Below are 42,268 nucleotides of genomic sequence, written 5' to 3' on the forward strand. Positions count from 1 at the left end.
CCCGGTCAGCTCGGCGAGCACGGTCCGACCGCCGTCGACGTCCGGGTCGAGATCCACCTCGACCCGGTCGACAGTGCCGTCGGCGGAGTAGCGGCCCACGCCGATCCGGTGCGGGCGCAGCACCGGGTGCGTCGGCGGGGCGGTCTGCACCACGGCCACCTCGCGGTAGCGGCCGTCGGCGTCCACGGCCACCTCGGCGCGCAGCGTGTTGACCTGGGCCCGGCGCAGCCAGCGTTCGGCCCAGCCGGCCAGGTCGCGCCCACTGGCGGCGGAGAGGCTGCCGAGCAGGTCGGCCAGGGTGGCGTTGCCGAACCGGTGCTTCGCGAAGTGCGCGTTCAGGCCGGCGAGGAAGGCGTCGTCGCCGAGCCAGGCCACCAGCTGCCGCAGCACACTGGCGCCCTTGGCGTACGAGATGCCGTCGAAGTTGAGCAGCCCCTGCGCCGCGTCGGTCACCTCCTCCGGTGCCACCGGGTGGGTGGAGGGGCGCTGGTCGGCGGCGTAGCCCCAGGCCTTGCGGCGCATCGCGAAGGTGGTCCACGCCTGGTCGAAGCGGGTCGCCTCGGCGGTGACCCGGGTGCCCAGGTACTCCGCGAACGACTCGTTCAGCCACAGGTCGTCCCACCAGCGCATGGTGACCAGGTCGCCGAACCACATGTGCGCCATCTCGTGGGCGATGGTGGTGGCGCGCAGCTCGCGCTGGCTGTCGGTGACCGCGGACCGGAAGACGTAGTCGTCGCGGAAGGTGACCAGGCCCGGGTTCTCCATCGCGCCGGCGTTGAACTCCGGCACGAACGCCTGGTCGTACTTGCCGAACGGGTAGCGCTCGTCGAAGAGCTGGTGGAACCGGTCCAGGCACTGCTTGGTGACGGTGAAGATCTCGTCGGCGTCGGCGTCCAGGTGCTCGGCGAGCGAGCGGCGGCAGTAGACGCCGAGCGGGATGCCGTCGTGTTCGTCCCGCCGTACGTGCCAGGGCCCGGCGACGAGCGAGACGAAGTACGGGGCCAGCGGGGCGGTCGGGGCGAACTCCCAGCGGCCGGGACGCGGGGTGGCGGCGAGCGCGCCGTTGGCCGCGACCGTCCAGTGCTCCGGGGCGGTCACCGCGAGGGTGACCGGGGCCTTCAGGTCGGGCTGGTCGAAGGCGGCGAAGACGCGCTGCACGTCGTCCAGGAAGGACATCGCGTAGAGGTAGGTCTCGCCGTCGGTCGGGTCGACGAACCGGTGGATCCCCTCGCCGGTGTTGGTGTAGGCCATCTCGGCCTCGACGGTCAGCGTGTTGGTCTCGGCCAGCCCGGTCAGCGGCAGCCGGTTGTCGTCCAGCGTGGCCGGGTCCAGGTCCCGGTCGTTGAGGCGTACCGCCAGCAGTTTGGCGGGTTTGACCTCGGCGAACGTGGCGGCGCCGGTGGTCGCCCGGAAGCGGATGGTGACGTGCGAGCGGAACCGCTCCGCGCCGCCGGTGAAGTCGAGGTCCACCTGGTAGGACTCGACGGTGATCGCCGCGCCACGCGCGGTCGCCTCTACACGGGTCAGGCTGGGCATCCGCTTATCCTGCCGGATGGGGAACCGCAGGTGTCTCCCCGTGACCGGTGGCACTGGAGGATGAACGATGGCTTCGCACCCCAAGGGCGACTTCGACCTGTCCCGGGCGGTCTGGCAGCGGGCCGAGGGCGACACCTCCGAGAGCGCCGTCGAGGTCGCCTTCGTCGACGACCTGATCGGCATGCGCAACTCGGCCGAGCCGGACGGGCCGGTGCTGGTCTTCACCCAGGCCGAGTGGGACGCCTTCGTCGCCGGCGCCCAGGACGGCGAGTTCGACCTGGACTGACGCGTCGGCCTCATCCGTCGCCCCAGCCGAGCCCGCCGGGCCCTGCCGCGTGGTGGAAGCCGGGGTGGTCGGCCACGTCCGCGCAGCGCTCGCCGTCCGGGCCGACCGCCCCGCAGAACAGCCGCTCGGCCCGGTGCCAGGCATCCGCGGGGGACAGCGCGGCCGCACCGAGCGCCAGCTCGGGCCGGAGCAGGCTCAACGCCTCGGCGTACCCGACCGCCAGCTCGCGAGCGTCGGCCGGGCCGGCTGCCGTGAAGCCGAGGTGCACGGTGTAGAACCGGACCGGCCGGGCGGCCCGCCGGGGCGGCGCGAGCAGCGCGGTCGCGTCGGCGCCCCGTCCCCCGTCGAGCCGCTCGACCGTACGCCCCTGCCGCCAGTACGGCGACGTGTTGTCCCGCATCCGCCCTCCCCGTGATCGACGATCCGCGCCGGCCCACCCGGCACCGTCTCGCCGGGCGTGCCGGCCGGCCGGTCACCCTGCGATTCGCCGCGCTGCCGGACGCCCGCGCCGCGGCGCCCGGCGCCGCTCAACCCAGCCAACCAGATCCGGGCGCTCCTGGGAGGGGCCAGCCACCGGGCGGTTGGCTGGCCCCTCCCCCGCGTCGCCGGCCCGGCCGACCGGCCCGGGAGCCAACCCGCCCGCCGGCTCGGCCGGCTCGGGGATCCGACGCCCCCGCCGGCCCGGCCGGGCTCGGGATTCAGCGTCCCTGACCTGGGTAGAAGTAACGCGGCCGAGCAGATCGGCGGGCCGACCAGGGCCCCCGCCACCCCAGTGTCAGGAGGCCCGATGCCGTCCATCCCGGTAGACCGCAGCCCGGACAGCACCCTCGCCTTCCTGCGCGACGGCTACCGGTTCGTCGGCGTCCGGTGCGACCGGTACGGCACCGACATCTTCCAGACCCGGCTGCTGCTGGAACGCACCATCTGCCTGCGCGGCCGGCCGGCGGCGGTGCTCTTCTACGACAACGAGCGCTTCGTCCGCGCCGGCGCCATGCCGCTGCGGGCCCAGCGGACGCTCACCGGACGCGGCGGGGTGCAGGGGCTCGACGGCGCGGCGCACCGGGACCGCAAGGCGATGTTCATGTCGATCATGACGCCGACCGCGGTCCGGCACCTCGGCCAGCTCCTCGACGACGAGTGGCGGGCCCGGATCCCGGTCTGGGAGAAGTCCGGGCCGGTCGTGCTCTACGACGAGCTGGGCGGGATGATCACCCGGGCGGTCTGCGCCTGGGCCGGGGTGCCGCTGGCCGACGGCAAGGTGCTGCGGCGTACCGACGAGCTGCACGCGATGATCGACGGGCCGGCCGCGCTCGGCCCCCGGCACTGGCGCGGCCTGCTGGGTCGCCGCCGCGGCGAACAGTGGGCGGGCGACGTCGTCGCGCGGGCCCGGGCCGGCACCCTGCCCGCCCCGGAGGGCAGCGCGCTGCGGGTGATCGCCGAGCACCGGGACGAGCGGGGGCGGCTGCTGCCCCGCCGGATCGCCGCGGTGGAACTGCTCAACGTGCTCCGGCCCACGGTCGCCGTGGACCGCTTCATCGTCTTCGCCGCGCTGGCCCTGCACGACCACCCGGCCTGGCGGCAGCGGGCCGGGGAGGGCGACGAGGCCACCGAGTGCTTCGTGCAGGAGGTCCGCCGCTACTACCCGTTCTTCCCGATGGCGGCGGCCCGGGTCCGGCGCTCCTTCGACTGGCAGGGCTACCACTTCCCGCGCGGGCGGCGGGTGGTGCTGGACCTGTACGGCACGAACCACGACGCCACCCTGTGGCCGCAGCCGGAGCAGTTCCGCCCGGAGCGCTTCGCCAACTGGCGGGCCGACCCGTTCGGCCTGATCCCGCAGGGCGGCGGCGAGCACCTGACCGGGCACCGCTGCGCCGGCGAGTGGATCACCATCGAGCTGATGAAGCGGGCGGTGACCAACCTGACCACCGCGATGCGGTACGACGTACCGCCGCAGAACCTGGCGGTGAGCCTGCGCCGGATGCCGGCGCTGCCGCCCAGCGGCTTCCTGATCACCAACGTGCGGCGCACCGCCTGACGACCGCCCGAGCCCGACGGCCCACCCCCCGGCGGGGCGACCCCACGGGCGCCTCGTGGTTGGACCGCCCGTGCCCGTTGCGCTACCCGGCCCCGGCCCATCGAACCGACAGACCGGTTTGACCGGGAGATATCCGGGCACCTGCTGCGGGCACCGACACCTCGCCCGGGAGGCACCGTTGCCCTTCGACGCCAGCGCCTACGGTCGGCACGCCGCCGCCGGGTACGACGAGACGTACGCCCACCTGGACCCGGCCGAGGCGGTGGACCGGCTGGCGGCGCTGGCGGACGGCGGTCCGGTCTGCGAGTTCGGCATCGGCACCGGGCGGCTGGCGCTGCCGCTGCTGGCGCGGGGCCTGACCGTCGCCGGCATCGAGGGGTCACCGGAGATGGTGGCCGGGCTGCGCGCCAAACCGGGCGGTGACCGGATCGAGGTCGCCGTGGGCGACTTCGCGCAGACCCGGGTGCCCGGCGAGTACGCCCTGGTCGTGCTGGCCTTCAACACCGTCTTCGCGCTGCCGGACCAGGCCGCGCAGGTGGCCTGCTTCCGCAACGCGGCCGCCCACCTGCGCCCCGGCGGCCGGTTCGTGGTCGAGGCGTGGGTGCCCGACCCGGGCGCGTTCCGGGCCGGTTCCGCCCTGCGGCCGGTGCGGGTCGCCGAGGACGAGGTGCTGCTGGAGGCGGCCGTGCTGCACCCGGCCGAGCAGCGGATGACCACCACGAAGATCCGGCTCACCGACGGCGGCGTTCGGCTACTGCCGGCCAACCACCGCTACGCCTGGCCGGCCGAGCTGGACCTGATGGCCGAGCTGGCCGGGATGGCCCGGGAGCACCGCTGGGCGGGCTGGACGGCCGAGCCGTTCACCGACGACAGCCGGGAGCACGTCTCGGTCTGGCGGCGGCCGGCGGCGGCGTGAGCGCCCCGACCCGCCCGACCGGCGGGGCCACCGGCGACGACCGCGCCCGCCCGGCCGCCACCGGGTCGCCCGAAGCGAACGGGTCGCCCGGGCCGGCCACCGGCGGCGGCGCCGTCGACCGCGCCACGCCCGGCCGCACCGGGTCCGCCGGCGACCGGCCGTGCCGGCTCCCGGTGTCGTACGTGCTGCCGCTGCGCTGGGCCGACGACGCCGGCCTGGCCGAGCTGACCGACTACCTGCGCCGGCTCACCACCCTGGTCGAGGTGACCGTGGTGGACGGGTCCGCCCCGGAGGTCTTCGCCCGGCACGCGCACACCTGGCGCGGGCTGCTCCGGCACGTGCCCCCGGATCCGGCGGTGCGCGGCGTGAACGGCAAGGTCGTCGGGGTGCTCACCGGCGTCCGGACGGCCCGGCACGAGCACGTGGTGATCGCCGACGACGACGTCCGCTACGACGAGGCCGGGCTGCACGTGGTGCACCGGCTGCTGCACCGGGTGGACCTGGTCCGGCCGCAGAACTACTTCGACCCGCTGCCCTGGCACGCGTACTGGGACACCGGGCGGACGCTGCTGAACCGGGCGCTCGGCGCGGACTACCCGGGCACCCTCGCCGTGCGCCGGAGCACCTTCCTCGGCATGGGCGGCTACGACCCGGACGTGCTCTTCGAGAACCTGGAGCTGATCCGCACGGTGCGCGCGTACGGAGGCACCGAGGCGGCCCCCGCCGGGTTGTACGTCCGCCGGCTGCCGCCGGACACCGCGCACTTCCGCGGGCAGCGGGTCCGCCAGGCGTACGACGACCTGGCCCAGCCGGTGCGGCTGCTCACCTCGCTCGCGGTCCTGCCGGCGCTGGCGGCGGCGGTCCTGACCCGGCGACCGGGCCCGCTGCTCGGCGCGGCGGCGGCCACGGTGGCGCTGGCCGAGGTGGGGCGGCGGCGGGCCGGCGGCGCGGCGGTCTTCCCGCCGGCCACCGCTCTGGCGGCGCCGCTGTGGCTGCTGGAGCGGGGGCTCTGCGCCTGGTTGGCGGTCGGCCGGCGGGTCCTCTTCGGCGGGGTCAGCTACGCCGGCACCCGCGTCCGCCGTGCCGCCCACTCCGAGCGCGCCCTGCGCCGCCGCCTCCACTGACCGCGATCTTGCACTTTCCGCCCCGGCGAACCGGTAGAAATGCCGCACGAGGCGGGCCCAATGCGCAAGATCGCGAGGGTCAGTACCGCACCTGGTTGCGGGAGTGCTGCGCCTGGTCCTTCACGCCCTGCGCGGCGGACTTCGTGTCGTCCGTCACGGCGTGCACGGCGTCCTGCGCCGTCGACTTCACCGACTCGGTCGCCTGCTGCGCCGGCTCACGCAGCTCCTGCTTCAGCTCACCGGCCACCTCGGTCAGCTTCTCCTTGACCACCCCGGTGTGCTCGCCGGCCTTCTCCTTGACCTGGGTGGCCACCTGCTGCTCGCGACGGGTGGCCGGGATCAGCGACGAGGCCAGCCAGCCGACGCCGAACGCGATCAGGCCGGCGGCCAGCGGGTTGCCCTCGGACTTCGCCCGGATCACCTGCGGCGCCCGCTGCGCGGCGTCGCCGACGGTCGAGGTCGCCGACTGGGCCTTGTCGCCGACCGTGTGCGCCGCCGACGAGGCCCGGTCACCCACCGAGTGGGCGGCGTGGCCGGTGCCGTGGCCCAGGTCCGAAGCGGTTCCCATCACCTTGTCCCTCACATTCTGCAGCGCGGTACGGGCCCGCTGCTTGCGGTCGTCGACGATGCGGCTCGGGCTGACCTTGTACGCCAGCGCGTCCACGTCGGAGCTCAGGTTGTTGCGGGTGGCCTCGATCTCCCGGCGGATCTGGGCGGGGTCGGTGCTCATCGGGTGACCTCCTGCGGGTGGGGCTTGAGCGCGTCGGGGATCCGCTGCACGCTGTCGTTGGTCTGCTTGAGGCCGCGGATCCGCTCCGCGTTCTTCTTCGCCATGGAGTAGAGGACGGCGGCGATCGCGCCCCAGACGACGGCCACGATCAACGCCGCCCAGCCGGCGTCCATCATGTTGGACAGCCCGGCCCACAGGGCCAGCGAGAGGAACAGCGCCACCAGGTAGCCGCCGAAGCCGGCACCGCCGAAGAACCCGGCGGCCTTGCCCGCCTTCCTGCCCTCCTGGCGGATCTCCGCCTTGGCCAGCTCCACCTCCTGGCGCATCAGGGTGGACAGGTCGGTGGTGACCTGGCGCATCAGCTCGCCGATCGAGCTGCCCCGAACCTCGTCCGCGGTGTGCGGCGCACCTGCGGAAGGCTGGTAACCGGAGTCCTGTCCGGATCCCTGCGTCGGCATGCTCATGCCGCCTCCCTTCGGATGACCCGGCTCACGGACGGGTGGTTCCGCTGGACGGCACGCCCGGCAGCGGGTCGGTCTGGCTCACCGGCGGCAGCGGCTGGCCGGTGCCGCCGGCCGGGTCGGCGTAGCTGGTGGTGGTGCCGGTGTCCGGGCGGGCGGTCGGCGCCGGGTCGAGGTAGCCGCCCGGCGGCACGGCGTCCGGGACCGCGCGGGGGGCCGGCGGGGTGGGGATGACGGCGGTCTGGTCCGGGTCGTAGCCGGCGCCCGAGCCGTCCGCCCGGTGGTTGCCGCCCTGGCCGTCGCCGGTGGCGGCGATGTTCTTCGTCAGCCGGCCGGCGAGCACGCCGAGCACGGCCGCGCCGACCAGGAAGGTGCCCGGGTTGCGGCGGGCGTAGTCACGCACCTCGGCGAGGATGTCGCCGGGCTCGCGCGCCTCCAGCCAGCCGGCCACGCCGTGCACCCGGTCGGCGGCCTGGCGGGCGAGTTCGCTCACCGGACCGGTCTGCCCGCCCTGCTCGGCCATCGTCCGCATCTCGTCGGCCAGCGAGCGGAGCCCACCGGCGGCGCGGCGCTGCTGCTCGCTGGTCTGGCCGACGAGTTGGCTGCGGGCCTCGCCGTACAGGTTGCGGGCCTGCCGGGCCGCCTCGCGGCCGACCTCCCTGCCCTGCTCCTTGGCGGCCTCCGCGACCGCTCCGCCGGCGTGCGCGGCCTCCGACCCGACGTGGCCGGCCTGCTCGCGGACATCGTCGCCGTTCGTCGACTCCGGCCCGTACGTGGCAGACGTGGGTGACAGATCGTAAGTCATGATGTCCCTTTCGCTCGGAAAGTCGTCGCGGTGTGCTGGGGGAACGCGCCGGCCGTCCGACCGGCGCGCAAATTCACCTACCCTGCGTCGCCGGGTCCATACCTGATTCGCCATTTCTCTGCGGAGCCGTCCGGACAGGGTTACAAAATGGAGGATCGTCGGGTTGGGGTGACATCGCCGATACGGACTGTCACGAGCGTTTTTCGCGACCGGCGCCGCGGAGACTCCGCGGATCCACGGAGGTGACATCGATGGCGCGTGACGCACGCGGTGGCGCGGTCGCGGGGCGGAAGTCCGCGGTCCAACTCGCCGCGCTGGCCGCGGCCGGGGTCTTCACCCTGATCGGGGTGCTCGGCTTCATCCCCGGCATCACCACCGGCTACGACGAGATGAACTTCGCCGGGCACCACTCCGAGGCCAAGCTGCTCGGTTTGTTCCAGGTGTCGATCCTGCACAACATCCTGCATCTGGGTTTCGGCCTGCTCGGCCTGCTGATGGCCCGCAGCGTCGCCGGGGCCCGGATCTTTCTGGCCGGCGGCGGCGCGCTCTACCTCGGGCTCTGGCTCTACGGCTTCGTCATCAACCGGGAGAGCGCGGCGAACTTCATCCCGCTCAACGACGCCGTCAACTGGCTGCACCTGGTGCTCGGCTTCGGCATGCTCGCCCTCGGCCTGCTGCTGTCCAACCAACTCGGCACCGGCAGCCGGCTGGACACGCCCTTCGACCGCCCCTGACCGGCGGCGCCGCCGTACCCGGGGGTGTGACCGGAGGGTCGGCGGAGTTTGCCGGCTGGTCCGGTGGGGCAACGGAGAGTCACTGGATCTCCGACGAGGAGGCGGCGATGCCCCGCTGGCTGCGCGACAACGCGCTGAGCGTGTCGATGTTCGGCGCGTTCCTGGTCTTCCTGGTGCTGCAGAGCGTGTTCGGCTGGCAGACCCACAACCAGGAACTGGCCGGGTACGGGGCACCTCAGATCAGCTGGCTGGCGTACCTGAGCAGCGGGCACTTCCTGGAGGCGGTCTTCGAGAACTGGGAGTCGGAGTTCCTCCAGATGGGCGGCTACGTGCTGCTCACCGCGTACCTGGTGCAGCGCGGATCGGCGGAGTCGAAGCCGCTGGAGCAGACCGACCGGCCCGAGGACGACGAGCGGCGGGCCGAGCCGGAATCCCCCTGGCCGGTACGCGCCGGCGGGTTGCCCCTGGTGGTCTACCGCAACAGCCTCTCCATCGCGCTGCTGCTGATCTTCGCCGGCTCGTTCCTCGGCCACCTGTTCGCCGGCACCGCCGAGTACAACCAGCAGCAGGCGCTGCAGAGCGGCGCCCCGCCGATCGGCGTCTGGGAATTCCTGGGCACCAGCGACTTCTGGTTCCAGTCCATGCAGAACTGGCAGAGCGAGTTCCTCGCCGTCGGCACGCTGATCGTGCTGAGCATCTTCCTGCGTGAGCACGCCTCGCCGGAGTCCAAGCCGGTCACCGTCGAGCACGCGCACACCGGAGACTGACCGGCCGTCAGGCCGCTGGTGGCCGGCGGAACGACCGGCGCGCGGTCAGGCCGGCACCCGCAGCCGCTTGGCGAAGCACACGCTGTACGGGTTGTCGACGTACTCGCCGTAGACCGGGATCGGCTGGTAGCCGCAGGAGGTGTAGAGGCCGATGGCCGCCGGCAGGTAGCTGCCGGTCTCCAGGCAGACCACCTCGTGCCCCTGCCGGAAGGCCAGTTCCTCCAGCGCGACGAGCAACTGCCGGGCGATCCCCCGCCCCCGGTACGCGGGCCGCACGTACATCCGCTTCAGCTCGCCGGTGCCGGTGTCCAGCGCCTGGAGCCCACCGCAGGCCACCGCTCGCCCGTCGAGGACCACCGCCAGATAGCGGATGTCGTCGTGGGTCACGGTGACCTGCCCGTCCAGCCCGCCGTCGGCCTCGCGCAACTCGCGCTGCTGGGCCGCGACCAGGGCGGCGATCTCCGGATCGGTGGCGGGACGTGACTCGATCAGCATCACGCCACGTTACGACGCGCGGATTTCGTCCAAGTTTCCGGCACGCGGCCTGGTCACGGAGCGCAACGAGCTATTCGGCGTCGGCCTCCACGGCCGGCTCGCCGGCCTCGACCTCGTCGGCCGGCCGCTGCCGGCGGGCCTTGCGGGCCGCCAGCCGCTCCGCCGCCGAGACCCGGGTCGACTTCTCCTCCAGCCGGACGTCGGTGCCCCGGTTGCCGGGGATGAAGTCGACGCCGGCGTAGAGGGTCGGCTGCCAGTCGAACTCCCGGTCGCCGATCCGGACCAGGTCGCCCGCCTCGGCGCCGGCCTTGGCGAGCTTCTCCTCGACGCCCAGCCGGGCCAGCCGGTCGGCGAGGTAGCCGACCGCCTCGTCGTTGTCGAAGTTCGTCTGCCGCACCCAGCGCTCCGGCCGTACGCCGCGCACCACCCAGGCACCGTCCGGCGCCGGCTCGATGGTGAACCCGGCGTCGTCCACGGCGGTGGGGCGGATCACGATCCGGGTCGGCTCGGCCGGCGGGGCCGCCCGGCGCGCCGCCTCCACCAGCTCGGCCATCGCGTAGGTGAGCTCCTTGAGCCCTTCCCGGGTGGCCGCGGAGACCTCGAACACCCGCAGGCCCCGCGCCTCCAGGTCGGGGCGGACGATCTCGGCGAGGTCCCGGCCGTCCGGCACGTCGACCTTGTTCAGCGCGACCAGCCGGGGCCGGTCGGCCAACCCGCCGTACTCGGCCAGCTCGGCCTCGATGGTGTCGACGTCGGCCAGCGGGTCCCGCCCCGGCTCCAGCGTCGCCGTGTCGATCACGTGCACCAGCACCGCGCAGCGCTCGACGTGCCGGAGGAACTCCAGGCCGAGCCCCTTGCCGGTGGCCGCGCCCGGAATCAGGCCCGGCACGTCCGCGACGGTGAAGGTGTGGTTGTCGACCCGGACCACGCCGAGGTTGGGCACCAGGGTGGTGAACGGGTAGTCGGCGATCTTCGGCTTGGCCGCCGAGAGCACCGAGATCAGCGACGACTTGCCGGCCGACGGGAAGCCGACCAGGCCGACGTCGGCCACGCTCTTCAGTTCCAGCACCACGTCGAGCTGCTCGCCGGGCTCGCCCAGCTCGGCGAAGCCGGGGGCCTTGCGCCGGGCGTTGGCCAGCGCGGCGTTGCCCCGGCCGCCGCGCCCGCCCCGGGCCACCTCGAAGGTGGTGCCGGCGCCGACCATGTCGGCCAGCACGGTGCCGTCGAGCGTCTGCACCACGGTGCCGTTGGGCACCTTGAGCACCAGGTCGCCGCCGTTGGCGCCATCCCGGTTCGAACCGGCGCCACCCTTGCCGTTCGGCGCCTTGACGTGCGGACGGAAGTGAAAGTCGAGCAGCGTGTGCACCTGCGGGTCGACCACCAGCGACACGCTGCCGCCGTGCCCGCCGTTGCCGCCGTCGGGCCCGCCGAAGGGCTTGAACTTCTCCCGGTGGATCGAGACACAGCCGTGCCCGCCGTCGCCGGCCTGCAGGTGCAGGACGACCCGGTCAACGAACGTCGTCACGACGCCAATCCTTCCAGCGAGGCACGTCCCCGCACGAGAAACGGCGAAGCGGGCCGGGACACCAGGTCCGCGGCCCGCTTCGACCGAACAACTACTGCTGCGGCACGATGCTGACGGTCTTGCGACCGCGCTTGGTGCCGAACTGCACCGAACCGGCGGCCAGCGCGAAGAGCGTGTCGTCACCGCCGCGGCCGACCAGGTCACCGGGGTGGAACTTGGTGCCACGCTGCCGGACGAGGATCTCGCCGGCGCTGACGACCTGACCACCGAAGCGCTTCACGCCGAGCCGCTGGGCCGCGGAGTCACGGCCGTTACGCGAGCTGGACGCACCCTTTTTGTGAGCCATTGGAGGACGACCTACTTCCCGCTGGAGATGCCGGTCACCTTGACCTGGGTCAGCGGCTGGCGGTGACCCTGGCGCTTGTGGTAGCCGGTCTTGTTCTTGAACTTGTGGATCCGGATCTTCGGGCCCTTGGTGTGCGCGGCGATCTCGCCGGACACCTCGACCTTGGCAAGCTTCGCCGCGTCGGTCACCAGGTCGTCACCGTCGACGAGGAGCACCGCGGCGAGCTTCACCGCGTCGCCGGGGGCACCGGCGAGCTTCTCGACCTCGATCACGTCGCCCTCGGCGACCTTGTACTGCTTGCCGCCGGTCTTGACGATCGCGTACATCGGAGGCGGACTCCCTGTCGTTGAGGCTGCTGGCGGTAGTCCCCGCGGCGGCTCGCCGGGTAGCAGTGGCACGGCGGCGCGGGCACGCGGGAACTCGGCACACCAAAGTGCGCCGCAGGCAAGCGTACGCCATGGCAGGCCGGACGCCCAAACCGGGCCGGCGGATCAGCGGCCGCAGAGCTGGTCGAGGCGCTGCTGGAGCCGGTCGAGCTCGGTCTCGACGATCGCGTCGAGGTCCGTGCCCAGCGCCACCACCTCGCCGGCCAGGTCGTCCGCCCCACCTCCCGCACGTACGTGCCGGCCGGACCAACGGCAGAGCCCCTCCCACCGGACATCGCCGGGGAAGGGGCCCTGTCAAACCCGAGGCTGGTCAGCCGGTCACGGCCGGGTACGCCGCCGGGCGCCGCCACGACGCGACCGGCGCCGCCCGGTGCCGCCCTCCGACTCCTCGGCGTCGGCCTCGGCGAGCGCGTCCGGGTCGTCCGGCGCGGCCAGCCGGGCCGACTCGCCCTGCTGGCTGTCGGACACCTCCGGCGCGGCGGCCGTGTCCGACTCGTAGCGGGACAGGTCGTAGCCCATGGTGTCGTGGTAGTCGGCGTCCGTCGTCGTGGTGGTGGCGGTGTCGGTGTCGGTCACCTCGACCACGGTCCGCTCGGCCGGCGCGCTCTTGCGGCCCCGGCGCCGGGTCGCCCCGCCGGTCGACTCGGGAGCGGCGACCGCCGAGGCGACCGCCTTGACCTTCTCCCCCGCCCCGCCGGCACGCGGCTTCTCGGGCACCGGCTCGGTGTGGATGATCACACCGCGGCCCTTGCAGCACTCGCAGGTCTCGCTGAACGCCTCCAGCAGGCCGGCGCCGATCCGCTTGCGGGTCATCTGCACCAGACCCAGCGAGGTGATCTCGGTGACCTGGTGCTTGGTGCGGTCCCGGCCCAGGCACTCGGTCAGCCGGCGCAGCACCAGCTCCCGGTTCGACTCCAGCACCATGTCGATGAAGTCGATCACCACGATGCCGCCGATGTCGCGCAGCCGGAGCTGGCGGACGATCTCCTCGGCGGCCTCCAGGTTGTTCCGGGTGACCGTCTCCTCCAGGTTGCCGCCGGCGCCGGTGTACTTGCCGGTGTTCACGTCGACCACGGTCATCGCCTCGGTCCGGTCGATCACCAGGTGACCGCCGGAGGGCAGAAAGACCTTGCGGTCGAGCCCCTTGAGGATCTGCTCGTCGATCCGGTACTCGGCGAAGACGTCGGTGGTGCCGACGTGCCGGCGCAGCCGGGCGACCAGGTCGGGCGAGACGTGCGACAGGTACGACTCGACCATGTCGTACGCCTCGTCGCCCTCGATGACCAGCTCGCGGAAGTCCTCGTTGAACAGGTCCCGGACCACCCGGATGACCAGGTCCGGCTCCTCGTAGAGCAGCACCGGAGCGCCACCCTCGGCCGCCTTGGCCTGGATGTCCTCCCACTGCGCCTGGAGCCGCTTCACGTCGCGAGCCAACTCGTCCTCGCTGGCGCCCTCGGCGGCGGTCCGCACGATCACGCCCGCGCCGTCCGGCACCAGCTTCTTCAGCACGTCCCGCAGCCGCTTGCGCTCGTTGTCCGGCAGCTTCCGGCTGATCCCGGAGGCGTTGCCGTTCGGCACGTAGACCAGGTGCCGGCCGGAGAGCGCGATGTGGCTGGTCAGCCGGGCGCCCTTGTGCCCGATCGGGTCCTTGGTGACCTGCACCAGCACCGAGTCGCCGGACTTCAGCGCCTGCTCGATCGAGCGGGCCCGCCCCTCCAGGCCGGTGGCGTCCCAGTTGACCTCGCCGGCGTAGAGCACCGCGTTGCGGCCGCGGCCGACGTCGACGAAGGCCGCCTCCATGCTGGGCAGGACGTTCTGCACCTTGCCCAGGTAGACGTTGCCGGCCATGGTGCCGGACGAGTTGCGGGTGACGTAGTGCTCGACCAGCACGCCGTCCTCGAGGACGGCGATCTGCGTGCGGTCACCGCGCTGGCGCACCGCCATCACCCGGTCGACCGCCTCCCGGCGGGCCAGGAACTCCGACTCGCTGAGGATCGGCGGGCGGGTCCGACGCTGCTCGCGGCCGTCCCGGCGGCGCTGCCGCTTGGCCTCCAGCCGGGTCGAGCCGGAGACGCCCTGCACCTCGTCGACGGTCCGGCGGGGCTCGCGGATCTTGACGACGGTCGGCACGCCGTCCTCGGTGGCGCCCTCGGTGTCCCCGGCACCCCGGCGACGCCGGCGGCGCCGGCGGCGGGTCAGCCCCTCGCCGCCCTCGGCCTCCTCTTCCTCGGCCTCCTCCGCCTCGGCCTCCTCCGCCTCGGCCCGGATGGCCTCCTCGGCCTCCTCGTCCTCGACGTCCTCGACGCCGCCCTTGCCACGGCCCCGGCCCCGGCGACCCCGACGGCGGCGGCGACGGGCGGCCGCGGCCTCCTCGTCCTCCTCCTCGGCCTCCTCGGCCTCCTCGGTCGGCTCCTCCTCGACCTCCACCGCCTCGACCGGCTCGGCCTCGCGGCGACCCCGGCGGCGCCGGCGGGACGGCTCGGCCGCCTCCTCGGCGGGCTCCTCGACCGGCGCGGGCGGGACGGCCCGGGTGACCGGGAGTTCCTCCGGCTGCGGTGCCATGAACAGGACTGTGGGAGCGGAGAGCGCGGCCCGCCGGCGGCGGGTCCGGGGCTCCGGCTCGACGATCTCCGGCTCGACGACCTCCGGCTCGGCCTCGGCCTCCTCGTCGGCCGGCGGGCTGATCGCCACACCCGGCGGGACCTCGCCGGAGCGGGGCTCCGCTCCGCTGTCGGACACCGGCGCGGCGGCACCGAAGTCGGTTCCGGCCGCCGGCCCGGTCTCCGGGCCGGCCTCAGCCGGTGCGGCGCCCGCCGGCCCGGCCGACTGGGCGGCGCCCTCGGCCGGCGTCTCCGCGGCGGGCTCGGCCGCCGCGGGGGCGGCCTTTCGCCGCCGGGTACGGGTGGCTTTGACCGGCGGCGGGGCCTCGGCGGACGGCTCCGTCACCTCGGCCGGCTGCTCCTCGGCGGCCTTCGCGGTGGTGGCCTTGCGCCGGCGACGGGGCGTCTTCGGCGCGGCGTCAAGGTCGCCGGCGATCGGGGCGAGGACCTCGCCGTCCGGGGCCTCCCCGCTGCCCGGGGTCGGCGCGCTGGTCGCCTCGACCGGCGCCTCGACCTGCTCGGGCTGGTTCAGCGGGGTGGCCCGCCGCCGGGTGGCCCGCCGCCGGGTCGGCGCGGCCGGAGCCTCGCCCCCGGGCCCCGCGAGCGGGGCGCTTCCGACGGCGCTGCCGTCGAGGGTGCTGCTGTTGTCGGCGGTCTCGCCGGCCGGCTGTGCACCGGTCCGTTCGCCGCCCTCGGGCTCGTTCTCGAGCATGGACGTTCTCCAGTTCTGGCCGCCCCGGGCGCGGGTGAGCGCTGCCACGCAGGGTTGCCGCAAAGGTGTTTCCGCCGGGCGCGCGAGTCGTGCGACCGACGAAGTCTGCCTGCCTGGGCGCTGACCGTCGGTCAGTGCCCGCCGATGGTTGCCCCGTCGCGGTCCGCTTCCAACGGATCCGCGATCGCACCCTGCGCGGTCAGCGTGCCCTGAGCCAGCCGGATCACCCTCGGCGGAACCGGCGGCTCTAGGGCGGCCACCACGCGGAGGCCGGAAAGGACGTCATCGGGTCGTACGGAGGGGGTGACCTGCCGCACGACCAGTTCGAGTATCGCACACGGTACGCCCACCACCCCGGAAGGCGTCTCCGTCGGTGCCAATGCATCGATGGATATGACTGCCGCTCGGGCGTCGAAGGTGCGCCGCCCCTGCTTGGTCATCCGCTCCACCAGCACCTCGTCAGCGGCGGTGAAAGCGGACACCGCGGCCGCCAGCACGCGCGGGTCGACCTCGGGCAGTTCGATCCGCCAGTGGGACGCCTCGATCCGGTCGGCCAGGCTGCCGCCGGTGGCCACCACGGCGTCCAGCACGTCGAGGCCGGGCGAGAGCGCGGCGTCCAGGGCGGCCCGCAGCTGCGCCGGGTCGACCTGCTCCCGCAGTCCGATCTCCAGGTACTCGGCCTCGCTCGCCACTCCGGTCGGCGCCGCGCTGGCGTACGAGATCTTCGGGTGTGGGGTGAAGCCCTGGGAGAAGGCGACGGGCACCCCGGCCCGGCGCAGCGCCCGCTCGAACGCCCGGGCGAAGTCCCGGTGCGAGGTGAACCGCAGCGGTCCGCGCTTGGCGTACCGGATCCGGACGCGCTGGACGACCGGCGCCTGCCCGCCCTCCGGCTGTGGTCTCTTGCTGATCGTCGTGCTCCTCGTTCGGTCAGTGCTCGTTGATCATGAAGTTATCGTCGACGACCCGCGGTGGCGGTGACAACAACCTCACGATCAACCGAGTGGGCCGCGGGCGCGGGGTGGGTGGACTACTGGGGGGTGGGGAGTTTGAGGCCGTTGATGGGGGTCAGCGGGAGGAGTTTCTTGCCGGTGGGGCCGATCTGGATCTCGGTGTCCATGGCGGGGCAGACGCCGCAGTCGAAGCACGGGGTCCACCGGCAGTCGTCCTGCTCGTACTCCGAGAGCGAGTCCTGCCAGTCCTGCCAGAGCCAGTCCTTGTCCAGCCCGGAGTCCAGGTGGTCCCAGGGCAGGACCTCCAGCTCGTCGCGCTCCCGGGTGGTGTACCAGTCGAGGTTCACCCCGAACGCGGGCAGCACCTCGGCCGCCGCGTCCACCCAGCGCTGGTAGGAGAAGTGCTCGCTCCAACCGTCGAACCGGCCGCCGTGCTCCCACACCTTGCGGATCACCGCGCCGACCCGCCGGTCACCCCGGCTGAGCAGGCCCTCGATCAGCGACGGCTCGCCGTCGTGGTAACGGAAGCCGATCGCCCGGCCCAGCGAGCGGTCGGCGTTGATCGCCTGCTTGAGCAGCTTGAGCCGGGCGTCGATGACCTCCGGCCGCTCCATCGCCGCCCACTGGAACGGGGTGTGCGGCTTCGGCACGAAACCGCCGATGGAGACGGTGCAGCGGATGTCCTTGGAGCCGGTGGCCGCCCGGCCCGCCCGGATCACCTCGTGCGCCATGTCGGCGATCTCGAGGACGTCGTCGTCGGTCTCGGTGGGCAGGCCGCACATGAAGTAGAGCTTCACCTGCCGCCAGCCGTTGGTGTACGCGGTGACCACCGTACGGATCAGGTCGTCCTTCGACACCATCTTGTTGATGACCTTGCGGATCCGCTCCGACCCGCCCTCCGGGGCGAAGGTCAGACCGGTACGCCGCCCGTTGCGGGACAGCTCCTGCGCCAGGTCGATGTTGAACGCGTCCACCCGGGTGGACGGCAGCGACAGCGAGACGTTGGTGCCCGCGTACTGCTCGGCCAGGCCGGAGCACATGTCGCCGATCTCGGAGTGGTCGGCCGACGACAGCGACAGCAGGCCCACCTCGTGGAAGCCGGAGAACTCCAGCCCCTGCTGCACCATCTGCCCCACCGTGGTGATGGAACGCTCGCGGACCGGCCGGGTGATCATGCCGGCCTGGCAGAACCGGCAGCCCCGGGTGCAGCCCCGGAAGATCTCCACCGCGTACCGCTCGTGCACCGTCTCGGCCAGCGGCACGAGCGGCTTCTTCGGGTACGGCCAGGCGTCCAGGTCCATCGTCGTGCGCTTGTGCACCCGGAACGGCACGTCCGCCCGGTTCGGCACGACCCGCTGGATCCGGCCGTCCGGCAGGTAGTCCACGTCGTAGAAGCGCGGGACGTAGACGCTCTCGGTGCGGGCGAGCCGCAGCAGCAGCTCGTCCCGGCCGCCCGGGCTGCCCTCGGTCTTCCACTGCCGGACGATCGTGGTGATCTCCAGCACCGCCTCCTCGCCGTCACCGAGCACGGCGGCGTCGATGAAGTCGGCGATCGGCTCCGGGTTGAACGCGGCGTGCCCGCCGGCCACGATCACCGGGTCGGCGTCGGTGCGGTCCACGGCGAGCAGCGGGATGCCGGCCAGGTCGATCGCGGTGAGCAGGTTGGTGTAGCCCAGCTCGGTGGAGAAGGAGACGCCGAACACGTCGAAGTCGCGGACCGAGCGGTGCGCGTCGACGGTGAACTGCGGCACGCCGTGCGTGCGCATCAGCCGCTCCAGGTCCGGCCAGACCGCGTACGTCCGCTCGGCGAGCACGTCGGGCTGCTCGTTGAGCACCTCGTAGAGGATCTGCACGCCCTGGTTGGGCAGGCCCACCTCGTACGCGTCGGGGTACATCAGCGCCCAGCGCACGGTCGCCGCGGCCCAGTCCTTGACCACCGCACCCAGCTCGCCACCGACGTACTGGATGGGCTTGGTCACCTGGGGCAGCAGCGGCTCCAGCCGGGGCCAGACGGATTCGCCCGCGACGGGGCGCGGGGTGGTGGACGGGACGCTCATGATGCCCAAGGGTACGCGGCCCGGCGGCGGTCGCCGCGTGCACGCCGCCGTCACGTGCCCCGGACGGCGTCGTCCGGCGTCGCCGGCACCGGTCGTCCGGGGTGACGGCCGGCGGACGGTGGCCGGATCGGCGGCGGTGGCGCAGCGGTACTAACCTCGGTCCGGCGTGAGAGGAGAATGCCGCGATGTCGCAGCCGCAGCCGGGAGCCGACCGGCCGGCCGACGGGAGCCCCCCGGACCAGCACCCCGACCGGGATCCGGCGGTCAGCGAGGAGCGAACCCTCTCCCCCGTACCGCCGGTCGACCAGCCCCGCACCGGCCCGGAGGGCACCCGGGTGCTGCCCACCGACCCGCCCGGCCCGGAGGGCACCCGGGTGCTGCCCACCGACCCGCCCGGCCCGACCCCGGAGACCGGCCCGCCACCGGCCGGTGCACCCGCCGCGACCGCGAGCGACCCGCCGCCGGCCGACCTCCGCACGTCCCCCGCCGACCAGCCCGGCGCCGACCCGGAGGCCGCGACCGCGGACGAACCGGAGCAACCCGCCCCGCACCCGTCCCCCGCCGACCAACCTGGCGCGGACCCGCGAACCGTCGACGCGGCGTCGGCGACCGGCGATGGCCCGCAGGGCACCCGCCGCCTACCCGCCGGCCGACCTGCCGGTGCCGCCGTTGCGACCCCCGACGCCGCCACGGACGAGACGCCAGCCCCGATCCCGCAGATCGCACGGATCGACGGCCGGGCCCCGACCACGGATGCCGCCGCTCAGGACGAGGGCCGTGCGCCGACCCCGGATCCCGCCCGGAACGACGGCGCCGCCCCGACCCCCGAGGCCGCCCGGAGCGAAGGCTCCGCCGCGAACGCCGCACCGACCCCCGGCCCGGCCCCGGCGCCGGACCTCGGGCCGCGGGGCACCCGGCGGTTGCCGGCCGGCGAGCCGGAGGCCGCGCCCGCGCCCCGGTGGAGCGGTGCCGCCCCGGTCCCGCCCCCGCCGCCGCGCCGCCGGGCCTGGGGCGAGTCGGCCGAGCCGACCCCCGTGCCACCGGCCCCACCCGAGCCGCCCGAGCACCGGCCGCCGGTCGACCCATGGGCGGGCGCGGACACCGGCGGCTGGGAGCTGCCCTCGGCCGAACTGCCCGCGCTGCCGCCGACCCTGCCCTACCCGGCGCCGCCGCCGACCCGGCCGTACTCCGGGCCGCCCGCGCCACCTCCCGCCGGCCCGGTCTCGCCGCCGCCCGCGCCGCTGTCGCCACCGCCGGTCGCCCGACCAGCCCTGCCACCGGCCCCGGTCGCCCGGCCGGCCCCACCCCCGGCCCCGGTCGCCCGGCCGCCGGCTCCGGTCGCGCCGCCGCCGGCGGCGCCGGTCCGGCCGCCCGGGCAGCGGCGCGGGAAGAAGACCCCGCCGCCGGTGGCGCCGCCGCCCGGCTGGCAGGCCCCCAGGGGGTACGTCCCGGTCGCCGTCCGCAAGCGTCGCCGCTGGCCCTGGCTGCTGCTGCTCACCCTGGCCTGCTGCTGCGGCTGCCCGGCCTACTACGGCATGCCGATCGCCGCGCAGTACCCGGCCAAGGCGGCGCTGCCGGCCGAGGTGGACGACCTGCGGCTGCGCGACGACAGCCGGTCGGAGCAGACCGCCCGGCGCCTGGAGACCGAGGTACGCATGGCGCACTGGCTGGCCGAGGAGACGTTCGCCGGCGTCTACGCCACCGGGGACGGCAAGCGGGTCACCGTCTTCGGTGGCACCGGCTTCCGGTTGACACCGGAGGCGGACGCCGAGGAGGAACTGGCCCGGCTCACCGCGCAGTACCGGCTCGGCGAGGCGCAGGTGGTCGAGACCGGGGTACGCGGCCGGCACGGGCGCTGCGCGGTCGGCCGGGACGGCGACACGGACGTGGTGGTCTGCACCTCGGCCGACCACGGCAGCATCGCCACCGCGGTGTTCACCCGGCTCTCCGTCGACGACAGCGCCCGGCTGCTCGACCGGATGCGCCAGCAGATCGTGACGGCGGACCAGAACTGAGCCGATCGGCTGAGGTTTCCTCGTCCTCATTTTTGAACAAACCGTCCACAATCGGGGCATGTCGCGGCGTTGGCTCTTCGCCGACCAGTTGGGGCCGCACTTCCTCGATGACCGCCGCCAACCGGTCCTGCTGATCGAGTCGAAGGCGGTCTTCCGCCGGCGCGCGTACCACCGGCAGAAGGCCCACCTGGTGCTGTCCGCGCTGCGTCACCGCGCCGCCGAGCTGGGCGACCAGGCGATCTTCCTGCGTACCGAGACCTACCGGCAGGCGCTGCGCACCGTCCGGGAGCCGCTGGAGGTGTGCCATCCCACCTCCCGGGCCGCGCTGGCGTTCGTCCGGAGTCTGGACCGGGTCACCGTGCTGCCGCCCCGGGGTTTCGTCACCGCGGTCGACGACTTCGCCGAGTGGGCGGACGGCCGCCGTGGCACCCTGCGGCTGGAGGCGTTCTACCGGTTCGCCCGGGAGCACCACCGGGTACTGGTCGACGGTGGCGAGCCGGTCGGTGGCCGGTGGAGCCTGGACCCGGAGAACCGGGAGCCGCCGCCGAAGGGCGCCCGCCGGCTCGACCTGCCGCCCCCGCCGATGCCGGTGGAGGACGACATCGACGCCGAGGTCCGGGCCGACCTGGACCGGTGGGAGCGGGAGGGCATCCGGTTCGTCGGGCGGGACGGACCGCGCCGGTTCCCGGCCACCGCCCGGGAGGCGAAGGCCCGGCTGCGGCACTTCCTCCGGCACCGGCTGGCCCACTTCGGCCGGTACGCCGACGCCATGCTCGCCGACGACCCGTGGATGGCGCACAGCGCCCTGTCGTCCTCGTTCAACCTCGGCCTGCTCGACCCGGTGCAGGCGGTGCGCGCCGCCGAACGGGCGTACCGCCGCGACGGCGCACCGCTGGCCGGCGTGGAGGGCTTCATCCGCCAGGTGCTTGGCTGGCGCGACTACGTGTGGAACCTGTACTGGTACTTCGGCCGCGACTACGCCGGCCGCAACGACCTGGCCGCCCGCCGGTCGGTGCCGGACTGGTTCCACGACCTGGACGCCGACGCGGTACGGGCGCGCTGCCTGTCGGGCGTCCTCGGCGACCTGCGCGAGCACGGCTGGGTGCACCACATCCCCCGGCTGATGGTGCTCGGCAACTACGCCCTGCAACACGGCTGGCGCCCCGCCGAGCTGGTCGACTTCTTCCACCGCGGCTTCGTCGACGGCTACGCCTGGGTGATGACGGTGAACGTGGTCGGCATGAGCCAGTATGCCGACCTGGCCCGGATGACCAGCAAGCCGTACGTGGCCGGCGGCGCGTACATCAACCGGATGAGCGACTACTGCGGCGGCTGCCGCTACGACCCGCGCCAGCGCCTCGGCGCGGACGCCTGCCCGTTCACCGCCGGCTACTGGGCCTTCCTGGCCCGCGACCGCAACCGGCTCCCGCCGAACGCCCGGCTGGCCCGGCAGCTGGCCCGGCTCAACCGGCTGCCCGACGTCGACCAAATGCTCGACCAGGAGAGACGCCGCGGCGACCAGCCACCGTGACCGGCCAGGCCGGGCCGCGGTCGGGCCTGGCCCGGTCGGGCCGCGGTCGGGCCTGGCCCGGTCGGGCCGCGGTCGGGCCGGGGGCGGACCGGGGTCAGGCCGGGGTGTCGCCGGGGGTGGGCCGGTGCGCCCGCGGCGGGGCGTACCGGGGCACGTACTCCTGGCCGGTGAGCTTCTGGATCTCGCTCATCACCTCGTCGGTCATCGCCCGCAGCGACGTCCGGTCGTCCGGCCGGCCGGTGAAGTCCAGCGGCTTGCCGAACCGGATGGTGATGTCCGCCGGCAGCAGCCGGGGCATCCGGGCGCCGATCGGCTGGACCTTCTCGGTGCCGATGGTGCCGACCGGGATCACCGGCACCTGCGCGGCGACCGCCAGCCGGGCCACCCCGGTGCGCCCGCGGTAGAGCCGGCCGTCCGGCGACCGGGTCCCCTCCGGGTAGACGACCACCAGGTCGCCGCCCTTGAGCGCGGGGATCGCCGCGTCGAACGCGGACAGCGCCGCCCGCCCGCCGGCCCGCTCGACCGGGATCGCGCCGAGGCCGGTGAGCACCGCCTTGCTGAACCAGCCGCGCAGCCCGGTGCCCTTGAAGTAGTCCGACTTGGCCCAGAACGCCAGGTGCCGGGGCACCACCGTGCCCAGCAGCAGCTCGTCGGCGACCGAAAGGTGGTTGGCGGCGAAGATCGCCCCACCGGTCGGCGGAATGTGCTCCAGCCCCTCGACGGTGGGACGCCAGGCCAACCGGAGCGCGGGCGCCACGGTGAGCTTGCCGATGGTGTAGAGCAGGGGCACGGATCCTCCGGCGGTCGGGCTGGTCGGGCGCTGTCACGTTAGCGGACGCCCCCGGGACACCCCGCGCGGGTGGCGGGCGGTCCGCGGGCTGGTCCGGGTCGGCGGCCACGGGCCGGAAGGGGCCCTTCCGCTGCGCGAACGCGACGGAAGGACCCCCTCCGGCCGGCTCACCCGATTCTCATACCCGGCGGACGGCGACCGTCACCCGATCGCCCTCACCAACCTCGCCGGTGAACCCCTCGACGCCCTCGACGATGTCGATCTGGTCGGCCAGCACCTCCCGGGCCACGAAGTCCGCGAACCCGGCCACCGCCGCGCGGACCTCCTCGGACGCCGACAGCGCCACCACGATCCGGTCCGAGACGTCCAGGTCGGCGTCCCGACGGGCCTGCTGCACCACCCGCACCACGTCCCGGGCCAGCCCCTCGGCGGCCAGCTCCGGGGTGACCTCGGTGTCCAGCACGACCACGCCCTCACCGCCGGGCAGCGGCGCGGAGTGCTCGGCGTCGGCGGCGACCAGGCGCAGCTCGTACTCGCCCTCGGCCAGGGTGATCCCGGCGGCGACCGGGGCGCTGTCGACCAGCTCCCACTCCCCCGCCTTGACCGCCTTGATGACCTGCTGCACCTGCTTGCCGACCCGCGGCCCGAGCGCCCGGGGCACCACGGTCAGCACCTGCTGGCAGTACGCGGACACCTCGTCGGTGAACTCCACCGCCTTGACGTTGACCTCGTCGGCGACCAGGTCGGCGAACGGCCGCAGCTGCTCCGCCGCCGGGGAGGCGACGGTCAGCCGGGACAGTGGCAGCCGCACCCGCAGGCCCTTCGCCTTGCGCAGCGACAGCGCCGCCGAGGCGACCGCCCGGGTGTCGTCCATCGCCGCCACCAGGTCGTGGTCGGCCGGGAACCCGGTGGCGTCCGGCCAGTCGGTCAGGTGCACCGACCGCTCCCCGGTGAGCCCGCGCCAGATCTCCTCGGCGGTCAGCGGCGCCAGCGGCGCCACCACCCGGCAGAGCGTCTCCAGCACCGTCCACAGGGTGTCGAACGCGTTCTGGTCACCGGACCAGAAGCGGTCCCGGGAGCGCCGGACGTACCAGTTGGTCAGCGCGTCCAGGTAGGACCGCACGGTGGCGCAGGCGCCGGAGATGTCGTACGCGTCCAGCTGCGCCTGGACCGTGTCGACCAGCTCCCGGGTCTTCGCCAGCACGTACCGGTCGAGCAGGTGGCTGCTGTCGGTCCGGCGGCGCGCCTGGTACCCGTCCGCGTTGGCGTAGAGCGAGAAGAAGTACCAGACGTTCCACAGCGGCAGCAGCACCTGCCGGACGGCGTCGCGGATGCCCGCCTCGGTGACCGCCATGTCGCCGCCGCGCAGCACCGGCGAGGACATCAGCATCCAGCGCATCGCGTCCGACCCGTACGAGTCGAAGACGTGGTAGACGTCCGGGTAGTTGCGCAGGCTCTTGGACATCTTGCGCCCGTCGGAGCCGAGCAGGATGCCGTGGCTGAGGCAGTTGCGGAACGCCGGCCGGTCGAACAGCGCGGTGGCCAACACGTGCATGGTGTAGAACCAGCCGCGGGTCTGTCCGATGTACTCGACGATGAAGTCGCCCGGGTAGTGGTGCTCGAACCAGTCGCGGTTCTCGAACGGGTAGTGCACCTGGGCGAACGGCATCGAGCCGGACTCGAACCAGCAGTCCAGCACCTCCGGCACCCGGCGCATCATCGAGCGCCCGGTCGGGTCGTCCGGGTTGGGGCGGACCAGCTCGTCCACCGCCGGCCGGTGCAGGTCGGTCAGGCGTACGCCGAAGTCCTGCTCGATCTGCTCCAGCGAGCCGTAGACGTCCATCCGCGGGTAGTTCGGGTCGTCGGACTTCCACACCGGGATCGGCGAGCCCCAGAACCGGTTCCGGCTGATCGACCAGTCCCGGGCGTTGGCCAGCCACTTGCCGAACGAGCCGTCCTTGATGTGCCCCGGTGTCCAGTTGATCTGCTGGTTCAGCTCGACCATCCGGTCCTTGAACTTGGTCACCGCGACGAACCACGACGACACCGCCTTGTAGACCAGCGGGGTGTCGCAGCGCCAGCAGTGCGGGTAGGAGTGGGTGTAGGTGTCCTGCCGCAGCACCACCCCCCGCTCCTTGAGCTCCCGGATCACCGGCTTGTTGACGTCGAAGACCTGCTCGCCCTGGTACGGCGGGACCAGCGCGGTGAACCGGGTGTGATCGTCCACGGTGACGACGGTCGGGATGCCGGCCGCGTTGCAGACGTTCTGGTCCTCCTCACCGAAGGCCGGCGCCAGGTGGACGATCCCGGTGCCGTCCTCGGTGGTGACGTACTCGGCACCCAGCACCTGATACGCGTTCGGGCCGGCCTGCTCGACCAGGAAGTCGTAGAGCGGGGTGTAACGGCGCCCGACCAGGTCCGCGCCACGGACCGTGCCGACCTGCTCGTACCCCTCCAGCTCCTTGGCGTACGCGGCCAGCCGGGCCGCGCCCACCACGTACCGCTGGCCGTCGCGCTCCAGCACCGCGTACTCGATGTCGGGGCCGACGGCGAGCGCCAGGTTCGACGGCAGGGTCCACGGCGTGGTGGTCCAGACGCCGAGCCGCACCGGCCCGCGCACCGGCTCCGGGGCGCCCTCGTCCGAGGTCAGCTCGAACCACACCGACAGCGTCGGGTCGTGCCGGTCCCGGTAGACGTCGTCCATCCGGGTCTCGGTGTTCGACAGCGGCGTCTCGCAGCGCCAGCAGTACGCCAGCACCCGGAAGCCCTCGTAGACCAGACCCTTGTCGTGCAGGGTCTTGAAGGCCCACATGACGCTTTCCATGTAGTCCAGGTCGAGGGTCTTGTAGTCGTTGGCGAAGTCGACCCAGCGGGCCTGCCGGGTGACGTACCGCTCCCAGTCCTGGGTGAATTCCAGCACCGAGGTGCGGCACGCCTCGTTGAACCGGGCCACGCCGAGGTCGAGGATCTCCGCCTTGCTGGTGATGCCGAGCTGCTTCTCGGCGACCACCTCGGCGGGCAGCCCGTGGCAGTCCCAGCCGAAGCGCCGCTCGACGTGCTTGCCGCGCATGGTCTGGTAGCGCGGCACCACGTCCTTGACGTAGCCGGTGAACAGGTGACCGTAGTGCGGCAGGCCGTTGGCGAACGGCGGGCCGTCGTAGAAGACGTACTCGTTCTTGCCGTCGGTGCCGGCGGGACGGGCCTCGACACTGGCCTCGAAGGTCTTGTCGGCCGTCCAGTGCTCCAGCACCCGGCGCTCGACCGCGGGCAGGTCCGGGCTCGCCGGCACGCCGGCGGCGGTCGGGTCGTGCAACGGATAGGCCATCGGGGTCGCTCTCCTCAGCAGCTCACGCGTCGTGGTGGGTCTGCGAGGACGAGCCCTTCCGGTACGCCTGTCGGCGCCCCGGGTGTGCCCGCGGTACCACCCCGCTTGGCGGTCAGGATCGACCGCCCGCTCGTTGGCCGGCTGTGACGGGCCGGACCCGTCCGGTTCTACTGGGCCGGTCACCCGGCTGTTCTTCCGGAGGCTCGCCGGTGATGGCCGGGTCATCGCCTTACGGTCGCCAAGAATACTCGACCCGGCCGGTAGATCGCCCCCGAGTAACGGTGACCGCTGATGGCGCCGCCGCCTCGTCACCCGCGCCGGCCTCCCCCTAGGCTGGCCGGGTGATCCGGATCGAGTTGGACGAGCCGACGCTCGCCCGTACCCGGATCGCGATCAGCCCGCTCTGGGAGGTACTGACCAGCCTGTACCTGCTGCACCGGCATCCGGGCGACGCGCCCTGGCCGTACACCGGCTGGGCCCGGCACGCCCGGCGGGTGCTCGCCGAGGTGCCGGCGACCGCGCCCGCCTCGGGCTGGCGCCGAGCGCCGTCTCGGAGCATCTCGCCGCGCTGGTCGCCGCCGGCGTGGTGCACCGCCGCCGGGCCGGCCGCCGGGTGCTGTACGGCCTGGAGCCGGCCGGCCTGGCCCTGGTGCGGCTGGTCGGCGACGAGCCGGTGACCGCCTCGGCCTGAGCATTCGGCCGGAACCGAATTCGTTTCGCGACCCGCCGCGCTGCTCCTAGCGTGCCGGCATGAGCGAACACGCGATCGAGGCGGTCGGGCTGCGGCGGACGTACCGCAGCCGCACCGGTTGGCTACGGCCGCAGCGCCGGGAGGTGGAGGCGGTCCGCGGCGTTGACCTGACGGTCGGCAACGGGGAGCTGTTCGGCCTGCTCGGCCCGAACGGCGCTGGCAAGACCACCACCATCAAGCTGCTGAACACGCTCCTCATCCCGACCGCAGGCGAGGCGCGGATCTGCGGCTTCGACGTGGTCCGGCAGACCCGCGAGGTGCGCCGGCGAATCGGGTACGTCTTCGGCGGCGACCGGGGGCTCTACGACCGGCTGTCGGCGCTGGACAACCTGCGCTACTTCGCCGAGTTGTACGGCGTCCCGGCGCGCGAGCAGCAGCCCCGGATCGCGCACCTGCTGGAAGTGGTGGGGCTGCTCGGCCGCGAGCGGGAACGGGTCGAGGGCTACTCGCGGGGAATGCGGCAACGGCTGCACATCGCACGCGGGCTCCTGCACGCGCCGCGGGTGCTCTTCCTCGACGAGCCGTCGATCGGGGTGGACCCGGTGGCGGCCCGCGAGTTGCGCGCCACGGTGGCGAACCTGGCAGCGACCGGCACGACGGTCCTGCTGACCACCCACTACATGGCCGAGGCGGACGAACTCTGCGACCGGATCGCGGTGATCGCCGGTGGCCGGATCCAGGCCCTCGACACCCCGGCCGAGCTGCGGCGCCACGCCGACGGGCGGCAGGTGCTGGAGGTCGAGGCGTACGGGGTCACCGACGCCCAACTCGCCGCGGTGCACGCCCTGCCCGGCGTGAGAGAGGCGAGCGTGGCGGTCGGCGCGAGCCGGGTGCTGACCGTGCAGTCCGACGCGGGGGTGGACGTCCAGGCCGACGTGCTGCTCGCGCTGGACGGCGTCCGGTTGGGGCGGGTCACCGCCCGCCAGCCGACGCTGGAGGACGCCTACGTGGCGATCGTCAACCGTTCCTCGGCGGTGGACCGGGCGGGCGAGGCGGTGCCGGCGTGAGGACCCTGCGCATGATCGCGCTCGGCGCGCTGCTGCACGCCAAGCACCAGAGCCGCTCCTCGCTCGAGATCACCATCGCGCTCCTGGTGCCACTGGTGCAGGCAACCCTCGCGGTCCACCTGTTCCGGGCCGGCAGCGAACCGCACCGCCTGCTCGAGGCCGCCGTCGGCGCGGGCCTGATGGGTGTGTGGTCCTCGGTGCTGTTCGGCTCCGGCGGCGCGATCCAGAACCAGCGCTGGCAGGGCACCCTGGAGTTGCTCATGCTGGCGCCCCGGCGGCCGGCGCTGGTGATCGTGCCGATCACCCTGGCCACCGCGCTGACCGGCACGTACGCGATGATCGCCACCCTCGTCTGGGGACGGCTGCTCTACGGCATCCGGTGGGACTTCGCCCGGCCGCTCGCCTTCGCCGTCGCCGCGCCGGTCTGCGTCATCGCGCTCGGCATGTTCGGTTTGCTGCTCGCGTCCCTGTTCGTGCTGATGCGCAACGCCAACGCGCTGGCAAACCCCATGGAATACCCGATCTGGCTGTTGTCCGGAATGCTGGTGCCGATCACGGTCCTGCCGTCCTGGACGACACCCCTCGCGGCGGTCCTGCCGACCACCTGGGGGGCACGGGCGGCGCGCGAGGCGGTCAGCGGTGGCACGGTCTGGCCGTCGCTGGGCATCTGCCTCGCGATCAGCGGGTTCTGCCTGCTCCTCGGCGCTCTGTCCCTGACCCACGTGGAGCCGCCAGCTCGGCGTCGCCGACGACCGGTTCTACATCGTCGGCAACGCGGTACTGGCCGCGTCGCTGGCCTGTGTGTTCGGCGGCACCATGGCGGTGTCGAACGAACGCCGCTACGGCACCCTCGGGCACGTCCTGCTCTCCCCCCGCAGCCGCACCGCGGTGTTCCTCGGCCGGGTGCTGCCGTACGCCGGCAACGGCGTGCTGATCGCGGTGAGCACACTGACGGTCGGCTCGCTGCTGCTCGGCCTGCGGATCCCGCCGCGGGCCCTGCCCGGCCTGCTGCTCACCCTGGCGGTGGCGGCGCTGGCCTGCGGATTCTTCGGGCTGACGCTGGGCGCGCTCGGGCTGCGCTTCCGCGACGTCTGGTTGGTCTCCAACGTCTCGGTGGCCCTGCTGCTCCTGCTCACCGGGGTGAACGTGCCCGCCGCCGGGCTACCGGCCGGGATGCGTTCGGTCGGCGACTTCCTGCCGATCACCCACGCCGCCGAGGCGGCCCGCCGGCTGGTCGGCGGTGAGGGCTTCACCGCCGCGCTGCCGCAGCTCGCCGCCGAACTGGCGGTCGGCGCGGGGTACGCGGTGCTCGCCGCCGTGCTGCTCAAGGTCTTCGAGGCCGAGAGCCGCCGCCGCGCCTCCCTAGACACCCTCTGAACGACCCGCGTCGGCCCTGCGGCGGTCGCGGACACCCGGGCGGGCGGTGGCGTCCGGGCGGGCATGACCGGCGTCACAGCCCCGGTTGTCACGCCCGGCCCCGGCCGATCCGTCGTGCGGGTGTCGACACCGACCGGACCGAGGAGGTCGTCATGCAGAGGATCAACGTGGCCGAGGTGGCGCCGCAGGCGTACCAGGCCGTGCTGGGGCTGGAGAAGTACGCCCGGGCGAACGTCGGGCCCACCCTGTACCACCTGGTGAAGCTCCGGGCGTCGATGCTGAACGGGTGCGCGTTCTGCGTCGACATGCACAGCCGGGACGCGCTCGCCGAGGGCGAGTCGAGCCGGCGGCTCTTCGCGGTGGCCACCTGGCGGGAGGCGCCCTTCTTCGACGAGCGGGAGCGGACCGCGCTGGCGCTCACCGACGCCGTCACCCGGCTGGGCGAGCATGGCGTGCCCGACGACGTGTGGGACGCCGCGGCGAAGGTGTGGTCGGAGAAGGAACTCGCGGATCTCCTGATCGCGATTGCCACAATCAACGTGTGGAACCGGATCGCGGTGCCCAGCCGGACCCAGCCGCCGCTGGACGTGTGACCACGACCGAAGCGGCACAGGCGGCCGGTGCGCTCGACGCGCACCGGCCGATGCTGCTCGGCCTCGCGTACCGGCTGCTCGGCAGCCGGCACGACGCGGAGGACGTGCTCCAGGACGCCTACCTGCGGTGGCTGGCCGTCGACCGGACGGCGGTGGCCGAGCCCCGCCGGTACCTGTCCCGGGTGGTCACCCGGCTGGCCCTGGACCGGCTCCGCGCCCGGCAGGCCACCCGGGAGGCGTACGTCGGCCCGTGGCTGCCCGAGCCGGTGCCGACCGCGCCGTCACCGTTCGGGCCGCTGGACCGCGCCGAGCAGCGCGACTCACTGGCCACCGCGCTGCTACACCTGCTGGAACGGCTCAGCCCGCCGGAGCGGGCGGTCTACGTGCTGCACACCGCCTTCGAGCTGCCGTACGCCGAGATCGCGGAGATCCTGGACCGGTCGCCGGCCGACTGCCGGCAGCTGCACCACCGCGCGGTGGCCCGGATCGGCCAGGACCGGCGCCGGTTCACCGCCGACCGGGCCGAGCAGGAGCGGTTGCTGGACGCCTTCCTCGCCGCCGCCCGCGACGGCGACCTGGCGAGGCTGACCGGGCTGGTCGCCGCGGACGCCACCGCCTGGACCGACGGCGGCGGGCGGGTGAAGGCGGCCCGCAACCCGGTCACCGGCGCGGACCGGATCGCCCGCTTCTTCGCCGGCATCTACGGCGGCGTCCGGCTGTCGGTACGCCGGCTGGAACTCAACGGCCAGCCGGCCGCGCTGATCGTCCGCCCCGACGGCAGCCGGTACGCGCTCACCGTGGCCGCCGTCGGCGGCCGGATCACCGGGCTCTACCTGGTGGGCAACCCGGACAAGCTGCCGGCCCGCACCGACTGAACCCGGGGCCCGCACCGGCCGGCACCGCCGGCCGTCCCCGGTCGGGTCCGGGTCCCCGGCCCGCACCGGCCGGCACGGCCGCCGGTCAGCCCGGCCGCCGGCCAGGTCGGTCGCCGGGCTCCTCGCCGGGCGGGGTGAGGCGTCAGCCCAGCTCGGGGAACCAGAGAGCGATCTCCCGCTTGGCGCTGTCCGGGGAGTCGGAGGCGTGCACCAGGTTCTCCCGGTTGGACAGGGAGAAGTCGCCGCGGATGGTGCCGGCGGCCGCCTTGCGCCCGTCGGTCGCGCCGACCAGCCCGCGCACCACGTCGATGACCTGGTCGCCGGAGAGCACCAGGGCGACCAGCCGGCCGCCGGTCATGAAGCCCTTCAGCGGCGGGTAGAACGGCTTGTCGACGTGCTCGGCGTAGTGCTCGTCGGCCAGCGCGGCGTCCATCGTCCGGGTCACCATCGCGTCGATCCGCAGCCCCTTGCGCTCGAAGCGGGAGATGACCTCGCCGACCAGCCCGCGGCGCACCGCGTCCGGCTTGATCAGTACGAGGGTGCGCTCATCCGGGCTGCTGCTGGACACGCTGGGTTCCTCCTGTGCGCGCAAGACCGTCCTGCTGGGTACGGTCAGCCTAGCGACCCGGTCCCGGCGCCGGCGCGGCGGCCGGTCTTTCCCCGGCCACCGGTCCGGCCTAGCCTGGCCCTTGACCCCCGGGAGGTCCACAGTGGCGAATGGCGGGAACCGACCCATCGCGCCGGTACGCAAGCTGATCGCCGCGGTGCTCGGCACCGTGGCCACCTTCGTGATTCTCTTCGGCCTCGGCATGACCAGCTGGGCGATCGTGGCGCTCGGGGTGGCCCTGCTGGTGCTGGCCATCGCGCTGGCCACGGTGCGTGGCGGCGGGCGCACCTGGGTGGTCGGCGTCGGGCACGTGCACAGCGCCTCCGAGCCACCCACCCAGTACGCCTTCGGCCGCTGCGAGCTGCAACTGGTGATCGACGCCCCGGGCCTGCCACCCCGCTCCAAGAAGATCATCGAGCCGCGGGTGCCGGTGGCCAAGTGGCCGTCGCTCGGCCAGACCCTGCCGATCCGGGTGGCACTGGACGACCAGCGGCACGTCCGGGTCCTCTGGGACGAGGTGCCCACCCACAGCGAGACCGCCGAGGCGGTCGCCGATCTCCCGCCCGAGTACGCCGGCACCGAGCCGGTGGAGGAGGTGCTGATCCAGCAGGAGGCCCCGCCGTGGGCCGACCGGGCCCCCGAGGACGACCTGCGCGACGACCCGCGTGACCCGCTCGGGCCGGACCCGTCGGTCGACGAGCTCGGCCCGCCCGCCGACGAGCGCGAGCCGGTGCGGATGCACCAGCGCCCCGGCGGTCCGGTGGTGCTGGAGGGCACCGTCGTGGAGCAGTCGACGGAGAGCGGCACCCTGCCCCGCCGGGCTACCCCGGCCCCGCGTCCGCCCGCCGAGGAGCGGTTCGACCCGCCCGCGGCGGAGCCGCTCGACCCGATCGACCTGCCCCTGGACGACCCGCTGCCGCCGCCCCGGCCACGCGAGGAGACGGTCACCCCGGAGGAACTGGACGAGGCGATCTTCGGCTTCGACCCGGCCGCCGCGGCGGCCGACCCGGCCGCGCCGATCAGCGGGGTGGGGCTCACCCTGCTGGTCACCGACCTGTCCCGCTCGCTGGCGTTCTACCGGGACGTGCTCGGCTTCACCGAGGTCGACCGGGGCGCCGGCAACGCCGTGCTGGCCTCCGGCGCGACCCGCCTGGTGCTGCGTGAGAACACCGAGGCGGCGGCGGTGAACCGGCGGGTGGTGCACGTCAACCTCGAGGTCGACGACATCCAGGCCGCGTACGACCGGATGCGCGACTCCGGGGTGCGGTTCACCTACGCGCCGCGGGTGGTCAACCGGGGCAGCAGGCTGGAGGTGTGGGCGGCCGCCTTCCGCGACCCGGACGGCCACGGCATCGCGCTGACCCAGTGGCGGGAACGCGCCGAGGCCTGACCCCGGCCGACCGGGGCCGCGCTAGCCGAGGATGACCCGGCGCACGTGCAGGGCGTACGCCCAGACCAGGGCGAAGATGACACCCAGCGCGAGCAGCGACCAGTGCAGCAGGCCGGCCAGCATCAGCAGCCCCTGCAGGGCGGTGCCGGCGTGCCAGGCCCACGGTCGGCGCATCATGCCGGCCAGCACCACCGCCGCCACGGCCAGCGCCACCACCGTGCCGATCGCGGTGCCGCTCAGGTCACCGCCGACCACCCGGATCGGCTGGATGGCGAGCAGCAGCACCAACGCCTCCAGGCTCAGCGTGCCGGCGCCCAGGCCGCGTACCGCCCGCTCCGGGTTCCGCAGCCCCGACCGCCGCGGCCCGCCCGCCGCCGGCCCGTCCGGCGCGCCGGCCGGCTCGTCCGGCGCACCGGCCCGCTGCTGTTCCGGGCCGGTCATTGCTTCAGCAGCCGGCGGGCGTCGGCCACGGTCACCACCGAACCCGTGATCAGTACGCCGACCCCGCTCAGCTCGCCCGGCACGTCCTCCTCGGCCAGCGCCACCGCCGCCTCGATCGCGTCCGGCATCTCCTCGGCCACCTCGACCCGATCCGGGCCGAACACCTCGGCGGCCAGCGCGGCCAGCTCCCGGGCCGGCATCGCCCGCGGCGAGCTGTTCCGGGTCACCACCACCTGGTCGACCACCGGCTCCAGCAGCTCCAGCAGGCTGGCCGCGTCCTTGTCGGCGAGCACGCCGAGTACCGCGACCAGCTTGCTGAATGCGAACTCCTCCTGCAGCGCGGTGACCGTGGCGGCCATGCCCTGCGGGTTGTGCGCCCCGTCCAGCAGGATCGTCGGCGCGCTGCGGACCCGCTCCAGCCGCCCCGGCGAACTGGCCGCCGCGAACCCCTCGCGGACCGTCTCGACGTCCAACTGCCGCCGCGCGCCGGCGCCGAGGAATGCCTCGACGGCGGCGAGCGCCACCGCCGCGTTCTGCGCCTGGTGGGCGCCGTGCAGCGGGACGAACACCTCCTCGTAGACGCCGCCCAGGCCCTGCAGGGTGAGCACCTGGCCGCCGACGGCGACCGCCCGGCGAAGCACGCCGAACTCCGACCCCTCGCGGGCGATGGTCGCGCCGACCTCGGCGCAGCGCTCCAGGATCGGGCGGGCCGCCGCCTCCTCCTGCGCCGCCGAGATGACCGTCGCGCCCTTGTGGATGATGCCGGCCTTGTGCAGCGCGATGTCCTCGACCGTGTCACCGAGCCACTCCGTGTGGTCCAGCCCGATCGGGGTGATCACCGCGACCCCGGCCTGGAGCACGTTGGTCGAGTCCTCGGCGCCACCGAGGCCCACCTCGACCACCGCCACGTCGACCGGGGCGTCGGCGAAGGTGGCGAACGCCAGCGCGGTGGTCATGTCGAAGTAGGTCAGCGGCTCGGCCGACCGCTCGTCCACCAGCCGGGCCAGCGGCTCGACCTCCCGGTACGTCGCGGTGAACCGCTCCTCGCTCACCGGCTCGCCGTCCAGGCTGATCCGCTCCCGGACGGTCTCCAGGTGCGGGCTGGTGTAGCGGCCGGTGTGCAGACCGAACGCCCGCAACAGCGAATCGATCATGCGGGCCGTGGAGGTCTTGCCGTTGGTCCCGGTCAGGTGGATCGCCGGGTACGCCCGCTGCGGGTCACCGAGCAGGTCGAGCAGGGACCCGATCCGGTCCAGCTCGAAGACCATCCGGGTGAACCCGCGGCCGGCCAGTTCGGCCTCGACCGCGGCGAACGAGTCACGATCGGTCACGAGGGCAACGCCTCCAGAGCAGCGTCGATCCGGGCCAGGTCGGCCTCGGCCACCGCGAGCCGATCGCGGATCTTGGCCACCACCGGCTCCGGGGCCTTGCCGACGAACGCCGGGTTGTCCAGCTTGGCCCGGGCCTGCGCGGCCTCCTTCTCGGCCGCCGCGCGGTCCTTGGTGAGCCGGGCCCGCTCGGCGGCCACGTCGATGGAGCCCCGGGTGTCCAGGGCGACGTTCACCGAGCCGGGCATGGCCAGCGTGGCGCTGGCCTGGAAGTCGTCACCGGCCGCGTCCAGCCGGGCCAGCGACCGGATCAGCGGTTCGTGCGCCGCGATCCCGGCGGCGGCCAGGCCGTCGAGCCGGGCGGCGACCCGCTGGGTGGGGCGCAGGCCCTGGTCGGAACGGAACCGGCGGACCTCGGTGACCACCCGCTGCAGGGTGCCGACCTCGGCCTCGGCGGCGTCGTCGAGCAGCGCCCGGTCGGCGGTCGGCCAGGCGGCGGTCATCACCGTCTCGCCGCCGGTCAGGGCGAGCCACAGCTCCTCGGTGACGAACGGGATGACCGGGTGCAGCAGCCGCAGCAACTGGTCCAGCACGTGCCCGAGCACCCGGCGGGTGGCCTCGGCGGCCGGTCCCCCCTCGGCCAGCACCGGCTTGCTCAGCTCGACGTACCAGTCGCAGACGTCGTCCCAGGCGAAGTGGTACAGCAGGTCGCAGACCTTCGCGAACTCGTACGCCTCGAACTGCTCGTCGACCTCGGCGGCGACGTGCGCCAGCCGGGACAGGATCCACCGGTCGACCGTCGACAACGCCTCGGCGGCCGGCAGCGGCCCCCCGGTGTGCGCGCCGTTCATCAGAGCGAACCGGGTGGCATTCCAGAGCTTGTTGCAGAAGTTGCGGGAGCCCTGGCACCACTCCTCGCTGACCGGCACGTCCTGGCCGGGGTTGGCGCCGCGGGCCAGGGTGAACCGGGTGGCGTCGGCGCCGAACCGGTCGATCCAGTCCAGCGGGTCGACCACGTTGCCGAACGACTTCGACATCTTCTTGCCGTGCTCGTCGCGGACCATGCCGTGCAGCGCCACCACGTCGAACGGCTGCACGCCGTCCATCGCGTAGAGGCCGAACATCATCATCCGGGCGACCCAGAAGAAAAGGATGTCGTAGCCGGTGACCAGCACGCTGGTCGGGTAGAACTTCGCCAGGTCCGGGGTCTGCTCCGGCCAGCCCAGGGTGGAGAACGGCCACAGGCCGCTGGAGAACCAGGTGTCCAGGACGTCGTCGTCCTGCCGCCAACCCTCGCCGCTCGGCGGCTCCTCGTCCGGGCCGACGCAGACGATCTCGCCGTTCGGGCCGTACCAGACCGGGATGCGGTGACCCCACCAGAGCTGGCGGGAGATGCACCAGTCGTGCATGTTGTCGACCCAGGCGAAGTAGCGCTTGGCCAGCTCGGCCGGCTCGATCTTCACCCGGCCGTCACGGACCGCGTCGCCGGCGGCCTGGGCGAGCGGCCCGGTGTTCACGAACCACTGCAGCGACAGCCGCGGCTCGACAGTGGTCTTGCACCGCGAGCAGTGCCCCACCGCGTGCAGGTACGGCCGCTTCTCCGCGACGATCAGGCCCTGCTCGCGCAGCGCGGCGACGATCGCCGGGCGCGCCTCGTACCGGTCCAGGCCCTGGAACGGGCCGGGTGCGGTGATGACGCCCCGCTCGTCCATGATCGTCAGGGCGGGCAGGTCGTGCCGCTGGCCGATCTCGAAGTCGTTCGGGTCATGCGCCGGGGTCACCTTGACCATGCCCGTGCCGAAGCTCGGGTCGACGTGCTCGTCGGCGACGATCGGGATCCGCCGGTCGGTGAGCGGCAGCGCCACCTCCGTGCCGATCAGGTGCCGGTACCGCTCGTCGTCCGGGTGCACCGCGACCGCGGTGTCGCCGAGCATCGTCTCGGCCCGGGTGGTGGCCACCACGACCTCGTCGCTGTAGCGGATCGAGATCAGCTCGCCCTCGTCGTCGGTGTGCTCCACCTCGATGTCGGAGAGCGCGGTGAGGCAGCGCGGGCACCAGTTGATGATCCGGTTCGCCCGGTAGATGAGCCCGTCGTCGAAGAGCTTCTTGAACATGGTCTGCACGGCCCGGGACAGGCCCTCGTCCATGGTGAAGCGCTCGCGGTCCCAGTCGACCGCGTCGCCGAGGCGGCGCATCTGGCCAAGGATCGCGCCGCCGGACTCGGCCTTCCACTGCCAGACCCGCTCGACGAACTTCTCCCGGCCCAGGTCGTGCCGGGACAGCCCCTCGGTGGCGAGCTGCCGCTCCACCAGGTTCTGGGTGGCGATGCCGGCGTGGTCCATCCCGGGCAGCCAGAGCGCCTCGTAGCCCTGCATGCGCTTGCGCCGGGTGAGGGCGTCCATCAGCGTGTGCTCGAACGCGTGGCCCATGTGCAGCGAGCCGGTGACGTTCGGCGGCGGGATGACGATGGTGAACGGGGGCTTGTCGCTCTCCGCCGACGCCCGGAAGTGCCCGGCGGCTACCCACTGCTCGTACCGTCGCTGCTCTACCTCACCCGGCTGGTACTGGCCGGGCAGGGTCGGGGCGTCGGGGCGTCGGGCATCCAGTCTCTCGGTCACCCTGAAAGTCTACGGAGCGCTTCCGCGGACCCGACGTGCGCCACCGGTGCTTCGCGTACGGTGTCGGCTATGTCCGACGCACATCTCACCGAGCGCCCGGTCGACGACGGGCGCGAGCCCATCGACCTGACCGAGGAGCCCATCCAGCTGAGCAACCGGGACCCGGAGACGACCGCCGGACGGCGGCCCCGGTCGCGGCGCCGGCGGGTGCTGCTCGCGGCGCTACTCGTCGCCGGCCTGGCCGGCGCCGGTGCGCTGGGCACGGCCGGCTGGCGCATCGCGCAGCAGAAGGACACCGACCTGGCCACGCCGGAGCGGGTGGCCGGCCTGACCCGCGACGACAGCGAACGGGCCCGCAGCACCGCAGACTACCTGCGCAGCGGCTTCGCCGCCGACATCGACCTGGACCGCAGCTTCGGCGCCGTCTACCGCGACCCCGCCGACGAGCGGAAGTCGGTGCTCATCTTCGGCGGCACCACGCTCCTCTGGCAGCCGGAACGCGACCTGGACACCCTCTTCGGCCTGATGTCGGACGAGACCGGCAAGGTGACCGGTCTGCGCGAGCTGCCGGCGGGTCGGTTCGGCGGCGTGATGAAGTGCGGCAGCACCAGCGGGGAGGGCGGCGACTTCGCCATCTGCGGCTGGGCCGACCACGGCAGCGTGGTGATGGCGATGTTCCCCGGTCGCCCGCTCGACCAGTCCGGCGAGCTGCTGCGCAAGATCCGCGACGAGGTCCAGACCCGCGACTGACGCGCCCACCCCGGCGTCGGGCCGCCATTGGGGCTCTGCACAGTTGAGGGCGTAGTCGCTGGTTGGATGGTGGCTGGCGCGCCGGTCCCAGGGTAGGTGTCGAGGTCTTCCGGTCGCGGTGGACTTCTTCGCGTACCCGCTCAGCTCGGTCAACGGCGCACCCGATAGCGCAGGTGAAGCACTCGGTTGCCCCGAATCACCACGTCAGGATCCTCCAACAGGTGCTGCGCGTGGACCGACCCGAAGTAGCGCTTGCCGGACCCGAACACCACGGGTACGACGTCCATGCGCACCTCGTCGACCAGGCCCGCGGCAAGCACCTGGCCACCGACGTCGCCAGCGGCGACCTCGACCATGCGGTCACCCGCAAGCTCCTGCGCCTTGGCCACGGCTGCCTCGACGCCGTCGACGAAGTGAAACGGCGCCTCGGGGTCCCAGCCCTCGGGCTGCGGCCGGTGCGTCACGACGACTACGTGCTCGATCCCGCCCGGCGGCTTCCCGTCCCAGCCGTCCGTCAGGTCGAAGACGTGGCGGCCGACGACTGTCACCCCGATCTGGTCCCAGTACGGCCGGGTGTGATCGTGGGACGTCTGCGACACCTTCATTTCGCCGCTGGAGTCCAACGGGACGTCACCGTTAAACAACCAGTCGAACAGCGGTCCGGGCTGGTCATTCTCGTCCGCGATGAAACCGTCTACCGACACCGAGCTGTACATGACCACCTTGCCCACGGGGCTCTCCTCTGCTCTGGGGTGCCCCGAAATCAGCGTGTAGTGAGCTGTCGCTCTTGTAAGAAGTCAATCGGCCGGCAGCGGCCAGCTGTCCAGCACGTGGCCGGGATGTTCGCGCAGGAACCGCCGCCGGACTTCGACGTACCGGGTCGGCGTGAGCCCGGTGAACGCCCGGAACTCCTGGCCGAAGTGGGCCTGGTCGAAGTAGCCTGCGCCGCCGGCGAGGTCGCTCCAGTCGATCGGCCCGGCGGGCCGCTGTGCCAGACGAGTGCTGCTGACACCGGCTGCCACGCTCAGGTCGCCGATCGCCACCGCCCCACTGGTCGCCGCGATGACGCTGCTCGTATCGCGGACCAGCTGAAGTGCACGCCGACGGACCGGGTCCGGAGTGGGTAGCCGAAGTCCAACGCGCGGGTGGGCGTGGTGACCGCGCAGCCGTCGGCGTACTCGGCCGTCTCGATGTCGGTGCCGGCGCGGATGCGGAACGGCGCCCCGAGGTTGACGATGAGCAACGCCGACGGCATCGGCGGCAGCCTCAGCCGGGCATACGGCGGCACACCCTCCAGGTAGTAGAGGTCGTCGATCAGCCGTCCAGCGGCGGTCGCGGCACTCTGAACACGTACTCCACGCCCACAGCATCGCAGACGCCATCAGCGTCACCGAAGACACTTTGTGAAGAGCCGCCATTGGCCTCCCCGGTCGGTCCGTCGCTTGCTGTCGAGGGTGGTTGCGGTGGGGGGTGTGGCCCGCCCGGCCCGGCTCCGGGCGGTCAAGCTTGATCCCTCCGCCGGGCACGGGCGGGCCACACCCTCGTCGAGGTCCCCAGTCTGCGGAGGACGTTCCAGCTGACAGTGCGGTGCCTTGGTTGTGAAGCCGCCAGTGCCGTCGTCAAGCGCTGCGACAGGGCAATTGAAATGGGCGGTGAATGCATTCAGGGCCACCCCGTTGGGGGTGGCCCTGAATAGAGAAGATTGTCCGGCGGTGTCCTACTCTCCCACACCCTCGCGAGTGCAGTACCATCGGCGCTGGAGGGCTTAGCTTCCGGGTTCGGAATGTGACCGGGCGTTTCCCCTCCGCCATGACCGCCGTAACTCTATCAACATATCAAACAACACCACACAGTGGTCTGTTGTTCGTTTGCTGTGAGTTGCACAGTGGACGCGTAGCAGCTTGGTAGTCAAGTCCTCGGCCTATTAGTACCGGTCAACTGAACCCGTTACCGGGCTTACATTTCCGGCCTATCAACCCAGTCGTCTAGCTGGGGGCCTTACCCACCCAAGGGGTGGTGGGATACCTCATCTTGAAGCGAGCTTCCCGCTTAGATGCTTTCAGCGGTTATCCCTTCCGAACGTAGCTAACCAGCCGTGCCCCTGGCGGGACAACTGGCACACCAGAGGTTCGTCCGTCCCGGTCCTCTCGTACTAGGGACAGCCCTTCTCAAGTATCCTACGCGCACGGCGGATAGGGACCGAACTGTCTCACGACGTTCTAAACCCAGCTCGCGTACCGCTTTAATGGGCGAACAGCCCAACCCTTGGGACCTGCTACAGCCCCAGGATGCGACGAGCCGACATCGAGGTGCCAAACCATCCCGTCGATATGGACTCTTGGGGAAGATCAGCCTGTTATCCCCGGGGTACCTTTTATCCGTTGAGCGACACCGCTTCCACACGCAAGTGCCGGATCACTAGTCCCGACTTTCGTCCCTGCTCGACCTGTCAGTCTCACAGTCAAGCTCCCTTGTGTACTTGCACTCAACACCTGATTGCCAACCAGGCTGAGGGAACCTTTGGGCGCCTCCGTTACCTTTTAGGAGGCAACCGCCCCAGTTAAACTACCCACCAGACACTGTCCCTGAACCGGATCACGGTCCGAAGTTAGATACCCAAATCAACCAGAGTGGTATTTCAAGATTGCCTCCACCCATACTGGCGTATGGACTTCACCGGCTCCCACCTATCCTACACAAGCTAATTCGGATACCAATGTCAAGCTATAGTAAAGGTCCCGGGGTCTTTCCGTCCTGCCGCGCGTAACGAGCATCTTTACTCGTAATGCAATTTCGCCGGGCCTGTGGTTGAGACAGTGGGGAAGTCGTTACGCCATTCGTGCAGGTCGGAACTTACCCGACAAGGAATTTCGCTACCTTAGGATGGTTATAGTTACCACCGCCGTTTACTGGCGCTTAAGTTCTCCGCTTCGCCCCGAAGAGCTAACAGGTCTCCTTAACGTTCCAGCACCGGGCAGGCGTCAGTCCATATACATCGAATTACTTCTTCGCATGGACCTGTGTTTTTAGTAAACAGTCGCTTCCCCCTGCTCTCTGCGGCCATACAACGCTCCACCCGCGCGGGGCTTCACGTCTCCGGCCCCCCTTCTCCCTAAGTTACGGGGGCAATTTGCCGAGTTCCTTAACCACAGTTCGCCCGATCGCCTCGGTATTCTCTACCTGACCACCTGTGTCGGTTTGGGGTACGGGCCGCTCAGAACTCGCTAGAGGCTTTTCTCGGCAGCATAGGATCACTGACTTCACCTGAATCGGCTCGGCATCACGTCTCAGCCTACATGTGCTGCGGATTTGCCTACAGCACGGCCTACACGCTTACCCCGGCACAACCACCGGCCGGGATCAGCTACCTTCCTGCGTCACCCCATCGCTTGACTACTACCCGCCAGGTTCCCACGCTCCCCCAGTTCGGTCCGAAGACCTCCCCAGGCTCGGGTGGTTAGCACAACGAGGTTCATCAGGGTCGCTCTTTCGCGGGTACGGGAATATCAACCCGTTGTCCATCGACTACGCCTCTCGGCCTCGCCTTAGGTCCCGACTCACCCAGGGCGGATTAGCCTGGCCCTGGAACCCTTGGTCATCCGGCGGAAGGGTTTCTCACCCTTCTTTCGCTACTCATGCCTGCATTCTCACTCGTGCCGCGTCCACAACTCGATCACTCGGCTGCTTCACCCCCGGCACGACGCTCCCCTACCCACCCACACACCTGCACGAAGCTCCGAAGAACTTCGCGAAGTCATTGTGTGAGTGCCACAGCTTCGGCGGTGTACTTGAGCCCCGCTACATTGTCGGCGCGGAACCACTTGACCAGTGAGCTATTACGCACTCTTTAAAGGGTGGCTGCTTCTAAGCCAACCTCCTGGTTGTCTATGCGACCCCACATCCTTTTCCACTTAGCACACGCTTAGGGGCCTTAGCTGGTGATCTGGGCTGTTTCCCTCTCGACTACGAAGCTTATCCCCCGCAGTCTCACTGCCGCGCTCTCACTTACCGGCATTCGGAGTTTGGCTGATTTCGGTAAGCTTGTGGGCCCCCTAGACCATCCAGTGCTCTACCTCCGGCAAGAAACACGCGACGCTGCACCTAAATGCATTTCGGGGAGAACCAGCTATCACGGAGTTTGATTGGCCTTTCACCCCTAACCACAGGTCATCCCCCAACTTTTCAACGTTGGTGGGTTCGGCCCTCCACGCGGTCTTACCCGCGCTTCAGCCTGCCCATGGCTAGATCACTCCGCTTCGGGTCTAGGACACGCGACTGAATCGCCCTATTCAGACTCGCTTTCGCTACGGCTCCCCCACACGGGTTAACCTCGCCACATGCCACTAACTCGCAGGCTCATTCTTCAAAAGGCACGCCGTCACCCCGAAAGGCTCCGACGGATTGT

36 protein-coding genes, 2 rRNA genes and 1 pseudogene (2 of these 39 cut by a window edge) are annotated in these 42,268 nt (G+C 72.4%); 16 read left to right on the forward strand and 23 right to left on the reverse strand.

The window, feature by feature from the left end; translation table 11 throughout:
• Positions 1-1,536, reverse strand: partial view of an aminopeptidase N gene (pepN, locus tag FHX32_RS02925; RefSeq protein ID WP_167179237.1) — the 5' portion only. It extends 981 nt beyond the left edge of the window; 1,536 of the gene's 2,517 nt are visible here — the first part of the coding sequence; the start codon lies at positions 1,534-1,536; its stop codon lies beyond the left edge, outside the window.
• Between the two features lie 67 nt (positions 1,537-1,603).
• Between pepN and FHX32_RS02930 the strand changes: the two genes are divergently transcribed.
• Entirely contained in the window at positions 1,604-1,822 is a 219-nt protein-coding gene (locus FHX32_RS02930) for a DUF397 domain-containing protein (RefSeq protein ID WP_088992395.1), read from the forward strand.
• A 10-nt stretch (positions 1,823-1,832) separates the two neighbouring features.
• Here FHX32_RS02930 and FHX32_RS02935 read toward each other — a convergent pair whose 3' ends face one another.
• Complete coding sequence (locus FHX32_RS02935) at positions 1,833-2,222, reverse strand: hypothetical protein (RefSeq protein ID WP_167179239.1); 390 nt, start codon at positions 2,220-2,222, stop codon at positions 1,833-1,835.
• 387 nt (positions 2,223-2,609) lie between these two features.
• Here FHX32_RS02935 and FHX32_RS02940 point away from each other — a divergent pair, with 387 nt between their 5' ends.
• From FHX32_RS02940 to FHX32_RS02950, 3 genes are all read left to right on the forward strand, one after another.
• Positions 2,610-3,857 carry a cytochrome P450 gene (locus FHX32_RS02940; protein WP_167179241.1) on the forward strand — a complete coding sequence of 416 codons (1,248 nt, stop codon included), beginning with the start codon at positions 2,610-2,612 and terminating at the stop codon, positions 3,855-3,857.
• Positions 3,858-4,035: 178 nt separating this feature from the next.
• Positions 4,036-4,773: a class I SAM-dependent methyltransferase gene (locus FHX32_RS02945; RefSeq protein ID WP_167179243.1), complete on the forward strand. Its 738-nt coding sequence runs from the start codon at positions 4,036-4,038 to the stop codon at positions 4,771-4,773.
• On the forward strand, positions 4,770-5,897 hold the full coding sequence (locus tag FHX32_RS02950; RefSeq protein ID WP_486480886.1) for a glycosyltransferase family 2 protein: 1,128 nt from the start codon (positions 4,770-4,772) through the stop codon (positions 5,895-5,897). The genes FHX32_RS02945 and FHX32_RS02950 overlap by 4 nt, the downstream gene beginning before the upstream one ends.
• A gap of 79 nt (positions 5,898-5,976) precedes the next feature.
• Here FHX32_RS02950 and FHX32_RS02955 read toward each other — a convergent pair whose 3' ends face one another.
• From FHX32_RS02955 to FHX32_RS02965, 3 genes are read right to left on the reverse strand one after another with little or no spacing between them, the layout of a single operon-like run.
• Positions 5,977-6,627 (reverse strand): DUF3618 domain-containing protein, encoded by a 651-nt coding sequence (locus FHX32_RS02955; protein ID WP_167179245.1) that lies wholly within the window; start codon positions 6,625-6,627, stop codon positions 5,977-5,979.
• Entirely contained in the window at positions 6,624-7,091 is a 468-nt protein-coding gene (locus FHX32_RS02960; RefSeq protein ID WP_167179247.1) for a phage holin family protein, read from the reverse strand. The genes FHX32_RS02955 and FHX32_RS02960 overlap by 4 nt, the downstream gene beginning before the upstream one ends.
• A gap of 25 nt (positions 7,092-7,116) precedes the next feature.
• The gene (locus FHX32_RS02965) at positions 7,117-7,893 is read right to left on the reverse strand and encodes a hypothetical protein (protein ID WP_167179249.1); all 777 of its coding nucleotides are present in this window, start codon (positions 7,891-7,893) and stop codon (positions 7,117-7,119) included.
• Between the two features lie 251 nt (positions 7,894-8,144).
• Between FHX32_RS02965 and FHX32_RS02970 the strand changes: the two genes are divergently transcribed.
• On the forward strand, positions 8,145-8,627 hold the full coding sequence (locus tag FHX32_RS02970) for a DUF4383 domain-containing protein (protein ID WP_088992385.1): 483 nt from the start codon (positions 8,145-8,147) through the stop codon (positions 8,625-8,627).
• Between the two features lie 107 nt (positions 8,628-8,734).
• Entirely contained in the window at positions 8,735-9,394 is a 660-nt protein-coding gene (locus FHX32_RS02975; protein ID WP_167179251.1) for a DUF6766 family protein, read from the forward strand.
• Positions 9,395-9,439: 45 nt separating this feature from the next.
• Here the strand turns inward: FHX32_RS02975 and FHX32_RS02980 are convergent, their stop codons facing one another.
• The 7 genes from FHX32_RS02980 to FHX32_RS03010 all read right to left on the reverse strand — a co-directional run bounded on the left by FHX32_RS02980 (position 9,440) and on the right by FHX32_RS03010 (position 18,465).
• Positions 9,440-9,889, reverse strand: a complete 450-nt coding sequence (locus FHX32_RS02980; RefSeq protein ID WP_167179253.1) for a GNAT family N-acetyltransferase — start codon at positions 9,887-9,889, stop codon at positions 9,440-9,442.
• A gap of 70 nt (positions 9,890-9,959) precedes the next feature.
• The gene (obgE, locus tag FHX32_RS02985; protein ID WP_167179255.1) at positions 9,960-11,414 is read right to left on the reverse strand and encodes a GTPase ObgE; all 1,455 of its coding nucleotides are present in this window, start codon (positions 11,412-11,414) and stop codon (positions 9,960-9,962) included.
• Positions 11,415-11,505: 91 nt separating this feature from the next.
• On the reverse strand, positions 11,506-11,760 hold the full coding sequence (rpmA, locus tag FHX32_RS02990; RefSeq protein WP_088992381.1) for a 50S ribosomal protein L27: 255 nt from the start codon (positions 11,758-11,760) through the stop codon (positions 11,506-11,508).
• An 11-nt stretch (positions 11,761-11,771) separates the two neighbouring features.
• Positions 11,772-12,086, reverse strand: coding sequence for a 50S ribosomal protein L21 (rplU, locus tag FHX32_RS02995; protein WP_088992380.1), 315 nt, complete (start codon positions 12,084-12,086; stop codon positions 11,772-11,774).
• A gap of 378 nt (positions 12,087-12,464) precedes the next feature.
• On the reverse strand, positions 12,465-15,458 hold the full coding sequence (locus tag FHX32_RS03000) for an Rne/Rng family ribonuclease (protein WP_167179257.1): 2,994 nt from the start codon (positions 15,456-15,458) through the stop codon (positions 12,465-12,467).
• 131 nt (positions 15,459-15,589) lie between these two features.
• Positions 15,590-16,309, reverse strand: a complete 720-nt coding sequence (locus FHX32_RS03005) for a TIGR03936 family radical SAM-associated protein (protein WP_167182134.1) — start codon at positions 16,307-16,309, stop codon at positions 15,590-15,592.
• 176 nt (positions 16,310-16,485) lie between these two features.
• Positions 16,486-18,465 carry a TIGR03960 family B12-binding radical SAM protein gene (locus FHX32_RS03010; RefSeq protein ID WP_167179259.1) on the reverse strand — a complete coding sequence of 660 codons (1,980 nt, stop codon included), beginning with the start codon at positions 18,463-18,465 and terminating at the stop codon, positions 16,486-16,488.
• 920 nt (positions 18,466-19,385) lie between these two features.
• Here FHX32_RS03010 and FHX32_RS34840 point away from each other — a divergent pair.
• Together FHX32_RS34840 and FHX32_RS03020 are read left to right on the forward strand one after the other, a co-directional pair.
• A complete protein-coding gene (locus tag FHX32_RS34840; RefSeq protein ID WP_486481070.1) occupies positions 19,386-20,480 on the forward strand; it encodes a hypothetical protein in 1,095 nt (364 codons plus the stop codon).
• A 58-nt stretch (positions 20,481-20,538) separates the two neighbouring features.
• A complete protein-coding gene (locus tag FHX32_RS03020) occupies positions 20,539-22,011 on the forward strand; it encodes a cryptochrome/photolyase family protein (protein ID WP_167179261.1) in 1,473 nt (490 codons plus the stop codon).
• A 94-nt stretch (positions 22,012-22,105) separates the two neighbouring features.
• On the opposite strand, the gene FHX32_RS03025 is transcribed toward FHX32_RS03020, so the two are convergent.
• On the reverse strand, positions 22,106-22,801 hold the full coding sequence (locus tag FHX32_RS03025; RefSeq protein ID WP_167179263.1) for a lysophospholipid acyltransferase family protein: 696 nt from the start codon (positions 22,799-22,801) through the stop codon (positions 22,106-22,108).
• 178 nt (positions 22,802-22,979) lie between these two features.
• Positions 22,980-26,126 carry an isoleucine--tRNA ligase gene (ileS, locus tag FHX32_RS03030; RefSeq protein ID WP_167179265.1) on the reverse strand — a complete coding sequence of 1,049 codons (3,147 nt, stop codon included), beginning with the start codon at positions 26,124-26,126 and terminating at the stop codon, positions 22,980-22,982.
• A gap of 532 nt (positions 26,127-26,658) precedes the next feature.
• On the opposite strand from ileS, the gene FHX32_RS03040 reads away from it, so the two are divergent.
• From FHX32_RS03040 to sigJ, 6 genes and pseudogenes are all read left to right on the forward strand, one after another.
• A complete protein-coding gene (locus FHX32_RS03040) occupies positions 26,659-26,817 on the forward strand; it encodes a hypothetical protein (RefSeq protein WP_486481071.1) in 159 nt (52 codons plus the stop codon).
• Positions 26,818-26,876: 59 nt separating this feature from the next.
• Positions 26,877-27,884 (forward strand): ABC transporter ATP-binding protein, encoded by a 1,008-nt coding sequence (locus tag FHX32_RS03045; RefSeq protein WP_167179267.1) that lies wholly within the window; start codon positions 26,877-26,879, stop codon positions 27,882-27,884.
• Positions 27,885-27,895: 11 nt separating this feature from the next.
• Positions 27,896-28,453: pseudogene (locus tag FHX32_RS03050) on the forward strand (ABC transporter permease); the annotation flags it as partial.
• A 193-nt stretch (positions 28,454-28,646) separates the two neighbouring features.
• A complete protein-coding gene (locus FHX32_RS03055) occupies positions 28,647-29,261 on the forward strand; it encodes an ABC transporter permease (protein ID WP_167182143.1) in 615 nt (204 codons plus the stop codon).
• A gap of 152 nt (positions 29,262-29,413) precedes the next feature.
• Complete coding sequence (locus FHX32_RS03060) at positions 29,414-29,854, forward strand: carboxymuconolactone decarboxylase family protein (protein WP_167179270.1); 441 nt, start codon at positions 29,414-29,416, stop codon at positions 29,852-29,854.
• The gene (gene sigJ, locus FHX32_RS03065) at positions 29,851-30,729 is read left to right on the forward strand and encodes an RNA polymerase sigma factor SigJ (protein WP_486480887.1); all 879 of its coding nucleotides are present in this window, start codon (positions 29,851-29,853) and stop codon (positions 30,727-30,729) included. The genes FHX32_RS03060 and sigJ overlap by 4 nt, the downstream gene beginning before the upstream one ends.
• Positions 30,730-30,871: 142 nt before the next feature.
• Here the strand turns inward: sigJ and ndk are convergent, their stop codons facing one another.
• Complete coding sequence (gene ndk, locus FHX32_RS03070; protein WP_167179271.1) at positions 30,872-31,297, reverse strand: nucleoside-diphosphate kinase; 426 nt, start codon at positions 31,295-31,297, stop codon at positions 30,872-30,874.
• A gap of 142 nt (positions 31,298-31,439) precedes the next feature.
• Between ndk and FHX32_RS03075 the strand changes: the two genes are divergently transcribed.
• Positions 31,440-32,726, forward strand: a complete 1,287-nt coding sequence (locus tag FHX32_RS03075; RefSeq protein WP_167179273.1) for a VOC family protein — start codon at positions 31,440-31,442, stop codon at positions 32,724-32,726.
• Between the two features lie 21 nt (positions 32,727-32,747).
• Here the strand turns inward: FHX32_RS03075 and FHX32_RS03080 are convergent, their stop codons facing one another.
• From FHX32_RS03080 to FHX32_RS03090, 3 genes are read right to left on the reverse strand one after another with little or no spacing between them, the layout of a single operon-like run.
• The gene (locus FHX32_RS03080) at positions 32,748-33,167 is read right to left on the reverse strand and encodes a DUF4233 domain-containing protein (RefSeq protein WP_167179275.1); all 420 of its coding nucleotides are present in this window, start codon (positions 33,165-33,167) and stop codon (positions 32,748-32,750) included.
• The gene (locus FHX32_RS03085; protein WP_486481072.1) at positions 33,164-34,435 is read right to left on the reverse strand and encodes a bifunctional folylpolyglutamate synthase/dihydrofolate synthase; all 1,272 of its coding nucleotides are present in this window, start codon (positions 34,433-34,435) and stop codon (positions 33,164-33,166) included. Before FHX32_RS03085 ends, FHX32_RS03080 begins: the two co-directional genes overlap by 4 nt.
• 59 nt (positions 34,436-34,494) lie before the next feature.
• The gene (locus FHX32_RS03090) at positions 34,495-37,113 is read right to left on the reverse strand and encodes a valine--tRNA ligase (RefSeq protein ID WP_167179279.1); all 2,619 of its coding nucleotides are present in this window, start codon (positions 37,111-37,113) and stop codon (positions 34,495-34,497) included.
• 69 nt (positions 37,114-37,182) lie between these two features.
• Here FHX32_RS03090 and FHX32_RS03095 point away from each other — a divergent pair, with 69 nt between their 5' ends.
• Positions 37,183-37,863, forward strand: coding sequence for a hypothetical protein (locus FHX32_RS03095; protein WP_167179281.1), 681 nt, complete (start codon positions 37,183-37,185; stop codon positions 37,861-37,863).
• A gap of 149 nt (positions 37,864-38,012) precedes the next feature.
• On the opposite strand, the gene FHX32_RS03100 is transcribed toward FHX32_RS03095, so the two are convergent.
• The 5 genes from FHX32_RS03100 to FHX32_RS03115 all read right to left on the reverse strand — a co-directional run.
• Positions 38,013-38,594, reverse strand: coding sequence for a dihydrofolate reductase family protein (locus FHX32_RS03100; RefSeq protein ID WP_167179283.1), 582 nt, complete (start codon positions 38,592-38,594; stop codon positions 38,013-38,015).
• A 66-nt stretch (positions 38,595-38,660) separates the two neighbouring features.
• Positions 38,661-38,906 carry an AraC family transcriptional regulator gene (locus FHX32_RS34845; RefSeq protein WP_486480888.1) on the reverse strand — a complete coding sequence of 82 codons (246 nt, stop codon included), beginning with the start codon at positions 38,904-38,906 and terminating at the stop codon, positions 38,661-38,663.
• Complete coding sequence (locus FHX32_RS34850; protein WP_486480889.1) at positions 38,888-39,118, reverse strand: hypothetical protein; 231 nt, start codon at positions 39,116-39,118, stop codon at positions 38,888-38,890. The genes FHX32_RS34845 and FHX32_RS34850 overlap by 19 nt, the downstream gene beginning before the upstream one ends.
• 449 nt (positions 39,119-39,567) lie before the next feature.
• Positions 39,568-39,684 (reverse strand): 5S ribosomal RNA (gene rrf, locus FHX32_RS03110).
• An 83-nt stretch (positions 39,685-39,767) separates the two neighbouring features.
• Positions 39,768-42,268 (reverse strand): 23S ribosomal RNA (locus tag FHX32_RS03115) (it continues 611 nt past the right edge of the window).

Source organism: Micromonospora sp. CNZ280, assembly GCF_011759515.1.

Coding starts and splice junctions, on each gene's coding strand:
- FHX32_RS02930 (WP_088992395.1), top strand. CDS start 1,604: ATGGCTTCGCACCCCAAGGGCGACTTCGACCTGTCCCGGGCGGTCTGG.
- FHX32_RS02935 (WP_167179239.1), bottom strand. CDS start 2,222: ATGCGGGACAACACGTCGCCGTACTGGCGGCAGGGGCGTACGGTCGAG.
- FHX32_RS02940 (WP_167179241.1), top strand. CDS start 2,610: ATGCCGTCCATCCCGGTAGACCGCAGCCCGGACAGCACCCTCGCCTTC.
- FHX32_RS02955 (WP_167179245.1), bottom strand. CDS start 6,627: ATGAGCACCGACCCCGCCCAGATCCGCCGGGAGATCGAGGCCACCCGC.
- FHX32_RS02960 (WP_167179247.1), bottom strand. CDS start 7,091: ATGAGCATGCCGACGCAGGGATCCGGACAGGACTCCGGTTACCAGCCT.
- FHX32_RS02965 (WP_167179249.1), bottom strand. CDS start 7,893: ATGACTTACGATCTGTCACCCACGTCTGCCACGTACGGGCCGGAGTCG.
- FHX32_RS02970 (WP_088992385.1), top strand. CDS start 8,145: ATGGCGCGTGACGCACGCGGTGGCGCGGTCGCGGGGCGGAAGTCCGCG.
- FHX32_RS02975 (WP_167179251.1), top strand. CDS start 8,735: ATGCCCCGCTGGCTGCGCGACAACGCGCTGAGCGTGTCGATGTTCGGC.
- FHX32_RS02980 (WP_167179253.1), bottom strand. CDS start 9,889: ATGCTGATCGAGTCACGTCCCGCCACCGATCCGGAGATCGCCGCCCTG.
- rpmA (WP_088992381.1), bottom strand. CDS start 11,760: ATGGCTCACAAAAAGGGTGCGTCCAGCTCGCGTAACGGCCGTGACTCC.
- rplU (WP_088992380.1), bottom strand. CDS start 12,086: ATGTACGCGATCGTCAAGACCGGCGGCAAGCAGTACAAGGTCGCCGAG.
- FHX32_RS03000 (WP_167179257.1), bottom strand. CDS start 15,458: ATGCTCGAGAACGAGCCCGAGGGCGGCGAACGGACCGGTGCACAGCCG.
- FHX32_RS03010 (WP_167179259.1), bottom strand. CDS start 18,465: ATGAGCGTCCCGTCCACCACCCCGCGCCCCGTCGCGGGCGAATCCGTC.
- FHX32_RS03020 (WP_167179261.1), top strand. CDS start 20,539: ATGTCGCGGCGTTGGCTCTTCGCCGACCAGTTGGGGCCGCACTTCCTC.
- ileS (WP_167179265.1), bottom strand. CDS start 26,126: ATGGCCTATCCGTTGCACGACCCGACCGCCGCCGGCGTGCCGGCGAGC.
- FHX32_RS03045 (WP_167179267.1), top strand. CDS start 26,877: ATGAGCGAACACGCGATCGAGGCGGTCGGGCTGCGGCGGACGTACCGC.
- FHX32_RS03060 (WP_167179270.1), top strand. CDS start 29,414: ATGCAGAGGATCAACGTGGCCGAGGTGGCGCCGCAGGCGTACCAGGCC.
- FHX32_RS03080 (WP_167179275.1), bottom strand. CDS start 33,167: ATGACCGGCCCGGAACAGCAGCGGGCCGGTGCGCCGGACGAGCCGGCC.
- FHX32_RS03085 (WP_486481072.1), bottom strand. CDS start 34,435: ATGGTCTTCGAGCTGGACCGGATCGGGTCCCTGCTCGACCTGCTCGGT.
- FHX32_RS03095 (WP_167179281.1), top strand. CDS start 37,183: ATGTCCGACGCACATCTCACCGAGCGCCCGGTCGACGACGGGCGCGAG.
- FHX32_RS34850 (WP_486480889.1), bottom strand. CDS start 39,118: ATGCCGTCGGCGTTGCTCATCGTCAACCTCGGGGCGCCGTTCCGCATC.